The organism is Ruegeria sp. YTSB088, from assembly GCF_059609825.1.
Map to the genome: position 1 here is coordinate 1 of NZ_JBXWMM010000018.1, position 57170 is coordinate 57170.

The following is a 57170-nucleotide window of genomic DNA, read 5'->3' on the forward strand; positions in this document are numbered from 1 at the left end:
GTCTTGCCGTGGTCAACGTGGCCAATCGTGCCGATGTTGACGTGCGGCTTATTACGCTCAAACTTTTCCTTTGCCATGATGGCCTCCTTTTTCGGTAATGAAGAGAGCCCGTGAACCGAGCTCCCTCAAATCTTCGCTTATGCGTATTTCGCCTGGATCTCGTCCGAGATGTTCTGCGGAACCGGATCGTAATGGTCGAACTGCATGGTAAACTGGGCACGGCCCGACGACATCGAACGCAGGGTGTTGATGTAGCCGAACATGTTCGCCAGCGGAACGAATGCGTCGATCGCGATTGCGTTGCCGCGCGGCTCCTGACCAGACACTTGGCCACGACGCGAGGTCAGGTCGCCGATGATACCACCGGTGTATTCTTCCGGGGTGATCACTTCGACCTTCATGATTGGTTCCAGCAATTTCGCGCCGGCTTTGCGCATGCCTTCACGCATACACATGCGACCCGCGATTTCGAACGCCAGAACGCTCGAGTCAACGTCGTGGAACTTACCGTCCAGCAGGGCAACCTTGAAGTCGATCACGGGGAAGCCAGCCAGAGGGCCGCTGTCCATAACCGACTGGATGCCTTTTTCGACACCCGGAATGTATTCCTTCGGAACGGCACCGCCAACGATGCGGGACTCGAAGGAGTAGCCTTCGCCCGGCTCGGTCGGCGTGATCTCAAGCTTGACCTCGGCGAACTGACCCGAACCACCCGACTGTTTCTTGTGGGTGTAGGTGTGCTCGACCGGCATCGAGATGGTTTCACGATAGGCCACCTGCGGCGCACCGATGTTGGCCTCGACCTTGAACTCGCGCTTCAGACGGTCAACCAGGATGTCCAGGTGAAGTTCGCCCATGCCCTTCATGATGGTCTGACCTGATTCCAGGTCGGTTTCCACACGGAAGGACGGGTCTTCTGCGGCCAGACGGGCCAGACCCTGGGACATCTTTTCCTGGTCGCCCTTGGTCTTGGGCTCGACCGCGATCTCGATCACCGGATCGGGGAAGGTCATGGTTTCCAGAACCACCGGATCCTTGGCGTCACACAGGGTGTCACCGGTGGTGGTGTCTTTCAGACCCGCCAGCGCGATGATGTCGCCTGCAAACGCTTCTTCGATCTCTTCCCGGTTGTTCGAGTGCATCATCATCATACGACCGATGCGCTCTTTCTTACCTTTGGTCGAGTTCAGGATCGAGTCACCTTTGTTCATGGTGCCCGAGTAGATCCGAGTGAAGGTCAGCGAGCCAACGAAGGGGTCGTTCATGATTTTGAACGCCAGGCCCGAGAACGCCATGTCGTCATCCGCGCGGCGCGGAATGTCACGAACTTCTTCCTCGTCGCCGGGTTTGAAACCCATGTAGTCGACAACGTCCAGCGGGCTGGGCAAATAGTCGATCACAGCGTTGAGCAGCGGCTGAACGCCTTTGTTCTTGAACGCCGAACCACCCAGAACCGGAACGAACGCGATTTCCAGAGTACCTTTACGCAGCAGGGCGCGCAGGGTCGGAACGTCGGGCTCATTGCCTTCCAGGTATTCCATCATCGCGTCGTCGTCCATTTCGACGGCCGCTTCGATCATCTTTCCGCGCCATTCGTCAGCCATGTCTTTCAGGCTGTCACGGATCGGTGCTTTGACCCAGCTTGCGCCCAGGTCTTCGCCCTGCCACAGCCATTCTTCCATGGTGACCAAGTCGATCAGGCCTTCCAGCTCGGTCTCTGCGCCGATCGGAATACCAACCGGAACAGCACGTGCGCCGGTACGGTCTTCGATCATTGCAACGCAGTTGAAGAAGTCCGCGCCGATCTTGTCCATCTTGTTGACGAACACCATACGCGGAACCTTGTAGCGGTCAGCCTGACGCCACACTGTTTCGGTCTGGGGCTCAACACCGGCGTTTGCGTCCAGAACGCAAACGGCACCGTCGAGAACCGCCAGCGAGCGTTCAACTTCAATGGTGAAGTCAACGTGGCCGGGAGTGTCGATGATGTTCAGGCGGTGCTTAGGCGAGTCAGCAGTTTCACCGTCTTCGGTGCGTTCCCAAAACGTGGTGGTCGCAGCCGAGGTAATGGTGATGCCGCGTTCCTGCTCCTGCTCCATCCAGTCCATGGTGGCTGCACCATCGTGCACCTCACCGATGTTGTGGGATTTGCCGGTGTAATACAGGATGCGTTCCGAGCAGGTGGTTTTCCCTGCATCGATATGCGCCATGATACCGAAGTTACGGTAATGGTTGAGTGTATATTCGCGTGCCATTTTGATAAGCCTCTGGAATTACCAACGGTAGTGGCTGAAGGCTTTGTTCGCCTCGGCCATCTTGTGGGTGTCTTCGCGCTTCTTAACGGCGGTACCGCGGGACTGTACGGCGTCCAGCAGTTCACCGGCGAGGCGTTCTTCCATGGTGTTTTCGTTGCGGCCGCGCGCTGCGGTGATCAGCCAGCGGATGGCCAGTGCTTCGCGGCGCTCGGGGCGCACTTCGACCGGAACCTGGTAGGTTGCACCACCAACCCGGCGCGAGCGAACCTCGACCGACGGTTTGATGTTGTCGAGCGCTTCGTGGAACACTTCGACAGGAGCGCGCTTGATCTTGCCTTCAACGCGGTCAAATGCGTTGTAAACGATGCGCTCTGCGACCGACTTCTTGCCGTCGATCATCAGGTTGTTCATGAATTTTGTCAGAACCTTATCGCCAAATTTGGCGTCAGGCAGGACTTCGCGTTTTTCGGCGGCGTGACGACGTGACATATCAGCCTCTCCTTCTTACTTGGGACGCTTCGCGCCGTATTTCGAACGACGTTGTTTACGATCTTTGACGCCCTGAGTATCCAGAACACCGCGAAGGATGTGATAACGCACACCGGGAAGGTCTTTTACACGACCGCCACGGATCAGAACAACCGAGTGTTCCTGCAGGTTGTGGCTTTCACCCGGGATGTACGAGATGACCTCGAACCCGTTGGTCAGGCGCACTTTGGCAACCTTACGCATAGCCGAGTTCGGTTTCTTCGGTGTGGTGGTATACACGCGGGTGCAGACGCCGCGCTTCTGCGGGCACTGCTCCAGGTGCATGGACTTCGAGCGTTTTACTTTAGGCTGCCGCGGTTTGCGGATCAGCTGTTGAATAGTTGGCATTCCGGTTCTTTCCCCGTTTTGCAACACACATGACATGCACGCGCGTCGCGTGCGGCTAAATTCGCTGCACTCATGCGTCCACAAGCGCAAAACCCACGAGCGTTCCCATTCCGAGGTGAACGTCGCGGTTGTTTCTCAGAGGGCGCGAACTGCAAAATTGTCCGGGCCTTGACCAGTTCATTACTGGAATCGGCTACGGGGCGGCCCCCGGCACCGAGATGACGCGCGTATAGGGGGAGTCGTCCCGAGTGTCAACAGCTGTACACCAACGCCCCTGCGCTCGCGTTGTGTCGGGTGTATCGGATTGCCTTATAACGCGCCACCGTCGCTGTTGCGGCTGAACCGTAGCACGGGCATAGTCGTGTGGAGTACCTGCTGATGGATTACAGATGCAAGTGATTGGCCTTTGCCGATTTTCCTATCCCGCAACGGGCGGCTTTCGACTGAATCGGGATACAATCGAAGAGCAGCGGCAGTTTCTGTATGCCCCTGACCGGCTGGAAGAGCGCTTTCACCTGTTTGAGACCATCACTCTGCCCAGCTTTCGCACCCAGACAGATGAGGCGTTTGAGCTGTTGGTGTTAACGGGGACTTGCCTCCCTCAGATCTATGCGGACCGGCTGCGCGATCTGACCGCCGGGATCAAACAGATCTGTGTCATTGAAAAGGAACCTGGAGATCATAAGCAGATTATGCGTGAGGTACTGAACACCGCGCGAACGAATCAGCATCAGCCTTGCGTGCAATTTCGACATGACGACGATGACGCCGTTTCCGTTGATTTCATAGAATGCCTCCGCGCCGCTGTTCATGAGAATGAGGGACTGATGCAGCAGAGCGAGTCTGTCGGCATAGATTTCAATCACGGTTTCATCGCCCGGCGCGAGGCTCGAGGGTTTCAGGCCGCTCAGGTCTATCGGTCGTTGCTGGGTGTTGGCCTGGGTATGTATGTTCAGGCCAGCAGCAGGCGGACAATCTTTGACCGGTTGCACAACAGGCTGGCCCGGTTCATGCCTGTGGTCAGCTATCCGGACACGCCCATGTGGGTAAGGATGCTTCACGCGTACAACGACTCGGACCACGCGCGCAAAGATACCAGTGAGTTATCATCTTTCACGCCACAGCAGGCAGAAGACCTGCGGGCGCGGTTCTTGATCGACCTGGACGCGTCCGACGTCAAATATGCAGCGCGCTGAGAAAATGCAGGTTATCGGTCTTTGCAGGTTTTCCTATCCCGCAATTGGCGGTTTTCAGACAACGCACGAGAGTGTCGAAGACAGACGGCGATTTCTGTACCAGCACGACAGGTTGGAAGAGCGGTTTCGCCTGTTTGAGACGGTCGCCCTGCCCGGTTTCAAAAAACAGTCTGACGACGATTTCCAGTTGATAATCGTGGTCGGCGATTGCTTGCCCAAACTGGCATATGACCGCCTCAACGATCTGACAGGGGGTTTTAAGCAGGTGCGCATAGTCGCGAAACCTCCGGGGCGACACAGGAAAGTCATGCAGGATGTCCTGAATTCGGCGCGGAACAATCCCGATCAACCCTGCCTTCAGTTTCGTCACGACGACGATGATGCAGTGGCCGTGGATTTTGTCGAACGGCTCCGAGGTTGTGTCAGGGACTGCGTCGGTTTGTTTGGAAAGCGCGCTATGGTCGCTGTTGATTTCAATTGCGGTTATCTGGCCCGTGCCACTGCTGATGGTATACAAGCCGCTCGCGTACACCGCCCGTTGATATCAGCCGGTCTTGGAATGTACGTGCGGGGTGGGCAGCAGAAATCGATCATGAATTTTGCCCATAACAGGATCAACCGAGCGATGCCCGTTGTGACGCGACCGGATACTCCGATGTGGGTACGGGGATTGAACCGGTTCAATGACTCACCACGAACCAGAAAGATCGATGTCGGGCTTACACCTCTTACCCGGCAGCAGGAGCTCGAGTTTCAAACCCGTTTCGCCATTGATCAGGACATGGTCAGACGGAGTCACGCCAAGCCCTGACGCGCACGTGCCCGGAACAACGTAAACAACCCGGCACCCACGATCAGGGCGGCACCCAGCATCGTCAGATTGTCGGGCCATTCGTCAAACACGACCCAACCCAACCCGAGCGCCCAGATCAGGCCGGAATATCTGAACGGCGCAATAAATCCGACATCCCCCTGACGCATGACCATGACGCTGAACAAATAGCCAAGCAACACAAACACGGCCGCCGCCGCGACCAGGGAACCCGCTGTTGCCGAAACCGGAACCCATCCTTCGAAAACCGAGGCTATTGCTGCGGCCCCTGCAATGGAAACCGAAGTGGCCAACGTAACCAGCATCGATGGCACGTCGGCTGACATACGTCGCGTGACAAGGTCCCGAACTGTAATCGAAGCCACTGCAACCAGCGCATAGATGGAATACACACTGAATCCCTCTGGCCCGGGTCTTACGATCAGAAGCATTCCGAAGAAACCCACGGCGATAGCCAGTGAGCGTCGCCAACCAACCTGTTCGGAAAAAACCAAAGCCGCACCCAAGGTTACCGTAAGAGGCAATGCCTGAAGAATGGCCGTAACATTGGCAAGGGGCATGTTCTTCAGCGACGTCAGGAAAAAGAAAGTCGCGGCCAGCTCTGCAAGGCAGCGAAGTGCAACCAGCCACTTGTCATGGCGCGAAAAATTCAGATGCAACGTGCCCAAAGACCGGGCAAGTACATAGATCAGAAAAACCGCCAAGAACCCGCGCAGGGCCACCAACTGAAACAAAGGCAGATCCTGCAAGGTAACCTTCACCAGCGTGTCGTTCAGGGTAAATGCAGCCATGCTACCCATCATCAGCAAGGCGCCTTTTGTGTTTGGAGTCATGCTGTTTCAAGCTCCGGGGCTATTGATCGCCCCGCATTGGCCAAGGACTTGAGCCGGATGTCAATATCGCACCATGCGACAGCGTGATCATCAACCGAATGGGAGGATGGTCCCAAACAGGTTCAGGCTGGAAGGCTCTGTCGTGTCTTTGACAAACTCCACCCAGTCCTCTCCGTATGCACGTTCGAAAAACACCGGGTATTGCCACACAAGGTTGTGAAAAGTAAATGTCGTCACCAACGCGCCAACCGTCAGCGCCCCGGCAAACTCTCGTAGTTTACCTTTCAGAAAAAGCATCACCATAATACAGGCCCCTCCTGCGAGGCCGAGGCTGACGAAGTCCTGCGTACCAACCTGACCGGGCACCGGAATACCAACCGATTGATATTGAATGAAGCGAGACAGGAAGACCGCAAGAATACCCAGCAAAAAAGCCCCCAGAAACGCAGCGGGATAACTCAGGCGCTGCCAGACACTTTCGGTACCAGGCGAAGGTGACTTGCTTGTGTTTTCTTCCGAGCGCTGTTTGATCCGCGCCACCCGGTCCTCGAAGGAATTGTTTTTGATGTCCATGGGTCAGCTCAAAACTATCTGAAAACACATTACAGCGCTAATTCACTGATTGCAGAACCACAAGCATGGCGCAATTGGGTCAATAGACGTGTTCTGACACTTCGGTTCACATTTCCGTACTTTGGTGCGGCCAGAAAAAAAAAGGCCCCGCGATTTCGCGGGGCCTTTTTAGTTCTGAATGGCGCTGCTTACTCGCGGCTTTCCGGTGTTTCGACCAGAACGTCCAGTTCATCCCCGACCATATCATCATCCATGATCGGAGCGGCCAGGGCAGCGGCGGCCTCGGCCTCTTCCCGTCGTGCTTCGATGACTACGTTGTCACGCGACTGCGCGATGTGACGAACGGCCTGAGTTGCACCACCAGTACCGGCAGGGATCAGACGGCCGACGATGACGTTCTCTTTCAGGCCAACCAGCTTGTCTTTCTTGCCCTGCACCGACGCTTCGGTCAGCACGCGGGTGGTTTCCTGGAACGACGCCGCCGAGATGAACGAACGTGTCTGCAGCGAGGCTTTGGTGATCCCCAAGAGGATCGGTTCGCCCTGAGCCGGACGGCCACCACGCGAGAGTGTCTTCTCGTTGGCCGCATCAAACTCCTGCTTGTCGACATGCTCGCCTTTCAGCAGGGTGGTGTCGCCTGAATCCAGGATCTCCCACTTCTGCAGCATCTGACGCACGATGACTTCGATGTGCTTGTCGTTGATCTTCACGCCCTGCAGACGATACACGTCCTGCACCTCGTCGATCATGTAATCCGCCAGCGCTTCGACACCCATGATAGACAGGATGTCATGCGGAGCCGGGTTGCCGTCCATCAGGTATTCACCCTTCTGGATGAAATCGCCCTCCGCGACCGGGATATGTTTACCCTTGGGTACCATATACTCGATCGTTTCCATCGACTCGTCTGCCGGCTCGATACTGATGCGGCGCTTGTTCTTGTAGTCACGGCCAAAGCGCACGTAACCATCCGCCTCGGCGATGATCGCGTGATCTTTCGGGCGACGGGCTTCGAACAGTTCAGCCACACGCGGCAGACCACCGGTGATGTCCTTGGTCTTGGCACCTTCACGCGGGATACGCGCAACAACGTCACCTGCTTCGATCTGCTGACCATCTTCGATCGACAGGATCGCGTCCACCGACATCGGATAGTGAACCGGGTTGCCCGCATCGTTGCGGACCGGCTCGCCATCTTCGCCAACCAGAATGATCTCAGGCTTCAGCTCGCTGCCTTTCGGGGCCGCGCGCCAGTCGATCACGATCTTCTGGGTCATACCGGTTGCTTCATCGGTCTCGTCGCGGACAGCAAGGCCCGAAACCAGATCGACATATTTCGCGGTACCCGCTTTCTCGGCGATGATCGGCAGGGTGTAGGGATCCCATTCGAACAGCTTGTCACCACGGGCTACCTTGGTGCCATCCTTCACGAACAGCTTCGAGCCGTAGGTCAGCTTGTGGCTGGCACGCTCTTCGCCATGTTCGTCTTTGATCACCAGCTTCATGTTCCGGCCCATGACCAGGCTTTCGCCTGCGGCATTGGCCAGGATCTGCGGGTTCTCGAACGAAACGACACCGTCTTGGCTGGCTTCCTGGAACGACTGCTGGCCACCTTGCGCAACACCACCAATGTGGAAGGTCCGCATCGTCAGCTGCGTACCGGGTTCACCGATGGACTGGGCTGCGATGATGCCGACAGCCTCACCTGTGTTCACCATGGTACCGCGTGCAAGGTCGCGACCGTAGCATGTCGCACAGACGCCTTCCTCGGACTCACAGGTCAGAGGCGACCGGATACGCATCGAAGCAACACCGGCCTCGTCGATCATGTCGGCCATACGTTCGTCGATCAACTGACCTGCAGCGACCAGAACCTCATCCGTACCCGGACGCAGAACGTCGTCGGCAGAGACACGGCCCAGAACACGTTCGGCAAGCGAGGCGACAACCTCACCGTCATTCACCGCAGCTTCGGCAGTGATTGCACGCTCGGTGCCGCAGTCGATCTCACGAACGATGCAGTCCTGAGCGACATCCACCAGACGACGGGTCAGGTAACCCGAGTTCGCCGTCTTCAGAGCGGTATCCGACAGACCCTTACGGGCACCGTGAGTCGAGTTGAAGTACTCGAGAACGGTCAGACCTTCTTTAAAGTTCGAGATGATTGGCGTCTCGATGATGTCGCCGTTCGGCTTGGCCATCAGGCCGCGCATACCGCCCAGCTGTTTCATCTGAGTAACCGAGCCACGCGCACCGGAGTGAGCCATCATGTAGACCGAGTTCGGCTCCATGTCCGACCCGTCTTCGGCCTTTGCAACGTCCGAGATCGTGCTCATCATTGCCTCAGTCACGCGGTCGTTACACTTCGACCAGGCATCGACCACTTTGTTGTACTTTTCGCCCTGAGTGATCAGACCATCCATGTACTGCTGTTCAAAGTCTTTCACCTGACTGCGCGTTTCGTCGACGATGCTCCACTTGCCGTTCGGGATGACCATGTCGTCCTTACCAAACGAAATGCCCGCCTTGAACGCTTCTTTGAAGCCCATCGACATGATCTGGTCACAGAAGATAACCGACTCTTTCTGACCGCAATAGCGGTAGACGGTGTCGATCACCTGCTGCACTTCTTTTTTCCGCAGCAGGCGGTTGACCAGCTCGAAAGGTGCCTTGTTGTTCATTGGCAGCAGAGCACCCAGACGCAGACGACCCGGAGTGGTTTCATAACGCTTCTGAATTTCATTGCCTTCGTCGTCGATCTGCTTGATCCGAGCGGTGATTTTCGAGTGCAAGTGCACCTCGCCCGCGTCCAGCGCGTGCTGGACTTCGTCGATCGAGCCAAAGACCTTGCCTTCGCCCGGCATGCCTTCGCGTTCCAGGGTCACATAGTACAGACCCAGGATCATATCCTGTGACGGAACGATGATCGGCGCACCGTTTGCAGGCGACAGAACGTTGTTCGTCGACATCATAAGAACACGCGCTTCCAGCTGCGCCTCAAGGCTCAGCGGAACGTGAACGGCCATCTGGTCACCGTCGAAGTCAGCGTTAAAGGCCGAGCAGACCAGCGGGTGCAGCTGGATGGCTTTACCTTCGATCAGAACCGGCTCGAACGCCTGAATGCCAAGACGGTGCAGCGTCGGCGCACGGTTCAGCATGACAGGGTGTTCGCGGATCACCTCATCGAGGATATCCCATACTTCGGGACGCTCTTTCTCGACCAGTTTCTTCGCCTGTTTGACGGTCGAAGACAGACCTTTGGCTTCAAGACGCGAGTAGATGAACGGCTTGAACAGCTCGAGCGCCATCTTCTTGGGCAGACCACACTGGTGCAGCTTGAGTTCCGGGCCGGTCACAATGACCGAACGGCCCGAGAAGTCGACGCGTTTCCCCAGAAGGTTCTGACGGAAGCGGCCTTGCTTGCCTTTCAGCATGTCAGACAGCGATTTCAGCGGACGCTTGTTGGCGCCGGTGATCACGCGGCCACGACGGCCGTTGTCGAACAGAGCGTCAACGGATTCCTGCAACATCCGCTTTTCGTTGCGGACGATGATGTCAGGCGCACGCAGCTCGATCAGACGCTTCAGACGGTTGTTCCGGTTGATGACGCGGCGATACAGATCGTTCAGATCCGAGGTCGCGAAACGACCACCATCCAGCGGAACCAGCGGACGCAGTTCCGGCGGAATGACCGGGATCACCGTCATCACCATCCACTCAGGCCGGTTGCCCGACTCGAGGAAGGATTCAACAACCTTCAGACGCTTGATGATCTTCTTCGGCTTCAGCTCACCAGTTGCTTCGGCCAGATCAGCGCGCAGCTGCTCGGCTTCGGCTTCCAGATCGATCTGGGCCAGCATTTCGCGGATGGCTTCGGCACCGATATTGGCGGTGAACGCGTCCATGCCATAGGCATCCTGAGCGTCCATGAACTCTTCTTCGGTCAGCATCTGGCCGTAGGTCAGGTCGGTCAGACCGGGCTCGATGACGACGTAGTTTTCAAAGTACAGAACGCGTTCCAGATCACGCAGCGTCATGTCCAGCATCAGACCGATGCGGGACGGCAGCGACTTCAGGAACCAGATATGTGCTACGGGTGCTGCCAGTTCGATATGGCCCATACGCTCGCGGCGGACTTTCTGCAGGGTGACTTCCACACCGCATTTCTCGCAGACAACGCCGCGATACTTCATCCGCTTATATTTGCCGCACAAACATTCATAATCTTTGATTGGGCCAAAGATACGCGCGCAGAACAGACCGTCACGTTCAGGCTTGAACGTCCGGTAGTTGATGGTTTCGGGTTTCTTGATCTCGCCATAGGACCAAGACAGGATCCGCTCGGGCGACGCCAACGAGACCTTGATCTCGTCAAAGACCTTCGGGGGCGTCAGCGGGTTAAACGGGTTGTTGGTGATTTCCTGGTTCATTTTGCGTCCTTACAAATTGGGATGGGATGAGTGTGTGGCGTTGCCGCCCCTACTCTTCCTCCGCATCCAGGAGTTCCATATTCAGGCCGAGGCCACGGACTTCTTTCACCAGAACGTTGAACGATTCCGGTACGCCGGCTTCAAAGTTATCCTCGCCCTTGACGATCGACTCATAGACCTTGGTCCGGCCGGCGACGTCATCCGATTTCACGGTGAGCATCTCCTGCAGGGTGTAGGCGGCGCCGTAGGCTTCCAGAGCCCAGACTTCCATCTCACCAAAGCGCTGACCACCGAACTGCGCCTTACCACCCAGCGGCTGCTGGGTAACCAGGCTGTACGGCCCGGTCGAACGCGCGTGGATTTTGTCGTCCACAAGGTGGTGCAGTTTCAGCAGGTACTTGATACCCACGGTCACCGGACGTGCGAATTGCTCACCGGTACGACCGTCGAACAGGATCGACTGACCGCTCTGCGAGAAGCCGGCACGCACCAGCGCGTCATTGACGTCAGCCTCTTTGGCACCGTCAAAGACCGGGGTTGCGATCGGAACACCACGGGTTACATTGCCCGCTGCTTCGACAAGCGTTTCCTCGTCCATGCCGGTGATGCCTTCTTCGTAGACATCTTCGCCATAGGCCACCTTCATCGCTTCGCGCACCGGGGTCAGGTCGCCGGAACGGCGGTATTCACCCAGAGCTTCGTCGATGTTCAGACCCAGACCGCGCGCGGCCCAACCCATATGGGTTTCAAGGATCTGACCAACATTCATACGCGAAGGCACGCCCAGCGGGTTCAGACAGAAGTCAACCGGAGTACCATCGGCCAGGAACGGCATGTCTTCCATCGGGACAACCTTGGAAATCACACCTTTGTTCCCGTGACGACCGGCCATCTTGTCGCCCGGCTGCAGCTTACGCTTCACGGCGATGAAGACTTTGACCATCTTCATCACACCCGGCGGCAGATCGTCACCACGACGGACTTTCTCAACCTTGTCTTCGAAACGGGCATCCAGAGCGCGCTTGAGCACTTCGTATTGCTCATTCAGAGCCTCTACGATCTGGGCGTCCTTCTCGTCTTCCAGTGCCAGCTGCCACCACTGACCACGGGTCAGCATGTCCAGCAGTTCCTCGGTGATCACCGATCCTGCCTTGACGCCTTTCGGGCCTTTGACAGCGGTCTTACCCAGGATCAGACCTTGCAGACGCGCATAGATGTTGCGGTCAAGGATCGCCAGCTCGTCATCCCGGTCACGGGCCAGACGTTCGACTTCCTCACGCTCGATCTGCAGCGCACGCTCGTCTTTCTCGACGCCGTGACGGTTGAAGACGCGGACTTCCACGACAGTCCCGTAATCGCCCGGCTTCACGCGCAGCGAAGTATCGCGCACATCTGATGCTTTTTCACCAAAGATGGCGCGCAGCAGCTTTTCTTCCGGGGTCATCGGGCTTTCGCCCTTCGGAGTGATCTTGCCGACCAGAATATCGCCCGGCTCAACATCCGCACCGATGTAAACGATGCCGGCCTCGTCGAGGTTGCGCAGCGCTTCTTCACCGACGTTCGGGATGTCGCGGGTGATCTCTTCCGGACCCAGCTTGGTGTCACGGGCGGCGACTTCGAATTCCTCGATATGGACCGAGGTAAAGACGTCATCACGCGCGATACGTTCCGAAATCAGGATCGAGTCTTCGTAGTTGTACCCGTTCCACGGCATGAACGCGACAATCACGTTCTTACCCAGAGCCAGTTCACCCATGTCGGTTGACGGACCGTCGGCGATCACCTCGCCTTTCTGGACGGTGTCGCCCACTTTCACCAGCGGGCGCTGGTTGATGCAGGTGTTCTGGTTCGAACGCTGGAATTTCCGCAGGCGATAGATGTCCACACCAGCGTCGCCAAGTTCCAGATCCTCGGTAGCGCGGATAACGATACGCTGGGCATCGACCTGGTCGATGATACCGGCGCGTTTCGCCTGGATCGCAGCGCCCGAGTCGATCGCAACCTTTTCCTCGATACCGGTGCCGACCAGCGGCGCCTCGGCCCGCAGCAGCGGAACCGCCTGACGTTGCATGTTCGAGCCCATCAGAGCGCGGTTGGCGTCGTCATTCTCAAGGAACGGGATCAGCGATGCAGCGACCGAAACCAGCTGTTTCGGCGACACGTCGATCAGGTCCACATTCTCGCGCGGGGCGAGGGTGTAGTCACCGGCCTGACGGGTCGACACCAGATCATTGATGAACTTGCCGTTTTCATCCAGCGTCGCGTTCGCCTGCGCCACGGTGTGACGCATTTCCTCGGTCGCGGACATGTAGTGGACCTCATCAGTCACCTCTGCGTCTTTGACGACACGGTACGGTGTTTCGATGAAGCCATATTTGTTCACACGGGCGAAGGTGGCCAGCGAGTTGATCAGACCGATATTCGGGCCTTCCGGTGTTTCAATCGGGCACATCCGGCCATAGTGGGTCGGGTGAACGTCGCGCACCTCAAAGCCCGCGCGCTCACGTGTCAGACCACCGGGGCCAAGCGCCGAGAGACGGCGTTTGTGGGTGACTTCCGACAACGGGTTGGTCTGGTCCATGAACTGCGACAGCTGCGAGCTGCCGAAGAATTCGCGGACGGCGGCAGCGGCTGGTTTCGCGTTGATCAGGTCCTGCGGCATGACGGTGTCGATCTCGACCGACGACATACGCTCTTTGATCGCGCGCTCCATGCGCAGCAGACCAACACGGTACTGGTTTTCCATCAGTTCGCCGACTGAACGCACACGACGGTTGCCAAGGTGGTCGATATCGTCGATGTCACCTTTGCCGTCACGCAGCTCCACCAGCGCCTTGATACAGGCAACGATGTCTTCGCGGCGCAGGGTACGCAGGGTATCCGGCGCATCAAGTGCCAGACGCATGTTCATCTTCACGCGGCCAACAGCCGACAGATCATAGCGCTCGCTGTCGAAGAACAGCGTGTCGAACAGGGCCGACGCTGCCTCGACGGTGGGCGGCTCGCCTGGGCGCATGACGCGGTAGATGTCCATCAGCGCGCTTTCACGGTTCACGTTCTTGTCCTGAGCCATGGTGTTGCGCATGTAAGGGCCGACATTGACGTTGTCGATGTCCAGAACCGGGATGTCGGTGATGCCTGCGTCGATCAGCTCTTTCACAGTGCCGCCGATCAGGTCACCGTCTTTGTCATATTCCAGTGTCAGTTCATCACCGGCCTCGACATAGATCGCGCCGTTTTCTTCGTTGATGATGTCTTTGGCGACAAATTTGCCGACGATGTGATCAAACGGAACCAGAAGATCGGTAACGGTGCCTTCGTCGATCAGTTTCTTGACCGCGCGAGGCGTGACTTTCTTGCCCGCTTCAGCAATCACTTCACCGGACTTGGCGTCGATCAGATCATAGGTCGGACGGGTGCCGCGCACGCGCTCGGGGAAGAACGGTGTGACCCAGCCCTTCTTCTTGTCCAGCTTGTAGGACACGGTGTTGTAATACGCGTCCATGATCGCTTCCTGATCCAGGCCCAGCGCATAAAGCAGGGTTGTCACAGGCAGTTTGCGGCGGCGGTCGATCCGGGCGAACACGATGTCCTTGGCGTCGAACTCAAAGTCCAGCCAGCTGCCGCGATACGGGATGATGCGGCAGGCAAACAGCAGCTTGCCCGAGGAATGGGTCTTGCCCTTGTCGTGGTCAAAGAACACACCGGGCGAACGGTGCATCTGGGATACGATCACACGCTCGGTCCCGTTCACGACAAATGTGCCGTTCGGCGTCATCAAAGGCATATCGCCCATGAAGACATCCTGTTCCTTGATGTCTTTCACCGATTTAGCACCGGTGTCCTCATCGACATCGAACACGATCAGGCGCAGGGTAACCTTCAGCGGCGCGCTGTAGGTCATGTCGCGCTGCATGCATTCTTCGACATCGTATTTGGGTTTTTCCAGATCGTATTTCACGAACTCCAGAACGGAGGTTTCGTTAAAATCCTTGATCGGGAAAACCGATTGGAACACGCCTTTGATGCCTTCGCCGTCTGCGGGCTGCTCTGCATCGCCGGAGCGCAGGAAAAGATCATAAGAAGATTTCTGCACCTCAATGAGGTTCGGCATTTCCAGCACTTCGCGGATTTTGCCATAGTATTTCCGAAGACGTTTCTGGCCAAGGAACGATTGAGCCATGTCAGATGTCACCTTTCGATGTTCTCAGCGGGCAAAGACACCGTCGGGCCCCGGCGCCTTGCACATTAGAGAGGACACGTCCGGATCAATTCGTGGCCACCGTCCCGAATGGCAGCCTCCCGATCCGCGAACCGCGTCTTAGAAAACACCCCAAGTTCTGAGGCCCTTTCTGAGACAGGTTCGGCTGGACCCGGATTTCCCCGGATCCAGCCAAATCTTGCGGCGCATCAGTGATGCACCTGTCGAATGGCTTAGGCCAGCTCGACTTCGGCGCCAGCTGCTTCCAGCTTGCCTTTGACTTCTTCGGCTTCGTCTTTCGACACGCCTTCTTTGATCTTGCCGCCAGCTTCGACCAGCTCTTTGGCTTCTTTCAGGCCAAGACCGGTGATGCCGCGAACTTCTTTGATCACGTTGATTTTCGAAGCGCCGGCGTTCTTCAGAACGACGTCGAATTCGGTTTTTTCTTCCTCAGCTGCGCCACCGGCGTCGCCACCGGCTGCCATGACAACTGCGCCGCCTGCTGCGGGCTCGATGCCATATTCGTCTTTGAGGATGGTTTTCAGTTCTTGTGCTTCCAGCAGGGTCAGACCCACGATGCTTTCTGCGAGTGCTTTCAGATCAGCCATTTTATCAGCTCTTTCCGTTTACAGTGTGTGTTCCAACGTCAGGGCATCTGCCCCACGCAGATCATTCAGTGCCAACCGCTTACGCAGCTTCCGCCTTCTCTTCGATGGTGGAAAGGATGCTTGCGATGTTGCTTGCAGGTGCGCCAATCGCGCCGGCGATGTTCGAAGCAGGTGCGCCAATGCAGCCCACGATCGAAGCAATAAGCTCCTCACGAGACGGCATTTTCGAAACTGTTTCGACGCCTTTGCGGTCCAGAGCGTTCTCACCCATTGCACCACCAAGAATCTCAAAATTCTTGTTATCCTTGGCGAAGTCCTCGGCCACCTTGGCTGCCGCCACGGGGTCTTCGGAATAGGTCAGAACGGTCATCCCTGTCAGCAGGTCGGCCATGCTTTCACACGGCTTACCCTCAAGGGCGATTTTGGCGAGCCTGTTCTTGGCAACACGCACGGCACCACCCGCGTCACGAGCACGTGCGCGAAGGTCCTGCATCTCGGCAACTGTCAGACCGGCGTAGTGGGATACCACTACGACGCCAGAGCTTTCGAAGATTTGGCCGAGTTCCTCGACCACTTTCTCTTTCTGGGCTCTATCCACAGTTCTCTCCAAGTTTGGGGCGATATCTCACCCCGGCTCATATTTGCCGCAGCTTTCGCTCCGGCGTTCAGGTCCGTTGTTACGGGATTGGCCAAAATGCGCCCGAGGGTGGGACCCCCAGAATTCTTTGGTCTACCCGTCTCAGGCAGGGAATTAAGGGGCCGAATGGACCCACCCACCGTCTTGGACGAAACAAAACAAAGCGCACGACGAATCGCACGCTTTGTTCCGTAGGTCTTATTAGGGCAGATAAAGGGGGTTTCCAAGGGGTAAATTGCTCCCAAAGCGGATCAAAAAACCGCCCAAACTCCGACCACGTGGCGTCAGAACTTTCCGTTATCGTTTTTCCATTCTTCGCGCGGCGGGATCTCTTCGATCGTGCTCCAGTGCTCAACAATTCGATCATCGTCCCACCGAAACAAATCATAAAAGCTTGAATGAACCCCATTTCTCTGGCCTTCGCACACACACAGAACGAAATTGCCCTCGGCTAAAACCCTGTGCGACGTCTCGTAAGCAAACACCAGATTGCTTGCGCTTCGACCTTCCAACACGCTCTTGAGTGCCGAGATGCCGTCAGCCATTTCCGGATTGTGCTGTTTCAGGTCTTCGGCCACAAATTCTGCCAACCTATCGAACCGACGCTCGATAAGGACCTCCGTGACAAACACACGGCTGGTTGACCGGTTTTCTTCGGTCTTCTCCAAATCCGCTATTTCAGTGTGGCCATCCTGCATTCCACGCCCCGAGAGGTTTGGACCTCGCAAAGGCTGAATGTTGTCCCAATGCTCTACGGCTTTTCCATCTTCGAACCTAAACACCTCGAACGCTGCGCGCAGACTGCTGAAATCGTACTCGATATGCGCAAAGGCAAAATCGCCATCTTCGAAAACCCGTTTGAATGTGACCCTAGGCGAGGTTTTTGACAGTCGCGCGAACAATTCCGCAATACCTTCACTGCCTTCGTGGGTTTGAGGATTGTGCTGAATATACTTGTCTTCATTGACCACCGCTGCCGCCATAGCGTCACCGGTTTCCAGACCCTTGAGAAATTTTTGAATGAGAACGCGCTTGGTTTCCATGGCGAGGGTCCGTTTTTTTGACGAGCACCGAATTGGATGTCTGGCCACTTTTGCACCGAACCCCGCAAAAGAAAATCCCGGACAGTTCGCACCACCCGGGATCAATTCTTCAAATCGGAAATCTAGGGCTTATTCGCCCGCGGCTTCCGCCACATCAACGGTCACGCCAGGACCCATGGTCGAGCTCAGCGCGATTTTTTTCATGTAGGTGCCCTTGGCGCCCGACGGTTTCGCCTTGGCAACAGCCGTGACAAACGCTCGGACGTTTTCGACCAGCTTGGCTTCGTCAAACGACGCTTTGCCAACACCGGCATGAACAACGCCGCCTTTTTCCGCCTTGAACTGAACTTCACCACCTTTGGCTGCTTCCACGGCGGCTTTCACGTCCATGGTCACGGTGCCAACCTTGGGGTTCGGCATCAGGTTGCGGGGGCCCAGAACTTTACCCAGACGGCCGACGATCGGCATCATGTCCGGGGTTGCAATGCAGCGATCGAATTCGATGGTGCCGCCCTGAATGGATTCCATCAGGTCTTCTGCGCCGACGATATCTGCGCCTGCTTCTTTCGCTTCGTCCGCCTTGGGGCCACGTGCGAATACGGCGACGCGCATCGCTTTACCTGTGCCATTCGGCAGGCCAACGACGCCACGAACCATCTGGTCCGCGTGACGGGTGTCAACGCCCAGGTTCATCGCGATTTCGATGGTCTCGTCGAATTTCGAGGTTGCGTTGCCTTTGACCAGGGCAACCGCTTCTTCAACCGACAGGTTTTCCTTGCCAGCGACAGCTTCGCGCGCAGTGCGGGTACGTTTACCGAGTTTTGCCATCTTACTTCACCTCGATGCCCATGGAGCGGGCCGAGCCCAGGATGATCTGCATTGCGCCTTCGATGTCGGTGGCGTTCAGATCTTTCATTTTGGCTTCGGCGATTTCGCGAACCTGCTTCGAGGTCACGGTTGCCACAGTCTCACGACCTGGGTTTTCCGCACCGCGAGGGCGGTTCCGCTTGCCAACCGGCTTCAGGCCAGCCGCTTTTTTCAGGTAATAAGACGCGGGCGGCGTCTTGATGTCCATGGTGAAGGACTTGTCCTGATAATAGGTAATCACGGTCGGGCAAGGCGCGCCTTGCTCCATGTCTGCGGTCTTGGCGTTGAACGCCTTGCAGAATTCCATGATGTTGATGCCGCGCTGACCCAGCGCCGGACCAACTGGCGGCGACGGGTTCGCCTGTCCTGCAGGAACCTGCAGTTTCATTGTACCAGCAAGCTTCTTGGCCATTTGGTTTTCCTTTCAACTTAGGTGAAACGCGTCCCACCCAGATTATGTTGCGTGGTCCGATCCGGGATCGCGATCCCTGCAACCTCCCACGAGAGAATCTCGCCCGAAGACGATAGAGGCGGCGTTTACAGGGGATCAGTAGAGATGACAAGTGGTTGGCGCCGCAATCTGGATATACCGAATCAAAACCAGGAAGGTTATTCGCCACCTAAAAGATTGTAGGCCACTGGCAGTGCAATTGTGAATGCCACTAACGTTTTAAAAAAACGGCGAAAACCACAAATCAGTCGCTCATCAATCGGGATTTTGGTGCTTGCATCACCACAAAGCGCGTGGCCGTGTTATACTTCGAAAAATTAGTGAATTTTGGTGGAGGTTAATTATGATACTTCGTTTAGTTTTAACTCTTGGCATCGCCTTTTCTCTTGCTGCAGCTGCCCCTCAGACAGCGCGGGCGGACGCTGGTGAATTCCTCGGCGGCGCCGTCGTCGGCGGAATCGTTGGCTACGCGATTGGCAAGGACCAACAGAAGAAAAAGTCGCAGAGAACGACCACATCAAATCGAACTTACCGGTCGGGCATCCCATCGACTTCACAGGGCGCGCAAACCCAGACCGCGCTCAATTACTTCGGATACAATGCAGGAAGGGTCGATGGCCAGGTCGGTCGTGGCACCCGGTCCGCAATCGAACGCTATCAGGCCTCGATGGGCTATCCTGTGAACGGCTATGATTTTCAGCCCTATCAGTCCGACTTTTTGATGCAGGCCTACTATTGGGCCACAAGCGGTGGGCAGTCGGCCACTCAGCTTTCGGGCCAACCGCTGTTGATGGCGTATCGCCGTCAGGTGCACACGGGCTCTGCTCTGGCTGCTGCCCCTCAGGCCCCGGCAAAAGCCGTGCCGGTACAACCTGTCCCGGTTACGACACCGCAGGAACCCGAACCCGAGACCACTGAAACAGCGTCTGCAAGCCTGCCGAGCCTGTTTTCAGGCGGTACCGGAGGCCCGTCGCTGGCCAATCGCTGCAGCGGAGTCATGCTGCAAACATCGACCAATGGCGGCTATACAACCCTGTCGAACATGTCCGATCCCGACTTTGCGCTCAGCGAGCAGTTCTGCCTTGCCCGCAGTTACGCGATGGCACGCGGTGAAGATCTGATTCAGGATATCCAGGGACTGACGCCGGATCAGGTTAGCGCCCAATGCGACTCTTATGGTGAAATGGTGGCTCCACAAGTTGACGCTCTGTCGATCAACTCGAAAACTGAGGCTGAAACCCAGATGCGCAAGCTGGCGCTGGACTCCGGGCTCAGCCCCCAAGATCTTGCCGCAACAAGCAAGGTCTGCCTGGCGATTGGCTACCGTCAGGACAACATGGATGCCGCTCTTGGGTCTGCTCTGATGCTGGTCGCAATGGGTGAACCGGCGTACGGCGAACTGATTGGCCACCATCTGCGCGAAGGTTTCGGCGTGCAGGAGCGCCGCGACCTTGCGATGCAGTGGTATGACGCGAGCCTTTCGGCGCTGGATGCCGGATCGCAAGCCGTGTTCCTGCCGTCCCAGACCGACAGGCCGCAACTTTTGCGCGCGGCTATGGTTCAAGCACAATAGGTCGATACGTTTTCAGCGAATACCTAAACAAAAACGCCGCGTTACCCTTGGCATCGCGGCGTTTCAATTCTCGAGGAGAGTTTCCTCAGCCCTGCTTCGTAACCTGCGTAAAGTCCAGCTCGACCGGGGTTTCCCGACCAAAGATCGAGACCGAGACCTTCAGTTTCTGGTTTTCGTCGTCCACGCCTTCGACCATGCCGTCGAAATCCTCGAACGGGCCGTCGTTGACTTTGACCTTTTCACCAACCTCGAAGCTGATCATCAGCTTGGGCGCTTCTTCACCTTCCTGAACACGATTGAGGATCTGATTGACCTCAGCATCGCGCATCGGCATCGGACGCCCCTGAGGGCCCAGAAAACCGGTGACGCGGTTGATCGAGTTGATCAGGTGATAGCCCTGATCCGACATTTCCATATGTACCAGCACGTAACCGGGCATGAAACGGCGCTCGGTCGTGACTTTCTTGCCCCGGCGCACTTCGATCACCTCTTCGGTGGGCACCAGCACTTCGTCGATATCGTCCTCAAGGCCCTGTTCAGCCACCGACGTGCGGATCTGCTCTGCGATCTTCTTTTCGAAATTCGAAAGAACGCTGACCGAGTACCACCGTTTCGCCATGAACCTGTCGTCCTTGTTTGTCTTCGAGGTATCCCGCGTACCGGACACACCCGTCATTAAAATCTCGTCACGCCATCCGGAATAAAAAGCGGCGCGCAGCCCGAATCGCCACACGCCCATTCCGAATAGTACCGCGTCACCTACTCTGACATTGCGCGCGACGCAAGGGGGCAGAGACGTTTCAACGCGCTGATACTGCTTAGCTGAACGCGCCCAGGATCAGTTGCAGGCCGCCCCGGATACCCAGATCGACCAAAGCGAAAAATACAGCCGTCAGCGCGGCCATGATAAAGACCATTACCGTGGTCAACAGCACCTCGCGCCGGGTCGGCCAGACGACCTTGGAGACTTCGGCTCGGACCTGCTGAATGAACTGGATCGGATTGGTAGTGGCCATTTGGCGTATTCTCTCTGCTAGCGGATGGGCCGGACATATCCGGGCATTGCGACAATTTCAAGGGCAGTTGGTTCATCTCTGCCTCTATGGGGCATTCGTTCAGGGTTTGGGTTTGTCATCCCATTCGTCGCTTAGGATCCGGCGCGCGTCGCCTTCGGGGTCTTCGTACTGGTTCGAACGAACGGTATAGACAAAGGCGGCAAGACCAACGCCCCCCAGGAACAGGGAAATCGGGATCAGATAGGCAAGCACTTCCATTCAGGTTACCTCAGCCGCAGGGCGTTCAGGGACACGGTAATGGACGAGGTCGACATCGCCAAGGCCGCGATCAGCGGTGTCGCCAATCCAATCACGGCCAGAGGAACCGCGATCACGTTGTAAACGGTTGCGATCTGGAAGTTTTCGCGAATGCGTCTGGTGGCTTTGACAGCCGTGTCGCACGCATCCGCAATAGGCGAAAGATCATTGCCCAACAGTACTATATCCGACGCGACCCGTGCCGCATCCAGCGCGGAAGCCGGAGAGATCGACACATGCGCCGCCGTCAAAGCAGCGGTATCATTCAGCCCGTCGCCAACCATCAGAACTTTGTGACCTTCATCGCTGAGATCCTGAATGCGTCTTGCCTTGTCCTGCGGCAAAGCCTCGGCAATCCAATCCCTGACCCCCAGTTTTTCTGCCAATGCTCGCACGGCCCCCTGCGAGTCTCCTGAAATCAGAAGCACCTGCTTGCCCGAAGCGCGCAGCGCATCTACAGCCTCAGCGGCGCCCGGGCGCAAGGCGTCCGAGAATCGGAAGGCCACGGGTGCGTCTTCACCGATTGCCAGCCAGGCCGAAGTATTGGTGCCCTGATCCGCGCCGACCCAGGCCGCCCGCCCCAGACGAACACGTTGGCCACGGAACTCGCCCTCGGTGCCATAGCCGGGAACCTCGGCTATTCCTCGAACACTTGCTGGTTTGATCCCTGCCGCACGCGCCGCTTTTGCCAATGACACGGACAAGGGATGCGCAGAAGCCTCGGCCAGCGCCAGAGCGACCTCGACCTTGGCGCGGGCATGGTCTGCCAGATTGACCAGTTCCGGTACGCCGGATGTCAGGGTGCCCGTCTTGTCGAATACAACTGTGTCGGCTTCGGACAACCGCTCCAGTGCAGTGGCGTGCTTGATCAGCATTCCCTTGCGGAACAACCGACCCGACGCGGCCGTTGTTACCGCTGGCACGGCCAAACCCAACGCGCAGGGGCAGGTAATAATCAGAACAGCCGCCGCGATGTTCAGTGCCGTGCGCAAGTCACCGGAATAGATGTACCACCCAACAAAGCTGAGCGCCGACAGAATATGAACCCCGGGCGCATAGAGCTTGGCGGCCTTGTCGGCCAACGAGGTATAGCGGGACCGGCCAGACTCGGCGATGGCTACAAGATCAGCCATGCGATGGAGCGACGTGTCTTCCCCGACCGCCGTTGCCCGGATTGTCAACGGACCCGTCAGGTTGACTTCACCCGCGCTCACAACCTGCCCGGCTTCGGCAAAGACCGGCACCGTCTCGCCTGTCAGAAGGGATCGATCCAGTTCGGACTGGCCCGACACGATCTGGCCGTCCACCGGCATGCGCCCACCCGGTCGCACAAGGACCAGATCTCCGACGTGCAACTCGGCAACGGGAACCTCGTCTTCGGCCCCATCGACCACACGAATGGCGCGGGGAACTTCCAACGCTGTCAATTCCTCGGCCGCTGATCGCGCCGCAGCACGGGTACGGTAATCAAGATACCGTCCCGCCAGTAGAAAGAAGGTCAATGTCAGAGCAGCGTCGAAATAGGCATGCTCGCCGCTCAACGCGGTTTCCCACAGCGATGTGATCAGCGCCAACAGGATCGCCAGTACAATCGGTACATCCATATTCAGCCGTCGCACGCGCAGGGCGCTCCAGGCATTGACAAAGAACGGCTGGGCCGAGAACGCAATGGCCGGCAGCGCAATGGCCGCTGAAATCCAGTGGAACATGTCCCGCGTTGCATCCGTCGCACCGGACCAGACCGAAACCGACAGCAACATCACGTTCATGGATGCAAACCCGGCCACGGCCAGGCGCATCAGAAGATCACGACCGGCCTTGTCCGTCTGCGTTGCGGACAAAACCCCCGGATCAAGCTCATGTGCTTCGAATCCCGCCTGTTCAAGCACCGGGATCAGATCGCTTGCGCGCGTTTCCGGCGTGGCTTTTATCATCGCGCGTTTGAGCGTCAGATTCACCCGGGCATCTTCGACGCCGGGGTGCGCGTTCAGTTCACGCTCGACCGTCGCGATACAGGCCGAGCAATGAATGCCCGGCAGCGACAAAGCGATCTGTACATCCTCCGGTACGGGCCGGGCCGGTTCTGCCGGGGCCGCAAGGCAGCCCGGGCAGGCTGCTGTACCGGATGAAAGCTGAGCCGTCATGCTTACCCTTTCACGTACAGCGGAACGCGCTGCGAGAATTCGGCACCGTTTCCGTCACGCGCCACCAATCGGATATTCCAGTTGCCCTTACCCAAAGTGGCAGGCGTGGCATAGGCGGTACCGTCGAACGTAAAGTCGGGTACGAAGTCGTCGCGTACATGGGTTGCCCGGCCAACCACCGCCTGCAATTCACTCACCTGAACCGGTGCACCGCTTTCGTCGGTAATGTGAAGGATCAGAAGACCACCTTTGGTTTCCGCCCGAACGGTCCAGCCCAGCGCCCGCTGTTCTTGCAATCTCTCATTGAACTCCTGACTGGCGACATAGGAGTTCTTCACCTCGAGCCCGGGAAACGTCTTCACGGCATTGTAGGCCAGCACGAGGTTCACCGCGATGATCACGCCAAAAGCGCCGACAAACACGGCCAAAGCGTGCTTTCCGGTGAATTTACGTTCGGCCATGATCAGTTCCCTCGTCCATTAAACGTGGTGTCCTTGTATGCGCGTTCGCCGCTGCTGAGGTCTTCGACCCAGATCCGCACTGGTGTCGCCTCTGCTGCGGCCGGACCGCTGTCGCGAGGAGCTATGATATATACACGGGTCAATTGTGCCGTATCCGCCGTGACATTCACAGTATCGATCTTGGTTCCCTCAATTTCCAGTCGCATCGCCGGATCGCCCGCCAAAGACAGTTTGAACAGACGGTCTTCACCGTGCTTGTTGCGAAGACGAACGTCATACGTGTTGCGGATTGTTCCGTCCGAAAGGGTGACGAAAGTGGGGTTACGCACCGGCGCGACCGTCAGATCGATGTCAGAACGGATGAACAGTGCAAACAGAAGCCCGAATCCGACCAGCGCCCATAATGCGGTGTACATGATCGTACGTGGCCTCAGAATGTGCTTCCAGACATTCTTGGGGGGTTCGCCGGATCGCTCATGGGCTTCATCACTCAACGCCATGTAGTCGATCAGCCCTCGTGGTTTGCCGATCTTGGCCATCATGTCGTCACAAGCGTCGATGCACAGGGCACAGGTGATGCATTCCAACTGCTGACCATCCCGGATATCGATACCGACAGGGCAGACATTCACGCAAGCCATACAGTCGATACAATCCCCCAACTCTGAATCCGCCGTCCGCTTGCCTTTGCCGCGCGGCTCACCCCGCCACTCGCGATAGCCGACAACCAGCGTGTCCTCATCCATCATTGCCGCCTGAATGCGCGGCCATGGGCACGCGTAAATACAGATCTGCTCACGGGCGAACCCGCCGAAGAAGAAAGTTGTACCCGTCAAGATCAGCATCGTCGTGTAGGCGACGGGATGCGCGTTGCCCGTCACAAGATCACGGGCCAGCGTCGGTGCATCCGCGAAGTAGAACACCCAGGCACCGCCCGTCGCCAGACCGATCAGAAACCAGACCGTCCATTTGGTGACCCGCAAACGAGCTTTGCGGAAATCGAGCTTTTCCTGACGGTGCAGGCGCAGGCGGGCGTTTCTGTCACCTTCAATCCAGCGCTCGACCAGAATAAACAGATCCGTCCAGACGGTCTGCGGGCATGCATACCCGCACCACACGCGACCCAGAGCTGACGTGAACAGAAACAGGCCCAAACCCGCCATAATCAGCAGACCGGCGACAAAGTAAAATTCGTGCGGCCAGATTTCGATCCAGAAAAAATAGAAACGCCGATTTGCCAGATCCAACAGAACAGCCTGATCCGGCAGGCTGGGACCACGATCCCATCTGATCCAGGGCGTCACGTAGTAGATGCCCAGCGTAACAATGAGAATAATCCATTTCAGGTTTCGAAACGGCCCCGAAACACGTCTTGGAAAGATCGGTTCACGCGCGGCGTAAAGGCTGGGGGCGGGGTCGGAATCGCTCACTGGCTGGCTCCACAAATGGGTCTTCTGAAGACGTCTTGTTCCAGATCATGCATGGGCGAACTTTGACATGGGTCAAAAAGCGCATCGAGCAAACATCTTTTGAAGATCAGCCCATATTGCCCGCGCTGGAAATGGCGTATTTTACCCGATTTTCAGCTGGTTTTGGCGAAAAATCTGCTTGTGGCTTGAACCCAACCGCATCGAGCACGCGCGGCTCTCTGAGTCCCGACCAATTGTCGCAGCCCGAGATTGCGCCCCACCCCAACGCATATGAGCAGACCTCGTTGCGCAGAACTGAATGGCAATACAACAGGAAAGTAGTGTAAAAGAGCACCGGCTGTTCAGGAAACGCGCGAACAGATGGAACAGCCGGTGCTACAGCCTTCGGGCGGCGAACCGCCCGAAGGTTGCCCTCTAGGTCTTACTGACCACCACCCAACTGGTGGACATAGGCGGATACCGCACGGATCTGCGCCTCGGTCAGGCGGGTATCCCAGTTCGGCATGACGCCAAAGCGGCTGTAGGTCACAGTTTCAGTCAGAGTCTCTTCGCTGCCACCATATAGCCAGATAGCGTCGGTCAGGTTCGGTGCCCCCTGGAAGATGTCACCCGTACCATCTTCGCCGTGACAGGACGCGCAGTTGTCTTCGAAGACAACCTTGCCCGCCTCAGCCGCCGCATCGTCGGTCTGTGCGTTGCTCAGCGACATGACATACTGAACCACCTGCGTGATTTCATCATCCTCGAGGATTTCACCGAAGGCAGGCATCTCGGAATAGCGTGCATCGTCGCTTTCTTCGTTCCGGATACCATAGTTGACGGTGTAGACGATGTCTTCCATCGTCCCCCCCCAGAGCCAGGCGTCATCCAGCAGGTTCGGGAAACCAGGCGCGCCCTGTGCACCGGAACCGTGGCACTGTGCGCACCAGGTACGGAACACGGCACCACCGGAGTTCACGGCATATTGCTGAAGTTCAGCGTCCTTCGCGATGTCTTCCAGCGGAGTTTCCACCAGCTTGGCATTCCAGGGTGCGTTAGCCTCTTCGAATGCGACCATCTCCTGCTGGACCAAAGCCCGCGAAGACCATCCCATGACGCCAGCAGTTGCCGACTGCACCAAGGGCCATGCTGGATACATGATCGTGTAGATCACGCCCCAGATAATGGTCACATAGAATGTCCACAGCCACCAGCGCGGCATCGGGTTGTCGAACTCTTCGATCCCGTCCCAACTGTGCCCGGTTGTGTTCGGATCACCCGGCTGTTTTTCAGGTGTCTTGCTCATTTCCGCGCCTCCTTGGATGTGGCGGGTTTGTCTTGATGCCGGAAGGGGATGTTGGCGGTGTCGTTGTATTCCTTACTGGCACCGGGGCGGAAAACCCAGATGACGATGCCAACGAAGAAGGCGAACAACAACAACAGCATCCAGCTATCCGCGAACTGCCTGAGAATTGTGTATTCTTCCATCACGATTCTCCTTTAGCGGCTTGCGTCCGGGGTGAAGGTCGAAAAATCGACCAACGTGCCCAGCATCTGAAGATAGGCAACCAACGCATCAGCTTCGGTCAGCTCGGGCTGGCCGTCAAAGTTGCGTACATTGACCTTGTCACCATAGCGCTCCAACAGCCCGTCATAGTCGCTGTCTGGGTCAGCCTGAGCGAGGAAATCAGCTTGCGCGTTTTCCAGCATCTCTTCGGTGTAAGGAGTCCCGACCAGAGCATTGGTGGCCATTACATCGCCGATGTACTTGCCGTCAATTTTACGATGCTCAAGGAAGCCGTATTTCGGCATCACCGATTCCGGCACCACGGATTGCGGATTCCGCAGGTGATCGACCTGCCATTGGTCCGAATAGCGGCCACCGACACGGGCCAGGTCAGGGCCGGTCCGTTTGGACCCCCACTGGAACGGGTGATCGTACATCGATTCCGCCGCCAGCGAGTAGTGACCGTAGCGTTCGACCTCGTCCCGCATCGGGCGAATCATCTGGCTGTGGCAGGTGTAGCAGCCTTCGCGGATATAGATCTCACGCCCCGCCATCTCGAGAGGGGTGTAAGGGCGCATGCCCTCCACCTTCTCGATGGTGTTCTCAAGATAGAACAACGGGGTGATCTGCACCAGGCCACCGATGGTTACGACCAGAAAGCTGAAGATCAGCAGGAGGGTCGCGTTGGTCTCGAGGATCTTGTGTTTGTCGAGAATTGCCATTGCTCCGGCCCTCCTTATTCAGCCGGGACCGCGACGGTCAGGCTGGCCTCTTTGGCCGGCGCTTTCCGCACAGTCATCCACAGGTTGTAGCACATGATCACAGCACCAGCGACGAACATTACGCCACCCAGAGCACGCACCACGTACATCGGGAACTTGGCAGCCACGGTGTCGGCGAACGAGTTCACCAGGAAGCCGTTGGCATCCACTTCGCGCCACATCAGGCCTTCCATGATACCGGTCACCCACATCGACGCGGCGTAGAGCACGATGCCGATGGTGGCGAGCCAGAAGTGCCAGCTGACCATCTGCAGCGAGTACAGGCGTTCCCGTTTCCACAGGACGGGCACCAAGAAGTACAACGCACCAAAGGTGATCATACCGTTCCAGCCCAGCGCGCCCGAGTGCACGTGGCCAATGGTCCAGTCGGTGTAGTGCGACAGCGAGTTCACCGCGCGGATCGACATCATCGGGCCTTCGAAGGTGGACATGCCGTAAAAGCCAACCGAAATCACCATCATCCGGATCACCGGGTCGGTGCGCAGTTTGTCCCATGCACCCGACAAGGTCATCAGACCGTTGATCATACCACCCCAGGACGGCATCCACAGGATCACCGAGAACACCATGCCCAGCGTCGAAGCCCAGTCAGGCAGCGCAGTATAGTGCAGGTGGTGCGGACCGGCCCAGATATACAGGAAGATCAGTGCCCAGAAGTGGATGATCGACAGCTTGTACGAGAATACCGGGCGCTCGGCCTGTTTCGGGATGAAATAGTACATCATGCCCAGAAAACCCGCAGTCAGGAAGAAACCCACCGCGTTGTGGCCGTACCACCACTGGATCATGGCGTCTTGTACGCCCGACCAGACGATGACCGATTTCGAACCCCAAATGCTGACAGGAACGGTCATGTTGTTGACCAGGTGCAGCATCGCAACGGTGACGATGAAGGCCAGATAGAACCAGTTGGCTACATAGATATGGGGTTCTTTCCGCTTGATGATCGTGCCCAGGTAGACCGCCAGATAGGCGACCCAGACAATGGTCAGCCAAAGATCGACATACCATTCAGGCTCGGCATATTCCTTCGACTGAGTACCGCCCAGAACATAGCCGGTCGCGGCCAGCACGATGAACAGCTGATAACCCCAGAATACGAACCACGCCAGGTTGCCGCCCCACAAGCGCGCGGCGCTGGTACGTTGCACGACATAGAATGAGGTTGCGATCAACGCATTGCCACCAAAGGCAAAAATCACCGCCGACGTGTGCAGCGGACGCAAACGACCGAAATTCAGATAACCCTGTGCCCATTCAAAGTTCAGCACCGGAAAGGCAAGCTGAAACGCGATGAAGGTCCCGGCCAGGAACCCGACAACGCCCCAGAAGGCGGTTGCGATCACGCCATAACGGATCACGTCATCCATGTATTCGCCCGAGCGGTCGACTAGAATATCTGGCTCGTCAGTGTTTCGAAGCGTCCAGATAAACAAGCCACCGGCGATAAGCATCACCAGCAGCGCATGTACCTGATACGCCAAATCGCGTGCATAATTGGTTCCGATCGCTGCAAACAGCGCGATCAGACCAAGCACGATCAGCTTGATGTAATTCGACATATTGCGTCCCTTTGCCATGCTCCGCGCGCTTTTGGTTCTTATGACGCGCGAAACCCATTTGACTGGCTGCCGTTCTGAAGCACGGCGGCTATTGCTGCTTTGATCTGTATCAAGACAGTTCTGCGTTTTCTGTGACACGCATTGTAGAGGAAATAGGCCAACTGGTCACATGAGACCAAATGCCCGAATCATGAGGTCGCAATGACTTACAAATCTCTACTCACTGTCATGACCGAAACCAAGACAGCACCCGCCGCTCTGGCGCAGATGGTGGCTTTGGCACAATCTCAGGATGCCCATGCCGAAGCCCTGTGCCTTGGGGTCGATCGCAGTCAGACAGGTTATTACTATGCGGGTGCCAATGCGCTCATTGTTCAGGAAACACTGAGCCGAGCCAACGCCGAGGCCAAGGAGTTGTTGTCCTTTGCCAATGATTACCTTGGCAAGTCCGGCGTTCGCTGGTCCGCCGAGCATGGCGTCGCGCAAATTGCTGATATAGGACGCCACGTTGCACATAGGGCACGGTTTTCCGATCTGGTGATACTGCCGCACCCCTACGGCAAAGACCGTGGGGCCGAAGCCGAGCCCATCGTTGAGGCCGCCATGTTCGAGGGGCATTGCCCGGTTCTGGTCGTACCGGACGACGTCAAACCCCTGACGGTGCCGCGCAATATCATGATAGGTTGGAACGAAAGCGTAGAGGCCATGTGCGCCATTCGTCACGCCCTGCCCTTCCTGAAACAGGCCGAGCTGGTCCGAATCGTGGTCATCGACCCTCCCCGCCATGGGCCCGACAGGTCTGATCCGGGCGGAATGCTGTCACAGATGCTGGCCCGTCACGGGGTCAAATGTGAGATTGATGTGCTGAGCAAAAGCATGACGCGCGTGTCGGATATTCTCAACCGCCACGCATCCGATACAGAATCGGATCTGATCGTGATGGGTGCCTATGGCCATTCCCGTTTCCGCGAGGCCATTCTGGGTGGAGCAACCCGCAACATGCTGGAGCAGTCTACTGTTCCCGTATTCCTTGCCCATTGAACCGCCATTCAAAAGCCGCCTGACTTGGCGGCTTTTGTTATCCTTTGCGGATGAGGCCTATCAGGAACAATAGGATCACGGCGCCTACTGTTGCGAAGAAGATAGACGACAGCAGGCCGCCGCCAACGGCAAATCCAAGTGCCGGAAAAACCAACCCCGCAAGAAACGCGCCGACGATTCCGACAATGATGTTGCCGAAAAGACCGAACCCCCGGCCTTCCATGATCTTGCCAGACAGCCAACCGGCGATTGCGCCGATCAACAGCATTGCCAACAAACTGCTGAATTCCATGCCGTGCTCCTAAGTTGGACAATCCCGCAACAAACGCTGCGCCGGTTGTCACTTTTTATAGGTGGTTCACGTTAAACCAGAAAACCGCCATCCGAATCGTCGCCCGCCTCTTCCATCAGGCGACCCAGATCGGGGATGGTCACGTGCCGTTTGCCTTCAAGCGTTATCACCCCGTCTTTTCTCAAAGCCGATATCTGGCGACTGACCGTCTCGAGCGTCAGGCCCAGATAATCCGCCATGGCTTCTCGGGTCAGCGGCAGATCGAAAACGATAGTGCCTGACAGACCTTTTTGACCTACCGATGCGTCCCGGCGAGCAATAATTGACAGCAGGCTGGCAATCTTCTCACGCGCGGTCTTTCGCCCCAGAACCAGCATCCACTCGCGTGCGGCATCAAGCTCGTCCAAAGTCATCTGTAAAAGGCGATGGGCGATATGCGGGGTTTGGTCCATCATCTCTTCGAATGGTTTCTTGCGGAAACAACACATCACGACATCCGTCGTCGCCTGAACATCGTAAGGTGCTGTATCGCGACCCGGGCGGCCGACGAAGTCGCTGGGCAGCAGCAGACCAACCATCTGGGTGCGTCCATCTTCCATCGTCTGAGTCAACGATGCAATTCCGGCCACAACCGAGCCGACAAAACTCATCGGATCCCCAGACCAGATGATCGTCTGACCCGCCTCGAAACTGCGATAATACTTAATGCTTTCAAGCTCTTCCAGCTCGTCAGCATCACAGCGAGCGCAGACGGCACGATGACGTATCGGGCAATCTCCGCAATTTGAATGGTCAAATTGTGCTTTTACTGTCATGCGCGTTCCCACTTGATCTCCATCAAAGCACCTATGTCATCTGTCGCCTAAGGGTATCGCCATGATAGTGAAACCACAATTGGCAAAGCTTGGACTATTTGACGCGAAAGTACCGCGTTACACAAGCTACCCCACCGCCCCCCACTTCAGCAACGACGTGGGAGCAGATATGTTTGGCGACTGGATTTCCGGGATCACACCCGGCAGTGCTGTTTCGCTGTACGTCCATGTCCCATTCTGCCGCAGGCTTTGCTGGTTCTGTGCCTGCCGGACACAAGGGACACAAACCGACAATCCGGTGATCGCCTATGTCGACGTTCTGAAGGCCGAACTGGATCTTCTGGCAGCACGCTTGCCCGAAGGTGTGGTTCTGTCGCGCCTGCATTGGGGCGGCGGCACGCCAACGTTGCTGAACGCCCAACTGATGCGCGAATTAGCACAACACATCTTGGGTATCGTGCCCATGGGGCCTGATGCCGAATTCTCGGTCGAGATCGATCCGAACGAGATTGATGAGGCGCGTCTGGATGCGCTGGCAGACGCGGGCATGAACCGTGCCTCGATCGGGGTGCAGGATTTCGATGACGAAATTCAAAAAACCATCGGCCGCATCCAAAGCTACGACACAACACGCGATGCCATCGACATGATCCGCGAACGTGGCATCACCAGCCTGAATGCGGATATTCTTTACGGTCTGCCGCATCAGACCAAGGCGCGCATGACGGAAAGCGTACAGAAACTCCTGTCGCTCAGCCCGGATCGCGTGGCGCTTTACGGCTATGCCCATGTGCCTTGGATGGCCAAGCGGCAGCAGCTGATTCCTTCGGACGCCCTGCCCACACCGGAACAGCGCCTCGAGTTGTTCGACACGGCCCGGCGTTTGTTCCTTTGGGACAATTATGCCGAGATAGGCATCGACCATTTCGCCACTCAGGATGACGGGCTTACCCACGCTTTGCACGCGGGCCGCCTCAAGCGGAACTTCCAGGGCTATACCGACGATCAGGCCGATATACTGATTGGTGTCGGGGCCAGCTCGATCTCGCGATTTCCGCAAGGTTATGCGCAGAACGCTCCGGCCACCTCTGCCCATACCAAAGCCATTCGCAATGGGCAGTTTTCAACATCCCGAGGGCACCTCTTTAAAGGTCAGGACATTCTGCGTGCCCGCCTGATCGAGGCACTGATGTGCGATTTCAAAATCGACACGGCGGAAATCCTGCGGGATCACGATGTATCAGCCGCTGAACTGGACGAGATGTATCGCGCAGCCAATGCATCTTTCGACGGAATGCTGCAGATCACCGAAGACGGGCTTTTCGTGCCGCCCGAAGCGCGTGCGCTGACCCGGATGATCGCCCGTAGCTTTGATGCCTATGACCTCAGCAAAGCCGGGCACAGCTCGGCCATCTGACCCTTTTCTACGGGCAACATTCGGCCCGTGACGCGCAAAACACATCAGGGGCTTGACGCACGCCTGCGGTTTTTCCCACACTCATACTGTAGGGTGGCATCTTGCCCTGCGGCCTGAGGCGGGCAAAATACAGACAATCCTTGTCGGCGCCAACGCGTCGGTCGGTCCCTTTCGTGCAGCCAATCTGCAACCTGAAAGAGGGACAACACTCATGCGCGTTTTTACCGTCCTCGGGCCCAGCCAATCGGGCAAATCTACGCTTGTCGAGGCCATCAGCCGCCTCGACGGGCGCCCCACCACATTCGATGTTTCCGGAACCGTGCATTTGCACGGTTTTTCTTACTTGGACGAGCCCTGGTGCGCGATCGACGTTGACGGGGGCGGCGATGCTCTGGCCTATGTCGGACCCGCAATGGCAATATCGGACGCCGCCGTGGTTGTCGTGCCCCCCGACCCGAATGCCGCAGTATTGTGCGCGCCCTACCTGCGACTGGTAGAAGAGGCCGGCATCCCTTGTTTTCTGTTCATCAACCGGATGGACAATCCCAACGGCCGCATCCGCGATATCATCGCCTCACTGCAAACATATTGCACCCATCACATCGCCCTGCGTCAAGTGCCGATCCGCGAAGGAGATACGATCATCGGGGCGGTCGATCTGATCTCGGAACGGGCCTGGAAGTATCAGGAGGGCCAACCCTCGGCCCTGATCGAACTGCCTAAATCCGTCGAAGACCGTGAGCAGAAGGCCCGAACCGAGCTGCTTGAGACCTTGTCCGATTTCGATGACACCCTTCTGGAGCAATTGATCGAAGACAAACTGCCGCCAAGTGACGAAGTTTATGACCTGGCCGCGCAGGTCCTACAGAATCACCAGTTGATCCCCGCCTGCCTGGGGGCCGCGAGCCACGGCAACGGGCTGACGCGCCTGATGAAAGCGCTACGGCACGAAGCCCCCGAGTTTGATATCGCCGCCGGGCGCGACGAGGCCGCAGACAGTGCTCGCGCAATTGCCGGTTTTGCAGATGTCAAAAAACACATCGGAAAAATCGTCGTTCTGCGCGGCCTTGGGGACGGCGTGCAAGCCCATGAGGCCTTGGGCGGTGAGACCGTCGGCAACCTGACAACGCTGGATGCCAAAACCCAAATCGCGACACTGGAGGCCGGGCAGATTGGTCTGGCAGTGAAGTCCGATCATCTCAACCCTTGTTACATCTATGACAGCAATTCAGCGACGGAGCTGCCGGAATGGGCGTCCTCGCATCCAGTGGCGCATCGCCAGATCGTCTCACCAGTGCATGAGCGGGACGATGTGCGCCTCTCCAACGCCCTGAGCCGTCTGGCCGAAATCGACCCCGGCCTTCACCTGCAACAGGATGAGCTGAGCGGCCACGCCGTTCTTGGTTCTCAAGGTCCGCAGCACATGCGACGCGTGACCACCAAGCTGGCCGAGGATTTCGGGATCGAGATTCAAGCCGATCAGGTCGAAACCGCCTATCGTGAAACCATTCGAAAACCTGTCGAATATCGCCACCGGCATCGCAAACAATCCGGCGGGGCTGGGCAGTTCGCGGATGTGGTGATCTCGGTCGCGCCCCTGCCACGCGGATCGGGGTTCCAGTTCGAAGAGGTGGTCAAAGGCGGAGCGGTTCCCAAGAACTACATCCCGTCAGTGGAACACGGAGCCAAGGACGCGCTGGAGCAAGGCCCCGAAAGCTTTCCCGTAGTCGATGTCAAAGTGACACTGAAAGACGGGAAACACCACAACGTAGATAGTTCCGACTATGCCTTCCGCACCGCAGGCAAGAACGCCGTGCGTGAAGCGCTGCCTCAGGCCAAACCGGTTGTTTTACAGCCGATCCTGAATGCTGAAATCCACCTGCCATCCGATTTTGTGGGCGATCTCGTGCCAACAATCAGCTCTCTGCAAGGGCAAGTTCTGGGATTTGAAGGCAATCCCAACGCATCAGGCTGGGAGATCTTCAACGCGCTGATTCCCGCCGTTGCCGAGGATGAATTGCATCGCACACTCGCAAGCGCCACGCGCGGCACTGGGTGGGTTAAGCTGAGCTTTGACCACTATGAGGAACTGCGCGGGCCAACGCCCAAGGCGACGACCAAAGAAAAGGCAAGCGCTTGATACACTGAATTTGGCGGGCTGGTTTCAGCCCGCCGCCGCTATCAGTTCGCGGGTATAGTCGGTCTGGGCATTTTCGAACAAATCCTCTGCCGTGCCCATTTCAACCACATCCCCATTTCGCATGACGATCACCTTGTGCGACATCGCCCGTACAACTTTCAGGTCATGGCTGATGAACAGATAAGCCAGCCCGTATTTCTTTTGCAGATCGCGCAGCAGATCGACGATCTGAACCTGAACCGTCATGTCCAGCGCGCTGGTCGGTTCATCCAGTACCAGCAGCTTCGGTCGCAGAACCATCGCCCGCGCAATCGCGATGCGCTGACGCTGCCCGCCCGAAAACTCGTGCGGATACCGATCCATGGCCTCAGGATCCAGGCCCACCTCGGTCATCACCTCAGCGACCAGCTCGCGCGGCGCGCGATGAGGATCAACGTTGTGAATGGCCAGACCTTCCGCGATGATCTGCTGGCAGGTCATACGTGGGCTGAGGCTGCCGAACGGGTCCTGAAACACGATCTGCATATCCTTGCGCAGCCGGCGCAGCTCTCGCGTGGACCATTTTCGCACATCCTGATCGCGGAAGGTGATGACGCCTTCGGACGCGATCAACCTCATGAGAGCCAGTGCCAGCGTGGTCTTGCCAGACCCGCTTTCGCCCACAATCCCCAAAGTCTCACCCGCGCGTACACTCAGCGAGGCGTCATTCACCGCCTTCACATAGCCAACCGTCCGTTTCAGAAACCCGCGCTGGATCGGGAACCAGACTTTCAAATGATTGGTACGCGCGACTTCCTCCGCATCTGTTGCAACGGCGTCAGGCTGACCCGACGGTTCGGCCGCCAGAAGTTTGCGGGTATAGGGATGCTGCGGGTTGTCGAAAATCTCCCGCGTCACTCCGGTTTCGACAATCTCGCCATCCTTCATCACGCAGACCCGATCAGCGATCCGGCGCACAATGCCCAGATCATGGGTGATGAACAGCATCCCCATGTTTTCGGATTTCTGCAGATCGGCCAGCAACTCGAGGATCTGTGCCTGAATGGTTACATCCAACGCCGTCGTCGGCTCATCGGCGATCAGGATGTCCGGCTTGTTCGCCAGTGCCATGGCGATCATCACCCGCTGCCGCTGTCCACCCGACAACTGGTGCGGATAGCTGTCCAGCCTGTCTTCGGGGTCGCGGATACCGACCTTGTTCAACAGCTCGAGAATCCGTTCGCGCGCGACATCGCCCGTTACCCCCTGATGCAGGGCCAGCGATTCCGCCATCTGCTTCTGGATCGTGTGCAACGGGTTCAGCGATGTCATCGGCTCCTGGAAAATAAAGCTGATGTCATTGCCCCGCACATCCATCAGGCGTTGCTCCGAGGCGCCGATCATCTCCTGCCCGTCATAGGTGACGGATCCTTCAACGATCGCGCTGTCGCCCAGTAACGATACCGTACTGAGCGCAGTGACGGATTTACCCGACCCGGATTCGCCCACAAGCGCCACGGTTTCCCCGCGATCGACATGGAACGACACGCCCCGAACCGCAGCACTGATCTGACCGTCCTGCCGGAAAGAGACCTTCAGGTTGTTTACATCCAGCAGGCTCATGAGAAGGTCTTTCTGGGATCGAACGCATCCCGCACGCCTTCAAAAATGAAGACCAGCAGGGACAGCATGATGGCAAAGGTGAAAAAGGTCGTGAAGGCCAGCCATGGGGCCTGCAGGTTCTGTTTCGCCTGCAAGGTAAGCTCTCCCAGCGAAGGGGCCGAAGAGGGAAGGCCAAAACCCAGATAATCCAGCGAAGCCAGACCACCTATGGTGCCCGTGACGATGAAGGGCATAAAGGTCAGCGTGGCCACCATCGCGTTCGGCAGCATGTGGCGGAACATAATGGTCATGTTGCCCACGCCCAGCGCCCGCGCAGCGCGCACATATTCAAGGTTCCGCGCCCGCAGGAATTCGGCACGTACCACGCCAACCAGTCCGGTCCAACTGAACAGGATCATCAACGCGACCAGCAGCCAGAAACTTCGCCCCAACACCGCAAACATGATGATGATGACATAAAGCGACGGTGTCGCTGACCAGATCTCGATGATCCGCTGAAAGATCAGATCCAGCCAACCGCCGAAGAAGCCCTGTATGGCACCGGCGAAAATTCCGATCAGACTGGCGGCGCCCGTCACGATCAGCGTGAACAGGATCGACAGGCGGAAACCGTAGATCACGCGGGCAAGAACGTCGCGTTTGGTGTCATCTGTCCCCAGGAGGTTCTGGCTGTTGGGTGGCAATGGCGCAGCCCCGGGGCGATCGACCGACGTGTTATAGGAATAAGGGATCAACGGCCAAAGCGACCAGCCACGTTCGAATCCTTCCGCCTGGAACGTACCGGCGTCGATCTGTTCGATTATGCCTTCAGGATCGTCAAAACAGTCTTCAAGGCCGCCGCTGTCTATCAGGCACTGAACCTCGGGGTCGCGATAGATCGCCTCTGTCTGGAAGTCCCCGCCAAAATCGGTTTCCGCGTAGAAGTTGAAGACCGGCGTATAGAACTCACCCCGGTATTTCACCAGAATCGGTTTGTCGTTGGCGATAAACTCGGCAAACAGCGACAGGCCGAACAGTACTGAGAAAACGATCAATGACCAGAAAGCGCGCCTGTTGCGGCAGAAATTGCTCCAGCGGCGCTGGTTCAGGGGGGACAATGCCATTTACCCCTCCCGCTTTTCGAAATCGATGCGCGGGTCGACCAGCACATACATCAGGTCGCTGATGATGCCGACGACCAGGCCCATCAAGCCAAAGATGAACAGCGTGCCGAAGATCACCGGGTAATCCCGCGCCACGGCGGCTTCAAACCCGAGACGTCCCAGACCATCAAGTGAGAAGATCGTTTCGATGATGATCGAACCTCCAAAGAACACGCCGATGAACACGGCCGGAAATCCGGCTATGACGATCAGCATCGCGTTGCGGAACACATGGCCATACAGCACCTTGCGTTCGCTCAGGCCTTTGGCGCGGGCGGTCATGACATATTGCTTTTTGATCTCATCCAGGAACGAGTTTTTGGTCAGCAGCGTCAACGTCGCAAAGGCCGAGATCGTCAGAGCAATAGTCGGTAGCGCGATGTGCCAGAAGTAATCTGCGATCTTACCGAAGAAACTAAGGCTGTCCCAGTTGTCCGAGGTTAGGCCACGCAGTGGGAAGATCTGCCAATAGGATCCACCGGCGAAAAGCACCAGCAGCAGAATGGCAAACAGGAAGCCTGGAATTGCGTAGGCCACGATGATCGCACCGCTGGTCCAGGTATCGAACCGCGAACCATCCTTGATCGCTTTGCGAATGCCCAGCGGAATTGAAACCAGATAAGCAATCAGGGTCGACCACAGGCCCAGCGAGATTGAGACCGGCATTTTTTCAAGTACAAGTTCAATCACGCTGATCGAGCGGAAATAGCTCTCGCCGAAGTCCAGCGTCAGATAGTTGCCCATCATGATCAGGAACCGTTCAAGAGGCGGTTTGTCGAAGCCGAATTCCTTTTCAAGTTCAGCAATGAAATCGGGCGGCAGGCCCCTCGCACCGACATATTTGTCGTCGAAAACACCGCCCGCGGGTTCTGAACCCGCGCCGGCATCGCCCGCACCTGCAAATCCGGCGAAAACATCACCCTGTCCTTCGATCTGCGCAATGATCTGCTCGACCGGACCGCCAGGCACAAATTGTACCAGCGTGAAGTTGACGATCATGATGCCCAGAAGGGTCGGAATGATCAGCAACAAGCGTCTTAGAATATAGGCGCCCATGTTATCGCAGCGCGCCTTTCGCTTTCAGTGCAGCCTCTTTTTCCGGATTGATCCACCACAGATCCAGATAGCCCAGCGAATAAGGTGGCAGGTTTTCAGGGTATTCATACATATCGTAATAGGCCGCCCAGTGGTCAGCGATGTATCCTACAGGGATTACGAAGAACTCATACCTGAGGGCGCGATCCAACGCCTTCAATGCCGTATCCTGATCCGCCTGATTGTCGGTTTCGAAGGAAGCTTCGATGATAGCATCAACCAAAGGGCTGGCCAATCCGGCAGGGTTGAAAAGGCTGAATGCGGCCTCTTCTGACCCATACATCTGACTCAACCCGCCACCGGTCGAAAGAAACGACCCGTAACGTGTGGAATAGACCATGTCATAGTCCCGCTCGCGACTGCGCAGCGTGTATTGCGCCGGGTCAACCTTTTCTGCAGACGCATCCACGCCCATGGCTTGCAGGTTCTGGACATAGGTTTCAATCATCGTGGCCGTCGATGTCGGCAGGTTTGAAGGATACGGGAAATCCACCCTGAGCGTCTGCCCTTCCGCGTTGCGCCGCACGTTGCCATCGCCGACCGCCCACCCAGCCTCGTCCAGCAGTTTCGCGGCTTTGCGCAGATTTCTCCGGTCGTTCAGGCGCGCGGGGTTTGACTCATGGGCCATCACAACAGGTTCCGAAAGAAAATCCTCTGGCACAACTTCACCCAGCACCTGAAGAAACGCCAGTTCATCGCCCTCGGGCAGACCATGCGCTTCAAGCGGGGTGCCTTGTGTAAAGGAATTGCGCGGTGAATTCAGACCAAACAGCAAGGATTCATTCGCCCATTCGAAATTGAAGGCCAAAGCAAGGGCCTTTCGGACGTTCTTGTCGGCAAACTGCGGTTTTCCGAGGTTGAAGACGAAGCCTGACGGTGTCGGCGGGCTGCCATCCGGAATCTCATCCTTAACGATCACACCTTCGTTCAGCTTCGGAAAATCATACGCCGTCGCCCAAAGCTTGGGGTCACTTTCAATCCGCAGCGTGTATTCTCCAGCTTTGAAGCCTTCGAACGCCGCTGTCTGATCGCCGAAATACTCGACGCGGATCGTATCGAAATTGTTGCGACCAACATTGAATGGCAGATCTTTACCCCAATAGTCGTCACGTCGCTTGTAAACGATGCGGCGATTGATGTCATAGCTGTCGAGTTTATAGGGGCCTGAGCCGACCGCCACTTCCAGTCGCGGCTCATCCAGACGTCGGGACTCATCCGCCTCGAACCATGCTTTTGAAAATACAGGGGTTGACCCTACTGTCTCGATCAAACTGCGGCGGGTGACTTCGGGGTTGAACGAGAACTTGACCGTGTTGTCATCCAGCGCTTCGGCCCCTGTCACCATGCGGCCTACGGCTTGCGCGTATGAGGGCAGGCCCTGCTCAATGAACAGACGGTGGCTGTAGACAACGTCCTCTGCCGTCACCGGGGTGCCATCCCAAAAGGTTGCTTCGGGTCGCAAATGGAAAATGACGTAGTTGCGCCCTTCATCATATTCCAGACTTTCCGCCAATACGCCGTAATACTGCCCGACGCCGTCATCAGAGCTTTCGAACAGGCGATCATATTGCAGCGTCGTCAAGGCGCCTGCGCGCCCCTTGCGGGAATAGGGGTTCAGGGAATCGAACGTCCCTGAAGCCGCCAAGGACAACTCACCACCTTTGGGCGCATCTGGATTCACATATTTCAGATGCGGATAGTCAGCAGGGTAATCCAGATTGCCGAAATACGAATATCCATGACTGCGGGTAACCCCCTCATCCAAAGCCAATGCGGCTTGCGAAGAGAGCAGAACAGCACAAAGCCCGAATATGCCAGCCAATGGCCTGACCTTAAGATCACGTGCAGCAGGCATTAGGGATATCATGGGGCTCATCCTCTGGGTTATTGTAATCTTTTATGTCGCATACGCTAGCTAAAGTGCCAACGCTCACAGTTTCAAGTTTAGAATGCGTGAGCGCTTTGTGAAGTTCCCTTCAGACAAAAAAAGCCGCTGCGCGGGGCAGCGGCTCTGAACTTCAATGGTCTCTCAGGCAATCAGTTGCCAATTGTCTGCAGATAAGCAATCAAGTCCGCGCGGTCCTGAGGTTTTTTCAAGCCAGCAAAACTCATCGATGTTCCCGAGATATAGGCGCTTGGGCGTTCCAGGAAGGCATCCAGCGCTTCGGGCGTCCAGTTGCCGCCATGGGCCTGCATGCTGGCTGAGTAACCGGTGAAACCTTTTGCCGAGGCAACCGGGCGATCAACTACGCCATACAGGTAAGGGCCGGTTCCATTCGCCCCGTCTTCCAGCTTGTGGCACGCGGTGCACTTGCGGAATACTTTCGCGCCCTTCTCGACGTCAGCGGCGGCCAGCAGGTCTTCGAAGACCACTTCTTCGCCGTCGGCGCTTTCGCCCGAGCTTTCGGTTTCGATAATGTAGGCGGCCTCAGCCGAGCCATGGCCACCGGAAGCATAGAGGACATCCGCCCCCCATTTGGCCAGAAGCAGCACCAGGAAAGTGCCGAACAGGCCTGCGGCGGCCTTGGTAACTGTCATCGTGTCGAACATTGATCGCGTGTCCATTTCAGCTGTCTGGGCAGGTGTCTAAGGCTTCCACTTGCGAGAGGCAAGGTATAGACACCGCGACGAAACGACCAAATCGCGAACTTGTTGCATGGAATCGACCAAATGACCAATCGCATTGCTTTTCAGGGTGAACCCGGCGCCTACAGTCACGAGGCCTGCCGCAACGCACGACCCGAAATGGAGGCCCTACCATGCCGCACATTCGAGGATGTGATCGAATCAGTTCGCTCGGGCGCGGCCGATCTGGCGATGCTGCCGGTCGAAAACACAACCTATGGTCGGGTTGCCGACATTCACCGGCTGCTGCCGCATAGCGGCCTGCACATTATCGATGAGGCCTTTGTACGCGTTCACATCAACCTTCTTGGTGTACAGGGTGCAAAACTGGAAGATATCACCGAAGCGCATTCGCATCTGGTGCTGCTGCCGCAATGTTCCGGCTTCCTGAAAGAACACGGTATTCGCGGCCGAGTCAGTCCCGACAATGCCCGCGCCGCGCGCGAAGTGGCCGAAATCGGGGATTTGCATTCCGCCGCTCTGGCCAGTGAGCTTGCGGCTGAAATCTACGACCTGAACGTCCTAGCCCGCCACATCGAGGACAATGAAGACAACACGACCCGTTTCCTTGTCATGTCACAAGAGGCGGATTTGTCCCGTCGGGGCGAGTATGGAATGATCACCAGCTTCGTGTTTCAGGTCCGCAACATCCCGGCTGCGCTGTACAAGGCAATGGGCGGCTTTGCCACGAACGGGATCAACATGACCAAGCTGGAAAGTTATATGGTCGACGGGTCCTTCACAGCAACGCAGTTTTATGCCGACATCGTTGGTCATCCCGAAGACCGTAACGTGCAACTGGCCATGGACGAGCTGGAACACTTCACGACCAACGTCGAGGTTCTTGGCGTCTACCCTGCGGCCCATCCTCGCGGCTGACAGGTCACTCGAAAGGCAGGCTGAATTCCGATTGGCGCAGATCACTGCGCCATGCTTGAAGAATTGTCTGCACGTTTGCCCCGATGCCGTCCATCGAATCAATCTCGATATCGTAAACTCTGCCAGCGTGGATCATGGATTGGTCACGTTGGGCGCTTCCCACCGGACGGTCGCCGCGCAATCGTTCGCGCGCGTTCAACTCGGGAACCGGGCAATGGACAGCTACGAACAGAACATCAAACGGGCGGAAGAGGTCGTGCAAGTCTTTGACCCACCCCGGCGCATCCAGAATATGTTCCAAAATCAGATTGTTGCCCGAGGCCGCATAAGCAGCCAGCGATTGATGAAACCCATCAAAGACAGCTGATCTGTCGTCGGACCAATCGAACTCACCACGGCGATAGCGCTCTAGCGGCAGAACTCCAGAATCGCGCATGTGGTCGATCGAGATATGCCAGAACGGCTTCTCTATCTTCTGCTGCAAAGCCTGTGCGATCGTCGATTTTCCGCTGCTTGATGCGCCATGCAGAAAAATAATGTGCGACATCCTAGGTTGCCTCCCCAAGCCTTGCCCCGTTCAGCCCAGCGGACGCCGTTCACGCCCCGTGCAGGTGGCGCAGTTCCAACTCACGCGCAAACTCGCTGAACCGCACTTGGAATTGCTTGCGGAACTTTGACTGTCCAAGCTTCATGGATTGCAACAGCAACCGCGCGGGCAAGGATTTTGCGGCCAAGGACATCTCAACGCTCAGGCGTGTCCGGCGCGGGGACAGGGCCAGAAAATCTACTGTCGTCAGGCCGGTTATTCCCTTGCTGGCAGCTTCAAACCGCATTTGTGACGGTTTGTCATAGTCCGTCATCACCACCGACATCTGACGCGGCTTTCCACGCAACCTGAATTCCGTTTTCCATTCGGCGCCAGCAGTCACCATTGCATCCGCGCCCAGGCGCCGCACGTCGATGCCACGACGCATCGCCATACGCTCGAACCTCTCGAAATCCGACACCATGTCGAACACCGAATTGATAGGGGCTTCGATATCTTCCCGCGCTGAAAACTGCATAGTGACCTTTGCTGTCTATGGCTTCACCAGTTTTTCCTCAGTCCAGCGTATCCGCAAGCCAGTTCTGAAGCAGAAAATGAGCGATAGCCCCCTTGCGAGCTGGCAACAACCGGGGATGTTCGCCGGCAAACGCCTGCATCATTTCGGATTTGCTGACCCACATTGCCTCTTCGATCTCGACCGGATCGATCACGATGTCGCGCGACAGGGCCTCGCCTGCGCATCCGAACATCAGGGATGCCGGAAATGGCCAGGGCTGGCTGGACAGGTAAGACACCGCACCTACAGGTACGCCTGCCTCTTCCATCACTTCGCGGCGCACCGCTGCTTCCAGCGTTTCGCCGGGTTCGACAAATCCCGCCAGCAAGGAAAACATCCCCTCGGGCCACCCCGGAGATCGTCCCATAAGCACACTGTCCCCATGTGTAATCAGCATGATCACAACCGGATCCGTGCGCGGGAAATGCTGCCCACCGCAAGACGGACAACTGCGCTGCCACCCACCTTGCGACACATCACTGGCTGCGCCGCAGCGGGCACAGAAGCGATGTGTTTCGTGCCAACCGATAACCGCCTTGGCCGATGCGGCCAGTTCGGCATCACGGGGCGACAATCGTGTCATGATCCGGCGAAGTTCGGCAAAGACATGCCCTTCCGGCAAATCCGGGTGCTGCTGTTCGGATCTGTCCACGAACTCTCCCAAGCCGGTCAGGTCCAGCCCCTCTGCCGCCCAAACCGAGATATCCGCCGCAAACAAGGGTGCGCCCTCTGCGCTCAGGCCAAGAAAAAACGGTGCTTCGATTACTCCGCCAGGGCCATCTCTGACCAGCGGGTGGGTCATCTCCGTCAGGGCAAGCTGATCCAGCGCTTCACCCACTACCAGAAGTTTGCCTCGCCACAGCAATATGCATCGCGCGGCAGGGCTGCGCGCCATCTCGGACAGCTTCTCCGAATCCCCACGAATATGCGCTGCCCGATTCAGACCCGAGCCGCCAAAAGTCACCTGCTCTGCGTTTTTCATTGGATTTCCTTCTGGTCTTGCGCCAAGGGCTGCCATGTCTCAGGCCATGTTGCAATGGCAATTCAAAGCGCAAAACGCAGAGACGCGCCGCCGAAAAGCCGCATGGCGGCCTCGGAAAAATCATCTAAATTGCGTTTCGATGATTTTAGCCCATTACCACATTCAAAAGCAGAACAACAAAAGTGAAGCAAAACCCATCGACGCAGGTTCAACCCACGGAAAACCGTGGGCGTATTCGTATTCTTGCCACCTCCGACCTGCATATGCATCTGACCGGTTTTGACTATTACACGGACACACCAGACCCAACACTTGGGTTGACTCGCACCGCCAGCCTGATCCGCAAGGCCCGACACGAGGCCACAGACGCACTGGTGCTGATGTTCGACAACGGGGACTCGCTCCAGGGAACACCGATGGGCGAATGGGCCGTTCGGAACGACACTCCCCATCCGATGATGCTGGCATTCAAGGCACTGGACTATGATGCGATTGGTCTTGGCAACCATGATTTCGGGTTCGGGCTGCCATCATTGGACAAGACCCTTGCACAAGCCCCGTGCCCGGTTCTGTGCGGCAATCTTCATCGGTCAGGAAAAATACAATCATGGCAGCGTTTTGCGATCATTGACCGCATCATACCGGCAGGAAACAAGGGCGTACCCATTCGCGTTGGCGTGTTTTCGGTTCTTCCACCGCAAACAACACGTTGGGAAGAACATAATCTGAACGAAACCGTAGTGGCGGACGACATTGTTGTCGCGGCACGGTCCCTGACGAATTTCTTGCGCGAAAAAGGGTGCGATCTGATCGTGGCGCTCGCCCATTCCGGGCTTGGAAACCCGGACACAGCGGCCGACACCGAGAATGCCGTTATTCCCCTGGCCGCGATTGAGGGCATCGACGCTGTTGTCGCTGGGCACACTCACCTGACCCTTCCCGCACGCACCAGCGCCCAAACCCCGAATGTGGATTACGCGAAAGGGCTGGTGCATGGTACGCCGGTTGTCATGCCCGGCTCGGCAGGCGCATATCTTGGAGTGATTGATTTAGCCGTTACCCTACAGGCCCAGTCGGGGCTGCGTGTTGTTGACAGCCACGCTGAATTGCGCCCGGTTTCCGTGGGCGGCACCGCTATTGGCGAAGACTTGGAAATCGCGCAACTAGTTGAACCCGCACATCAGCAGACCCGTCAGGACATGGCCGCGCCCGTTGCGCGCGTCTCGGACACATTGCACAGCTATTTCAGTTTCTGTGCACCGGATCGTGGACTGACGCTTGTTGCCACCGCACAAGCAGCCGCGTTGCGCCCCTTTTTACACGGCACCGCGCTTGCAGAGCTGCCACTGTTGTCAGCCGTGTCGCCAGCCAAATGCGGCGGGCGCTCTGGCCCTCGGTATTACACGGACGTTCCGGCCGGTGAAATCTGTCTGCGGCACGTTGCGGATCTGCATGTCTTCCCCAATGAGTTGCGCGCGATCCAGATCACAGGCGCGCAGTTGCTGGAATGGTTGGAGATGTCAGCCAGTGCATTCAACCAACAATTCCCCGATGCCGAGGCAGAACTGTTCGACCGGGATCGGGCGGGGTACAATTTTGATATCATCTTTGGCTTGTCCTATCAGATCGACCCGTCGCAACCGCCGCGATACGATGTCGGGGGGCAAATGATCCATCCCGGTCACAGGCGGGTGCATCATCTGACTTGCGCGGGCCAAGCCGTGCGGTCGGATCAGGTGTTTGTCGTTGCTCTCGATAATTATCGCGCAAGCGGTGGTGGACATTTCCCGTATATGTCATCGGCCCTGGCCATCAATCTGCCCGCGCTGGATATCCGGGACATTTTGCGAGACTACATGACGCACCGCCTGCCACCCGACCCATTGGCCCGGCAACCTTATCCGTTCTCTCTGATGCCGAAATCCGGGATGACGACTATTCTTCGGACTGGTCCCGGTGCTTTGAAGTATATTGACGAATTGAACATGCTTGACCCCAAGATTCTAGAACCTGACGAAACCGGTTTTGCACGCATTCGCCTGACGCTCTGACGGGTTGTCATTTGCCGAAGCCTTCCCTATATCCAGAGTCGAGAGGTTGGCGCGGGCGAGCGCCTCGCCAACCTGGTCAGGTCCGGAAGGAAGCAGCCACAACGAGCCCCGCTTGGGTCGATGTCCAACCTCTCACTTTTCGAACCTTAGCCGCAGGAGGGCTTTATGATTGTAGAAAAGACCCTTCGGGCAGCACGGTTCTGACCTCACGGTATCAACTGACTGCCTGAACACATGACCCGGGGATGAGCGATCGCCATCCGTCGGGAGTACTGTTTCTGACGACAGGCAGACCAATGTTTCTTACACTTTCGGACCTGGGATGGTCCTCTCACTTTGCTGCGCAACACGCGGCTTATCCTTCCTGCACACCTTTTCGCATCACTTCCGTTCATCGGGACCGCCTGATCGGGCTGAACCCGGATGGTGAAGTCCCGTTGCTGACCCTCGATCAGTCAACCGGCAGCTATGCCGTTGGCGATTGGGTTCTCACCGACGACGACAAACGCGTGCGCCATTTGCTCGACCGGCGCAGCCTGCTGCACCGACGCGCTGCCGGTTCAGGTGCCGCGACGCAACTGATCGCAGCCAATGTCGATGTGCTGTTCATCGTCAGCTCGTGCAATGCCGATTTCAACCTGCCCCGGCTGGAACGATATCTGGCGCTTGCGCATCAGGCCGGGTGTTACTCGGTCGTTGTTCTGACAAAGGCCGACAAATCAGAGGACCCTGACAGTTTCTCAGGGCAGGTGCAATCACTGGACCCGTTCTTGACGGTTCTGGCGATCAACGCGCTGGACCCAGCAGAAGTTGAAAAGGTTCTGTCCTGGTGCTCCAAAAGCCAAACCGGAGCGCTGGTTGGCTCGTCGGGCGTTGGCAAGACGACACTTGCCAATTCCATGACCGGTCAGGATCTCACTACGTCGGGCATTCGCGAGGATGACGCGCGGGGCCGGCACACAACGACCGCACGCGCACTGCACCAGATGCGCAACGGCGGCTGGTTGATCGATACACCCGGAATGCGCGCGTTGCGCCTGCTGGACGCTCGGGACGGGATCGACGAAGTTTTCTCGGACCTTGCCGAGTTGAGCCGGGACTGCCGTTTTGCGGATTGCCAGCACAACTCCGAGCCCGGATGTGCCGTGCAAACGGCGATCAGTCACGGCACGCTTGATCCGGTGAGACTGGACCGGTGGCGCAAGCTTCGGCGCGAAGATCGGCGCAACTCTGAAACAGTCGCACAGTCCCGCGCGCGGGACAAAGCGTTCGGTAAGATGGTCCGTGGCGTCATGAAGGAAAAGAAACTTCGCAACCGGTGATGGTTGGACGGTGCCCGGCCCGTCCTGCGCCGCGTCTGGTCAAGCGATCAGTCGCGGCCAAACCGCTGCGTTGCGCCGGGCAAATGCTCCGATATGACCAACCTCAGGCAACCCGAAATCGGCGGGGCTGAGCAGGTGACGGTTGGCATCGGGGCCGTAAAGATCCGCAAGCCGCCAAACCGCTTCCGGCGGCACCATCTGGTCGTCCTCGAATGCAAACAAATCCACGGGCACTCCAGTTTCCTCCCAGTGCGCCGCAGGTAAGTCACGCCCGACTTCAGGTACATAGCTTAACGACGCTGTACACCATTTGCGCCACTGCCAATAGACCGATGCCGGCAGGTCCGAGCCAAACCCTATCGCCTTTCCGGGAAGGTAGCCAAGTGCTCGGGCCAAAAGCGGGGCATGGCCGTACCAGAACAACCCTGCCAAACCCCGATAGGGCCACGGATGGTCGCTTAGGGTCACAAGCCCCGAACACACACAGATCATCCGGTCAATCAGATCGATATCCGGTTGTACTGGCCCCAACATCGCGCCGACGGAATGGCCGATGGTCCAGTGTTTCGCATTCGGGTATCGCCGACGCATTTCCGCCCGTGCCGCGGGCATGTCGATCAAGGCCCAATCCGCCATGGTCGCACGCGAATCTTTCAGGCGGCCCGTTAAAGAATACCCATAATCCCTATAGTCATAGGTCAGGCAGGCCATGCCCTTCTCAGCGGCAAGCCATCGTGCGAAATGACGGTAATAATCACGCGGCACACCCGTTGCACTGTTCAGCACGAAGACGATTTCGGGCGAAGTTACCGGGCTATACAATCGGGCGGACAGCGTTTTCTGCCCGGACGGAAAGCGAAACTCCTCGGTCAATACCGTTTGCTCTGTATCCAACATGATCTCTGGCTTTTCGCTTGGTAAATCCGGTTTCCGAACGTCAACACCCTCGACACTATGCATGAACCAACATCGTATCCAGCATGACCAAGCGTCCGGTCAAAAGATCGGCTTGACTCGGTGCGTGCTCAAACGCTAGCGGTTGTGTGATGGTTTCCGGCCTCCACAAGGGGTCGGGATGAAAAGGGAACACGGTGCGGTAATGTCTGTTCATACAGGCAACAACCAAATCCGCGACTGCCCCCGCAACTGTAAGCGGTAAGCGATGCCAAAACACCACTGGCCCAATGGCCGGGAAGGTCGGCAAAGCAATGACCCGCAAGTCAGGAGACCTGCCATCGGAAACAAAACCGAAACTCGGGCGGGGTGTCCGGGCAGGTCTTGACGGCATCACGCTGTCCCACCTGTCCCAAATATCCTGTCCGCCACGCGCGGAGGGCGCAGGATGATCTGGAAGACAAAAACGCATGAATACAGTGCAACAGTATGTCAGCGGACGGGCAAAACCTGCCCCGCTTTGGCGCGGCTGGCGCGCTCGATATCCGAAGCCGTGACACAGGCGACCTTGGCCACAAGTGACGATTTGGAGGTTGAGGGCAGCAGTGAGCTGTCGCATTGCGCCGAAGGATGCCATGCAATTTTCCGCGCGCGATCAGACAGCATTCGTATCTTTTGCGGGACGCAGCCCGAAGCCGCAATTGAGCCCCTGAACGGCTATGCCGACTTGATCTTCGGAAACACGTTCAGTGCGATGCCATCCGGCGTCGTGAAAAACCCACCCTGCGCGATGATCCAGGTTTCCACGATCCGGCCTCGAAAACCCGTTTGCGCGCCCGCGCAGATGTCAATCTGATTCCAGACTGACCCGTGCCTGGGCACGCCGAGAGGCCCAGGCCAGTTGCGCATCCGTTTCGACAGCGCAAGGACGTACCGCCCGCAATCGTTCCAGCGCTGTGTCCGCGCGTTCGCCGCATTCGACCATCAGCCGCAGAACAACCATACCTGACCTGCCACAGCCCCCACGGCAGTGCACCAAAACGCGACCTCCACCTGACAGCGCGTGCCGGGCTGCGGCGCTGACAGACGGCCACGCGTCCTGAATCGCCTGTGTCGGCGCTCCGAAATCTTCGATCGGAAGGTGAACCCATCGGCTGGCGCGGCTTTGAATGTCGCTGCCGAAATCCTTCGCGCCATCCTGAAGCATCTCGACATCCGTTGTCATCGATACAACAAGCCCCGGCTGCCAGGCTGCGATCGTATCCAGATCGCTGAAATAATCCCCGCCACGTCCGGGCATCGAGGTCAGTGCAAGCGTTCCGCCTCCGACTTGCAGGGCGTAGATCACCAGCTGCGACATGAAACGTGTCCTCCCCAAAGAACTCTTTACAAAAATGAGTCATTAAATCTGCTAACGCAGTTTAGTGCGAAAGCGACTCGTTTCTAAATCAAAAATCATCACACCACGCTGTGGACGCGGGCAGCGGTGGCCACTACGCTGTGCCGAAGCACCGAATCCCAACGAGAAGACATGACAGACAGCTCCAGCCCCGCCTATCAGGTTCTCGCCCGCAAATATCGCCCGGAAACCTTTGCCGATCTGGTGGGTCAGGATGCCATGGTGCGCACCCTGAAAAACGCGTTCGCGGCCGATCGGATCGCGCAAGCCTTCATCATGACCGGCATTCGCGGCACCGGCAAAACCACGACCGCGAGGATCATCGCCAAGGGCATGAATTGCATCGGTACGGACGGAACCGGTGGCCCCACAACCGAGCCCTGCGGTCAGTGCGAACACTGTGTCGCCATCATGGAAGGTCGCCATGTCGACGTGATGGAGATGGACGCCGCCAGCCGCACAGGCGTCAACGATATCCGCGAGATCATCGACAGCGTGCGCTATCGCGCCGCCAGCGCGCGTTACAAGATTTATATCATCGACGAGGTTCACATGCTCTCGACCAGTGCTTTCAACGCGCTGCTCAAGACGCTGGAAGAACCGCCCGCGCACGTAAAGTTCATCTTCGCGACCACTGAAATCCGCAAAGTGCCTGTCACAGTACTGTCCCGATGCCAGCGCTTCGACCTGCGCCGGATTGAACCCGAAGACATGATTGGCCTTCTGAGCAAGATCGCCGAAGCGGAAAGCGCCCAGATTGCCGAAGACGCGCTGGCACTGATCACCCGAGCAGCGGAAGGATCGGCCCGGGACGCGACCTCGTTGCTGGATCAGGCGATATCGCACGGGGCTGGCGAGACGACCGCCGATCAGGTCCGTGCAATGCTTGGACTGGCGGACCGTGGCCGCGTTCTGGACCTTATGGATATGATCCTGCGCGGCGACGCCGCGGGCGCACTTACCGAGTTGAGCGGGCAATACGCCGAAGGCGCGGACCCGCTGGCGGTGCTGCGCGACCTGGCCGAGATCACGCACTGGGTGTCTGTCGTAAAGATCACACCTGACGCGGCCCAGGACCCGACGGTTTCTCCGGACGAACGGACCCGGGGCCAACTCATGGCCGAGGCTCTGCCGATGCGGGTCCTGACCCGGATGTGGCAAATGCTGCTGACGGCGCTCGAGGAAGTCTCCGCTGCCCCCAACGCGATGATGGCCGCTGAAATGGCCGTTATCCGCCTGACTCATGTGGCTGATTTGCCCAGCCCCGAAGAGCTGATTAAGCGATTGCAGGATACCCCGCCACCGCCGCAGGGCGGGCCCAACGGCGGCGTGCCCATAGCCAGGCAGGGTGCGGTTCCAACGCAAGCTGGCGCGGCCCATCCGCCTGCCTACGCGTCGCCCCCTCGCAGTGCCGGTGGTGCGCCGGTTGCAGCTCTGGCGCAGGATGCTCAAACAGCCCTTGCGCGGTACCCGACCTTCGACCACGTGGTCGAACTGATCCGGACCAATCGCGACGTGAAGTTGCTGGTTGAGGTGGAAAACGGCGTGCGCCTCGTGTCCTATCAGCCCGGACGAATCGAATTCACACCCGCCGCTCAAGCACCGGCGGATCTGGCTCCACGGCTGGGCTCTGCCTTGCAACGCTGGACAGGAAACCGGTGGGCGGTCTCGATTGTCTCGGATGGGGATGCACCCACAATTGGGGAAGTACGGGACGAGGCCGAGCTGGCACTGAAATCCGAGGCTGAACAACACCCTTTGGTTCAGGCTGTGCTGGCGCAATTCCCCAAGGCGAGAATCACCAATATCGAGACGCCGGAACAACGCGCCGCCAAGGTCGAGACCGAAGCTCTTCCCGAAGTTGAAGACGAGTGGGACCCGTTCGAGGAAGACTGACCTTGCCACCCGTCATCTCGTGTCACAAGTGATACTCATCGACTCTTCCCGTGATTACACCGTTCCACAACGTGAGCGAGGGATTTCATGCGAGCGTCACCACTGCATCCACTTTTCGAATTGATTGTTCACGACATCGACCTGCGCGAAGTTGCAGGTGATACCTTGTATCCTGATATTCGGCAGGCGTTCGAAACCCACTCAGCGTTGCTGTTTCCCAAACAATCAATCCCGGATACATACCATGTTCGCATCGCCGAACTGTTTGGCCGTTGGAGAATAGAAGAGCCGTGGCGGCGGCACACGACTTTGAATTTCAGATTTCCGAACTGACCTAGAAAACAAAAGACAGCCTTTGCTCAAAGGACGATCTGCGCTTGCTGGATTTGCAGGCAAATTTGTTGTGATATGTTGCGGCACACGGACAGTATGTTCCTGCCGACGCCTGCACTGATCAACATTCTGACGGCCAAGGCCGTGCTCCCGTCGGGTAACCCGACCGAGCTCGCATCGACCCTAGCGGCGCGGGCAGATATGCCGGATCAACTGAAAATACACTGAAGGATGCCATTATCTGGCACCGGTTGTCTCATTCCCGATCAAAGATTTCAGCCGATCTGGCCGAACTGTCAAAAATGACCAGATGGCAGGATTGCCAATGGCGCGCGATCTGGCCAAATCCTGTATTCATCGCTTCGCATGCCTTTGCTATCGAAGGGATAGGGCATCATGAAGGTCAGACCCTGCTGGACAACGCAATCACGTTCTGCACGCAGCCCGAACAAGTCTATTCCCACAAGCGGTCAGTCGGCGACGTTCTCATCTGGGACGAACGCGCCACGATGCATCGCGGCCGTCTCTGGAACTAATACCACCCAGGAACCCTGAAATCCATTTGCTGCTCTGTCAGCGACGCCGAAGGTTCAAACCGCGTTCGAAAAAACTAAGAACCAACCCTCCCGCGCCCGCCACGGTCTATCGGCTGCGCCGATACCCCTGAGCGGCCTTGGGCCCGGCAGCGCATGGACCGGGCCCATGCGCTGCCGGGCCCAACGGGAGGAAAGGTCTTGCCAAAGACCTTGACGACGGGCGGGACAACCCTTGTGCGATGTGGCCGCTGCCCGTATCTAGAGCGCAAACGGAGACACAGGAGAATACTATGCTGAAAGGACTCGGCGGGCTTGGCGGTCTGGGCGACATGGCCAAGATGATGAAATCCGCGCAGGACCTGCAAACCAAGATGACCGAGATGCAGGAAGAGTTGAACAACATGATGGTTGTCGGCGAATCCGGTGCTGGCCTGGTCAAAGCAACTGCGACCGCCAAAGGTGAACTCAAAGGTCTGGATATCGATCCGTCCATCTTCAACGGTGACGACAAGGAAGTGGTCGAAGACCTGATCCTGGCCGCCATCAAGGACGCGCAGACCAAGGCCACCGAACGCTCGCAGGCCGAGATGGCAAAACTGACCGAAAGCATGGGCCTGCCCGCAGACATCAAGCTGCCGTTCTGATACACCCTCCTGACGGATCATCGGCCGGGCACCTGGGCCTGGCCCTTTTGCAGGAGCGCCCGGGTTGAGTTCCAACAGCGATATAGACAATCTGATCGACCTGATGGCCAAGCTGCCGGGCCTCGGCCCACGCTCGGCCCGCCGCGCCGTTCTGCATCTGATCCGCAAACGTGCCCTGCTGCTGACACCCCTGTCTGATGCCATGCAGCAGGTCGCGATCACCGCTCGGGAGTGCCTGAACTGCGGAAACGTGGGCACCACCGACATCTGCGATATCTGCGACAACGAGGCCCGCGCAACCGGAGAGTTATGCGTGGTCGAGGACGTCGCCGACCTCTGGGCGATGGAGCGCGCCGGTGTTTTCAAAGGCCGCTATCATGTACTGGGTGGCACGCTGTCGGCGCTGGACGGGGTCGGCCCGGACGAACTGCGCATTCCCCGACTCAGGGACCGGGTCATGGCCGAAGGGATTACCGAGGTCATTTTGGCGCTCAACGCGACCGTCGATGGCCAGACAACCGCCCACTACATTGCAGACCAACTGGAGGGTCAGGTGCGCCTGACCTCTTTGGCCCAAGGTGTGCCGATCGGCGGAGAGTTGGATTATCTGGATGACGGGACGATTACGGCGGCGCTGCGGGCGCGGAAAGAGATCTAAATCAGCTTTGTCAAACCGCACCCCTATTTTTACGCTAATAAGAACAACACCCCTCGGGCATTAAATTGAGGTACGCATCTTGAGCAAGTATCCAGAACTTTTTGTACTGAGACATGGCGAAACCGAGTGGAACACTCAGGGTAAGTTCCAAGGGCGCAAGGATTCTCCGTTGACGGAAAATGGCAAGTCTCAGGCTCGAAAACAAAACGAGATACTCAAACAAGTCCCGGATGCACCATCGCGTGTTTATGCCAGCCCACAGGAACGGGCTAAACGCACCGCGCGTTTGGCAACCTCACCTCATCATGAGGTGATACATGACGATCGGCTTATGGAAATCGCGTTTGGACAATGGGAAGGTGCAACGAGGGGTTTCATCCGAGAGCAAATCGACTGTTCCTATGAAAGCTATCATTGGTATTTTCGCAGCCCGGGCGGAGAGAACTTTGATGACATCTGCGGTCGCGTAGACTCTTTTCTGAAGGAACAGGTTGAGCCAGCGATCATCGTAACCCATGGCGTTACATCATTGGTGCTGAGAGGGCTTTGGTTGGGCCTGGATTTGGACACTCTGCTACGGCTACCGAGAACACAAGGGTGCGTGTTTCACCTTGCTAACGGCGTTGAAACCATATTGAGCTGAGCTCATGGATTGGGCTCGAATTCAGGTTTGTCTCGCTTTCAATACCGGGACAGCCATAGTTCAAAAAAGCAACTTTGGATGATCACTAAACTGCTCTAAGGATAGATAAACTCAGCGAATACTTTGGAGCACTCCTCATGACCCGTCTTCTTGCGCTTGCTTTTGCTACATTTTCTGCCACCGCCGCCCTTTCACAAGAGCTGATCGACAAAGGCTACGTCGAAGGCTGGAACATCATGATGGACCCCGCACTTGGCAACGGGTGCCTGATTCAGACGGTGTATCAGGATCTCTCGGTGGTGCGCCTTGGCTATGACGCACTGGACAATCGCGGGTACTTCGCCGTCTACAACAAGGCTTGGGGCGACATTAAGCAGGGTGAGAGTTACCCGATCCGGTTCGATCTTGACGGCAAAAGCCATGATGCCACGGCCATCGGGTTCAACGAACGCGACGTGCCGGGCGCGACCGTGTTTTTCACCGATCGGAGCTTCGTGAACGCCATCGCTCAGAACAAGACAATGACGGTCTACAATCCGGCAGGTGAGGTGGTGATGGCCATTGACCTCAAAGGGACCGCCAAGGCTTTGGACTATGCGCGGGACTGTCAGAACAAAAAGCTCTAACGAATCGGATCAAAGAGCGCGTCCTTGGCGGTGCAATCACGGATCACGTCCCGACCGCAGGGCACGGAATCCAGATCGCGCGACAGGCACACGCGGACCTCTTCGATATAGCCCTGTTTGCAGGTGATCGTGATCATGTCGCGCTCCAACTCCGGGTTGGCTTTCAGGAATGCCTCCTCGACCACCGAAGCGGGCAGTTTGACGGATGAATCCAGCTTGCGGAACACCTGAGGGCGCTCGACCGCTTCATAAGCCCGCCGGGACAGGGCAAAGTAGTCGGACGCCGACAATCCCGAACATGTGCCGTGTTTCTTCCATTGATGCCAGGCAAGGCCGGAACTGCCCTGAATATCCTCCATTTCCCGCGTCATGCGGCGCGAAGGTGGGCTTGCGGGGGTACGGCAGTAGGACGGCCAGCCCTGATGGAATTGAGGCCACAGCCCGTGCAGAACCCAACCGTGATCATGGCGTGAATCGCATTGATCCGATCCGCGCGCATCTCCTTCGCGGGCGCACCAGTTGGGCGACCAGCTCAGCGACAGAACGTAGTAGTCAAACTCGCCTGCCTTTTCGCCCTCGGCCAGCGCAGCCACCGCGCTGAAGACCCACAAAACTACCCAGCGCATTCGCCTCTTCCCTTCTTGCCTTTGCGCGACTATATACGGGCCAAGTTCCCCGACAACGGAAACCTGCCCCAAGAACCAAGGGGCCGCCGAATTCCGGCGACGGGACAGATGTATGTATAGGAGACGGGCTGATGGCAAAACCGCTTATGGCCAAGGCAACCGCCGTATGGCTGGTGGACAACACCACGATCAGCTTCAAGCAGATCGCGGATTTCGTAGGAATGCACGAGTTGGAAGTGCAGGGTATCGCTGATGGTGACGTCGCCGCCGGCGTAAAAGGCTTTGACCCGATCGCCAACAACCAGCTGACCCAGGACGAGATCGAAGCGGCACAGAACAACCCGCTTCACAAGTTGAAGCTCAAGTTCAACCCGTCAGCCGCTGGCGAAGAAAAGCGTCGCGGTCCGCGATACACGCCGCTGTCGAAACGTCAGGACCGTCCGAACTCGATCCTGTGGCTGGTCAAGTTCCACCCGGAACTCAGCGATGGCCAGATTGCCAAGCTGGTAGGCACCACGAAACCGACCATCCAGTCGATCCGCGAACGCACGCACTGGAACATCTCCAACATGCAGCCGATTGATCCGGTTGCTCTGGGTCTGTGCAAGCAGTCCGAGCTGGACACCGCCGTACAGAAAGCGGCAGCCAAGAAAGCGGCTGAAGGCGGCGTGATGAGCGACGACGAACGTCGCAAGCTGGTGTCGACCGAGCAGTCGCTGGAAATGGACGCAGCGCCGAAGATCCCGACCGCAATTGAAGGTCTGGAAACTTTCTCGCTGTCCGACGAACCGTCCAAAGAGAAAGACGACGGGCCGATCATCGACGCAGACAGCTTCTTCAACCTGCCCAAAGGTGG

At 57.5% G+C, this 57170-nt stretch carries 54 protein-coding genes, 1 other RNA gene and 1 riboswitch (1 of these 56 running past the window's edge); of the genes, 20 read left to right on the forward strand and 35 right to left on the reverse strand.

Going from position 1 to position 57170, the window contains the following annotated elements; all coding sequences use genetic code 11:
- Window positions 1–137: 137 nt before the first annotated feature.
- From fusA to rpsL, 3 genes are read right to left on the reverse strand one after another with little or no spacing between them, the layout of a single operon-like run.
- Complete coding sequence (gene fusA / locus AC2FFA_RS20845) at window positions 138–2255, reverse strand: elongation factor G (protein WP_496853103.1); 2118 nt, start codon at window positions 2253–2255, stop codon at window positions 138–140.
- Window positions 2256–2273: 18 nt separating this feature from the next.
- Window positions 2274–2744, reverse strand: a complete 471-nt coding sequence (gene rpsG, locus AC2FFA_RS20850) for a 30S ribosomal protein S7 (RefSeq protein WP_008756926.1) — start codon at window positions 2742–2744, stop codon at window positions 2274–2276.
- Between the two features lie 15 nt (window positions 2745–2759).
- A complete protein-coding gene (gene rpsL / locus AC2FFA_RS20855) occupies window positions 2760–3131 on the reverse strand; it encodes a 30S ribosomal protein S12 (protein WP_005621086.1) in 372 nt (123 codons plus the stop codon).
- 389 nt (window positions 3132–3520) lie between these two features.
- On the opposite strand from rpsL, the gene AC2FFA_RS20860 reads away from it, so the two are divergent.
- Window positions 3521–4327, forward strand: coding sequence for a putative rhamnosyl transferase (locus AC2FFA_RS20860; RefSeq protein ID WP_496853104.1), 807 nt, complete (start codon window positions 3521–3523; stop codon window positions 4325–4327).
- Window positions 4328–4331: 4 nt separating this feature from the next.
- Complete coding sequence (locus AC2FFA_RS20865; RefSeq protein ID WP_496853127.1) at window positions 4332–5138, forward strand: glycosyltransferase; 807 nt, start codon at window positions 4332–4334, stop codon at window positions 5136–5138.
- Here AC2FFA_RS20865 and AC2FFA_RS20870 read toward each other — a convergent pair.
- The 9 genes from AC2FFA_RS20870 to rplK all read right to left on the reverse strand — a co-directional run bounded on the left by AC2FFA_RS20870 (window position 5123) and on the right by rplK (window position 18763).
- Complete coding sequence (locus AC2FFA_RS20870) at window positions 5123–5992, reverse strand: DMT family transporter (RefSeq protein ID WP_496853105.1); 870 nt, start codon at window positions 5990–5992, stop codon at window positions 5123–5125. The genes AC2FFA_RS20865 and AC2FFA_RS20870 overlap by 16 nt on opposite strands.
- 90 nt (window positions 5993–6082) lie before the next feature.
- Window positions 6083–6565 (reverse strand): hypothetical protein, encoded by a 483-nt coding sequence (locus AC2FFA_RS20875; protein WP_496853106.1) that lies wholly within the window; start codon window positions 6563–6565, stop codon window positions 6083–6085.
- Window positions 6566–6753: 188 nt separating this feature from the next.
- Window positions 6754–10995 carry a DNA-directed RNA polymerase subunit beta' gene (gene rpoC, locus AC2FFA_RS20880; RefSeq protein WP_496853107.1) on the reverse strand — a complete coding sequence of 1414 codons (4242 nt, stop codon included), beginning with the start codon at window positions 10993–10995 and terminating at the stop codon, window positions 6754–6756.
- Between the two features lie 49 nt (window positions 10996–11044).
- Entirely contained in the window at window positions 11045–15178 is a 4134-nt protein-coding gene (gene rpoB, locus AC2FFA_RS20885; RefSeq protein WP_299901787.1) for a DNA-directed RNA polymerase subunit beta, read from the reverse strand.
- A 251-nt stretch (window positions 15179–15429) separates the two neighbouring features.
- A complete protein-coding gene (rplL, locus tag AC2FFA_RS20890) occupies window positions 15430–15804 on the reverse strand; it encodes a 50S ribosomal protein L7/L12 (RefSeq protein WP_037314964.1) in 375 nt (124 codons plus the stop codon).
- A gap of 79 nt (window positions 15805–15883) precedes the next feature.
- Entirely contained in the window at window positions 15884–16402 is a 519-nt protein-coding gene (rplJ, locus tag AC2FFA_RS20895; protein WP_010441181.1) for a 50S ribosomal protein L10, read from the reverse strand.
- A 323-nt stretch (window positions 16403–16725) separates the two neighbouring features.
- Window positions 16726–17484 carry a nuclear transport factor 2 family protein gene (locus AC2FFA_RS20900; protein ID WP_496720341.1) on the reverse strand — a complete coding sequence of 253 codons (759 nt, stop codon included), beginning with the start codon at window positions 17482–17484 and terminating at the stop codon, window positions 16726–16728.
- 129 nt (window positions 17485–17613) lie between these two features.
- On the reverse strand, window positions 17614–18312 hold the full coding sequence (gene rplA / locus AC2FFA_RS20905; protein ID WP_496853108.1) for a 50S ribosomal protein L1: 699 nt from the start codon (window positions 18310–18312) through the stop codon (window positions 17614–17616).
- Between the two features lies 1 nt (window position 18313).
- Window positions 18314–18763, reverse strand: a complete 450-nt coding sequence (rplK, locus tag AC2FFA_RS20910) for a 50S ribosomal protein L11 (protein WP_117872199.1) — start codon at window positions 18761–18763, stop codon at window positions 18314–18316.
- A gap of 382 nt (window positions 18764–19145) precedes the next feature.
- On the opposite strand from rplK, the gene AC2FFA_RS20915 reads away from it, so the two are divergent.
- Entirely contained in the window at window positions 19146–20375 is a 1230-nt protein-coding gene (locus AC2FFA_RS20915) for a peptidoglycan-binding domain-containing protein (protein WP_496853109.1), read from the forward strand.
- An 85-nt stretch (window positions 20376–20460) separates the two neighbouring features.
- Here AC2FFA_RS20915 and nusG read toward each other — a convergent pair whose 3' ends face one another.
- The 6 genes from nusG to ccoG form a co-directional block, all read right to left on the reverse strand.
- On the reverse strand, window positions 20461–20994 hold the full coding sequence (nusG, locus tag AC2FFA_RS20920; RefSeq protein WP_117872965.1) for a transcription termination/antitermination protein NusG: 534 nt from the start codon (window positions 20992–20994) through the stop codon (window positions 20461–20463).
- A gap of 199 nt (window positions 20995–21193) precedes the next feature.
- The gene (gene secE, locus AC2FFA_RS20925; RefSeq protein WP_050605011.1) at window positions 21194–21391 is read right to left on the reverse strand and encodes a preprotein translocase subunit SecE; all 198 of its coding nucleotides are present in this window, start codon (window positions 21389–21391) and stop codon (window positions 21194–21196) included.
- 99 nt (window positions 21392–21490) lie between these two features.
- Window positions 21491–21649: a cbb3-type cytochrome oxidase assembly protein CcoS gene (gene ccoS / locus AC2FFA_RS20930; protein WP_117872195.1), complete on the reverse strand. Its 159-nt coding sequence runs from the start codon at window positions 21647–21649 to the stop codon at window positions 21491–21493.
- Window positions 21650–21654: 5 nt separating this feature from the next.
- Entirely contained in the window at window positions 21655–23832 is a 2178-nt protein-coding gene (locus AC2FFA_RS20935) for a heavy metal translocating P-type ATPase (RefSeq protein ID WP_496853110.1), read from the reverse strand.
- 2 nt (window positions 23833–23834) lie between these two features.
- On the reverse strand, window positions 23835–24293 hold the full coding sequence (locus tag AC2FFA_RS20940) for a FixH family protein (RefSeq protein WP_299642202.1): 459 nt from the start codon (window positions 24291–24293) through the stop codon (window positions 23835–23837).
- 2 nt (window positions 24294–24295) lie between these two features.
- The gene (gene ccoG, locus AC2FFA_RS20945) at window positions 24296–25723 is read right to left on the reverse strand and encodes a cytochrome c oxidase accessory protein CcoG (RefSeq protein ID WP_117872189.1); all 1428 of its coding nucleotides are present in this window, start codon (window positions 25721–25723) and stop codon (window positions 24296–24298) included.
- A 35-nt stretch (window positions 25724–25758) separates the two neighbouring features.
- Between ccoG and AC2FFA_RS20950 the strand changes: the two genes are divergently transcribed.
- Window positions 25759–26049 (forward strand): hypothetical protein, encoded by a 291-nt coding sequence (locus AC2FFA_RS20950; protein WP_496853111.1) that lies wholly within the window; start codon window positions 25759–25761, stop codon window positions 26047–26049.
- A gap of 95 nt (window positions 26050–26144) precedes the next feature.
- Here AC2FFA_RS20950 and ccoP read toward each other — a convergent pair whose 3' ends face one another.
- The 4 genes from ccoP to ccoN are packed head-to-tail and all read right to left on the reverse strand — an operon-like array spanning window position 26145 to window position 29553.
- A complete protein-coding gene (gene ccoP / locus AC2FFA_RS20955) occupies window positions 26145–27008 on the reverse strand; it encodes a cytochrome-c oxidase, cbb3-type subunit III (protein WP_299901761.1) in 864 nt (287 codons plus the stop codon).
- Window positions 27005–27190, reverse strand: a complete 186-nt coding sequence (locus tag AC2FFA_RS20960) for a cbb3-type cytochrome c oxidase subunit 3 (protein WP_117872183.1) — start codon at window positions 27188–27190, stop codon at window positions 27005–27007. Before AC2FFA_RS20960 ends, ccoP begins: the two co-directional genes overlap by 4 nt.
- A gap of 12 nt (window positions 27191–27202) precedes the next feature.
- The gene (ccoO, locus tag AC2FFA_RS20965; RefSeq protein WP_299643353.1) at window positions 27203–27931 is read right to left on the reverse strand and encodes a cytochrome-c oxidase, cbb3-type subunit II; all 729 of its coding nucleotides are present in this window, start codon (window positions 27929–27931) and stop codon (window positions 27203–27205) included.
- Between the two features lie 14 nt (window positions 27932–27945).
- Window positions 27946–29553: a cytochrome-c oxidase, cbb3-type subunit I gene (gene ccoN, locus AC2FFA_RS20970; RefSeq protein ID WP_117872179.1), complete on the reverse strand. Its 1608-nt coding sequence runs from the start codon at window positions 29551–29553 to the stop codon at window positions 27946–27948.
- 201 nt (window positions 29554–29754) lie between these two features.
- Here ccoN and AC2FFA_RS20975 point away from each other — a divergent pair, with 201 nt between their 5' ends.
- Window positions 29755–30594 carry a universal stress protein gene (locus AC2FFA_RS20975; protein WP_299901754.1) on the forward strand — a complete coding sequence of 280 codons (840 nt, stop codon included), beginning with the start codon at window positions 29755–29757 and terminating at the stop codon, window positions 30592–30594.
- Between the two features lie 37 nt (window positions 30595–30631).
- On the opposite strand, the gene AC2FFA_RS20980 is transcribed toward AC2FFA_RS20975, so the two are convergent.
- Window positions 30632–30886 (reverse strand): GlsB/YeaQ/YmgE family stress response membrane protein, encoded by a 255-nt coding sequence (locus AC2FFA_RS20980; RefSeq protein ID WP_496853112.1) that lies wholly within the window; start codon window positions 30884–30886, stop codon window positions 30632–30634.
- A 71-nt stretch (window positions 30887–30957) separates the two neighbouring features.
- On the reverse strand, window positions 30958–31701 hold the full coding sequence (fnrL, locus tag AC2FFA_RS20985; protein WP_117872172.1) for a transcriptional regulator FnrL: 744 nt from the start codon (window positions 31699–31701) through the stop codon (window positions 30958–30960).
- Window positions 31702–31762: 61 nt separating this feature from the next.
- On the opposite strand from fnrL, the gene hemN reads away from it, so the two are divergent.
- Entirely contained in the window at window positions 31763–33118 is a 1356-nt protein-coding gene (gene hemN / locus AC2FFA_RS20990; RefSeq protein ID WP_496853113.1) for an oxygen-independent coproporphyrinogen III oxidase, read from the forward strand.
- Window positions 33119–33329: 211 nt separating this feature from the next.
- On the forward strand, window positions 33330–35258 hold the full coding sequence (locus tag AC2FFA_RS20995) for an elongation factor G (RefSeq protein WP_496853114.1): 1929 nt from the start codon (window positions 33330–33332) through the stop codon (window positions 35256–35258).
- A gap of 24 nt (window positions 35259–35282) precedes the next feature.
- Here AC2FFA_RS20995 and AC2FFA_RS21000 read toward each other — a convergent pair whose 3' ends face one another.
- The 5 genes from AC2FFA_RS21000 to AC2FFA_RS21020 form a co-directional block, all read right to left on the reverse strand.
- Window positions 35283–36860, reverse strand: a complete 1578-nt coding sequence (locus tag AC2FFA_RS21000; protein ID WP_496853115.1) for an ABC transporter ATP-binding protein — start codon at window positions 36858–36860, stop codon at window positions 35283–35285.
- Complete coding sequence (locus tag AC2FFA_RS21005) at window positions 36857–37963, reverse strand: ABC transporter permease (RefSeq protein WP_496853116.1); 1107 nt, start codon at window positions 37961–37963, stop codon at window positions 36857–36859. The genes AC2FFA_RS21000 and AC2FFA_RS21005 overlap by 4 nt, the downstream gene beginning before the upstream one ends.
- Complete coding sequence (locus AC2FFA_RS21010; protein ID WP_496853117.1) at window positions 37964–39058, reverse strand: microcin C ABC transporter permease YejB; 1095 nt, start codon at window positions 39056–39058, stop codon at window positions 37964–37966.
- Between the two features lies 1 nt (window position 39059).
- On the reverse strand, window positions 39060–40964 hold the full coding sequence (locus tag AC2FFA_RS21015) for an extracellular solute-binding protein (protein WP_496853118.1): 1905 nt from the start codon (window positions 40962–40964) through the stop codon (window positions 39060–39062).
- 170 nt (window positions 40965–41134) lie between these two features.
- Window positions 41135–41647, reverse strand: coding sequence for a c-type cytochrome (locus AC2FFA_RS21020; RefSeq protein WP_117872964.1), 513 nt, complete (start codon window positions 41645–41647; stop codon window positions 41135–41137).
- A 120-nt stretch (window positions 41648–41767) separates the two neighbouring features.
- Here AC2FFA_RS21020 and AC2FFA_RS21025 point away from each other — a divergent pair, with 120 nt between their 5' ends.
- The gene (locus AC2FFA_RS21025; protein WP_496853119.1) at window positions 41768–42601 is read left to right on the forward strand and encodes a prephenate dehydratase; all 834 of its coding nucleotides are present in this window, start codon (window positions 41768–41770) and stop codon (window positions 42599–42601) included.
- Between the two features lie 4 nt (window positions 42602–42605).
- Here the strand turns inward: AC2FFA_RS21025 and AC2FFA_RS21030 are convergent, their stop codons facing one another.
- Genes AC2FFA_RS21030 through nudC form a run of 3 tightly spaced genes read right to left on the reverse strand, consistent with a single transcriptional unit; the run spans window position 42606 to window position 44686 of the window.
- Complete coding sequence (locus tag AC2FFA_RS21030) at window positions 42606–43148, reverse strand: chloramphenicol phosphotransferase CPT family protein (protein ID WP_496853120.1); 543 nt, start codon at window positions 43146–43148, stop codon at window positions 42606–42608.
- Window positions 43149–43197: 49 nt separating this feature from the next.
- A complete protein-coding gene (locus AC2FFA_RS21035) occupies window positions 43198–43665 on the reverse strand; it encodes an SRPBCC family protein (RefSeq protein WP_117872154.1) in 468 nt (155 codons plus the stop codon).
- A 37-nt stretch (window positions 43666–43702) separates the two neighbouring features.
- The gene (nudC, locus tag AC2FFA_RS21040) at window positions 43703–44686 is read right to left on the reverse strand and encodes an NAD(+) diphosphatase (protein ID WP_496853121.1); all 984 of its coding nucleotides are present in this window, start codon (window positions 44684–44686) and stop codon (window positions 43703–43705) included.
- A gap of 182 nt (window positions 44687–44868) precedes the next feature.
- Between nudC and AC2FFA_RS21045 the strand changes: the two genes are divergently transcribed.
- The 3 genes from AC2FFA_RS21045 to rsgA all read left to right on the forward strand — a co-directional run bounded on the left by AC2FFA_RS21045 (window position 44869) and on the right by rsgA (window position 48059).
- Window positions 44869–46737: a bifunctional 2',3'-cyclic-nucleotide 2'-phosphodiesterase/3'-nucleotidase gene (locus tag AC2FFA_RS21045; protein WP_496853122.1), complete on the forward strand. Its 1869-nt coding sequence runs from the start codon at window positions 44869–44871 to the stop codon at window positions 46735–46737.
- A 39-nt stretch (window positions 46738–46776) separates the two neighbouring features.
- Window positions 46777–46875, forward strand: an RNA gene (gene ffs / locus AC2FFA_RS21050) — signal recognition particle sRNA small type.
- A 158-nt stretch (window positions 46876–47033) separates the two neighbouring features.
- On the forward strand, window positions 47034–48059 hold the full coding sequence (rsgA, locus tag AC2FFA_RS21055) for a ribosome small subunit-dependent GTPase A (protein WP_117872962.1): 1026 nt from the start codon (window positions 47034–47036) through the stop codon (window positions 48057–48059).
- 39 nt (window positions 48060–48098) lie between these two features.
- On the opposite strand, the gene AC2FFA_RS21060 is transcribed toward rsgA, so the two are convergent.
- Window positions 48099–49019 carry an alpha/beta hydrolase family protein gene (locus AC2FFA_RS21060; protein ID WP_496853123.1) on the reverse strand — a complete coding sequence of 307 codons (921 nt, stop codon included), beginning with the start codon at window positions 49017–49019 and terminating at the stop codon, window positions 48099–48101.
- A gap of 70 nt (window positions 49020–49089) precedes the next feature.
- Window positions 49090–49310: riboswitch (cobalamin riboswitch) on the forward strand.
- A 91-nt stretch (window positions 49311–49401) separates the two neighbouring features.
- On the opposite strand from AC2FFA_RS21060, the gene AC2FFA_RS21065 reads away from it, so the two are divergent.
- Window positions 49402–49809, forward strand: coding sequence for a hypothetical protein (locus tag AC2FFA_RS21065; RefSeq protein ID WP_117872148.1), 408 nt, complete (start codon window positions 49402–49404; stop codon window positions 49807–49809).
- Here AC2FFA_RS21065 and AC2FFA_RS21070 read toward each other — a convergent pair.
- Window positions 49801–50313 (reverse strand): protein-tyrosine phosphatase family protein, encoded by a 513-nt coding sequence (locus AC2FFA_RS21070; RefSeq protein ID WP_117872146.1) that lies wholly within the window; start codon window positions 50311–50313, stop codon window positions 49801–49803. The genes AC2FFA_RS21065 and AC2FFA_RS21070 overlap by 9 nt on opposite strands.
- Before the next feature lie 171 nt (window positions 50314–50484).
- On the opposite strand from AC2FFA_RS21070, the gene AC2FFA_RS21075 reads away from it, so the two are divergent.
- From AC2FFA_RS21075 to AC2FFA_RS21105, 7 genes are all read left to right on the forward strand, one after another.
- Window positions 50485–52248 (forward strand): DNA polymerase III subunit gamma/tau, encoded by a 1764-nt coding sequence (locus tag AC2FFA_RS21075; RefSeq protein ID WP_496853124.1) that lies wholly within the window; start codon window positions 50485–50487, stop codon window positions 52246–52248.
- A gap of 408 nt (window positions 52249–52656) precedes the next feature.
- A complete protein-coding gene (locus AC2FFA_RS21080; RefSeq protein WP_496720303.1) occupies window positions 52657–52809 on the forward strand; it encodes a TauD/TfdA family dioxygenase in 153 nt (50 codons plus the stop codon).
- Between the two features lie 74 nt (window positions 52810–52883).
- Window positions 52884–53117, forward strand: a complete 234-nt coding sequence (locus tag AC2FFA_RS21085; RefSeq protein WP_496676615.1) for a TauD/TfdA family dioxygenase — start codon at window positions 52884–52886, stop codon at window positions 53115–53117.
- Between the two features lie 290 nt (window positions 53118–53407).
- Window positions 53408–53761, forward strand: a complete 354-nt coding sequence (locus AC2FFA_RS21090) for a YbaB/EbfC family nucleoid-associated protein (protein ID WP_171236037.1) — start codon at window positions 53408–53410, stop codon at window positions 53759–53761.
- 64 nt (window positions 53762–53825) lie between these two features.
- The gene (recR, locus tag AC2FFA_RS21095) at window positions 53826–54419 is read left to right on the forward strand and encodes a recombination mediator RecR (protein WP_496676613.1); all 594 of its coding nucleotides are present in this window, start codon (window positions 53826–53828) and stop codon (window positions 54417–54419) included.
- A 79-nt stretch (window positions 54420–54498) separates the two neighbouring features.
- Window positions 54499–55062: a histidine phosphatase family protein gene (locus tag AC2FFA_RS21100; RefSeq protein ID WP_496676611.1), complete on the forward strand. Its 564-nt coding sequence runs from the start codon at window positions 54499–54501 to the stop codon at window positions 55060–55062.
- Between the two features lie 137 nt (window positions 55063–55199).
- A complete protein-coding gene (locus AC2FFA_RS21105) occupies window positions 55200–55688 on the forward strand; it encodes a hypothetical protein (RefSeq protein WP_117872136.1) in 489 nt (162 codons plus the stop codon).
- Here the strand turns inward: AC2FFA_RS21105 and AC2FFA_RS21110 are convergent.
- Window positions 55685–56314, reverse strand: coding sequence for a ribonuclease T2 family protein (locus tag AC2FFA_RS21110; protein ID WP_299901691.1), 630 nt, complete (start codon window positions 56312–56314; stop codon window positions 55685–55687). The genes AC2FFA_RS21105 and AC2FFA_RS21110 overlap by 4 nt on opposite strands.
- Window positions 56315–56445: 131 nt before the next feature.
- Here AC2FFA_RS21110 and AC2FFA_RS21115 point away from each other — a divergent pair, with 131 nt between their 5' ends.
- Window positions 56446–57170, forward strand: the 5' portion of a protein-coding gene (locus AC2FFA_RS21115) for a DUF1013 domain-containing protein (RefSeq protein WP_496853125.1). The gene runs 37 nt beyond the window's last position; the window shows 725 of its 762 coding nt (coding positions 1–725); the start codon lies at window positions 56446–56448; its stop codon lies beyond the right edge, outside the window.

Bases quoted from the DNA above. Each gene is read 5' to 3' on its own strand.
- fusA (WP_496853103.1), bottom strand. From the start codon at position 2,255: ATGGCACGCGAATATACACTCAACCATTACCGTAACTTCGGTATCATG.
- rpsG (WP_008756926.1), bottom strand. From the start codon at position 2,744: ATGTCACGTCGTCACGCCGCCGAAAAACGCGAAGTCCTGCCTGACGCC.
- rpsL (WP_005621086.1), bottom strand. From the start codon at position 3,131: ATGCCAACTATTCAACAGCTGATCCGCAAACCGCGGCAGCCTAAAGTA.
- AC2FFA_RS20860 (WP_496853104.1), top strand. From the start codon at position 3,521: ATGCAAGTGATTGGCCTTTGCCGATTTTCCTATCCCGCAACGGGCGGC.
- AC2FFA_RS20865 (WP_496853127.1), top strand. From the start codon at position 4,332: ATGCAGGTTATCGGTCTTTGCAGGTTTTCCTATCCCGCAATTGGCGGT.
- AC2FFA_RS20870 (WP_496853105.1), bottom strand. From the start codon at position 5,992: ATGACTCCAAACACAAAAGGCGCCTTGCTGATGATGGGTAGCATGGCT.
- AC2FFA_RS20875 (WP_496853106.1), bottom strand. From the start codon at position 6,565: ATGGACATCAAAAACAATTCCTTCGAGGACCGGGTGGCGCGGATCAAA.
- rpoC (WP_496853107.1), bottom strand. From the start codon at position 10,995: ATGAACCAGGAAATCACCAACAACCCGTTTAACCCGCTGACGCCCCCG.
- rpoB (WP_299901787.1), bottom strand. From the start codon at position 15,178: ATGGCTCAATCGTTCCTTGGCCAGAAACGTCTTCGGAAATACTATGGC.
- rplL (WP_037314964.1), bottom strand. From the start codon at position 15,804: ATGGCTGATCTGAAAGCACTCGCAGAAAGCATCGTGGGTCTGACCCTG.
- AC2FFA_RS20900 (WP_496720341.1), bottom strand. From the start codon at position 17,484: ATGGAAACCAAGCGCGTTCTCATTCAAAAATTTCTCAAGGGTCTGGAA.
- rplA (WP_496853108.1), bottom strand. From the start codon at position 18,312: ATGGCAAAACTCGGTAAACGTACCCGCACTGCGCGCGAAGCTGTCGCT.
- rplK (WP_117872199.1), bottom strand. From the start codon at position 18,763: ATGGCCAAGAAGCTTGCTGGTACAATGAAACTGCAGGTTCCTGCAGGA.
- AC2FFA_RS20915 (WP_496853109.1), top strand. From the start codon at position 19,146: ATGATACTTCGTTTAGTTTTAACTCTTGGCATCGCCTTTTCTCTTGCT.
- nusG (WP_117872965.1), bottom strand. From the start codon at position 20,994: ATGGCGAAACGGTGGTACTCGGTCAGCGTTCTTTCGAATTTCGAAAAG.
- secE (WP_050605011.1), bottom strand. From the start codon at position 21,391: ATGGCCACTACCAATCCGATCCAGTTCATTCAGCAGGTCCGAGCCGAA.
- ccoS (WP_117872195.1), bottom strand. From the start codon at position 21,649: ATGGAAGTGCTTGCCTATCTGATCCCGATTTCCCTGTTCCTGGGGGGC.
- AC2FFA_RS20935 (WP_496853110.1), bottom strand. From the start codon at position 23,832: ATGACGGCTCAGCTTTCATCCGGTACAGCAGCCTGCCCGGGCTGCCTT.
- AC2FFA_RS20940 (WP_299642202.1), bottom strand. From the start codon at position 24,293: ATGGCCGAACGTAAATTCACCGGAAAGCACGCTTTGGCCGTGTTTGTC.
- ccoP (WP_299901761.1), bottom strand. From the start codon at position 27,008: ATGAGCAAGACACCTGAAAAACAGCCGGGTGATCCGAACACAACCGGG.
- AC2FFA_RS20960 (WP_117872183.1), bottom strand. From the start codon at position 27,190: ATGGAAGAATACACAATTCTCAGGCAGTTCGCGGATAGCTGGATGCTG.
- ccoO (WP_299643353.1), bottom strand. From the start codon at position 27,931: ATGGCAATTCTCGACAAACACAAGATCCTCGAGACCAACGCGACCCTC.
- ccoN (WP_117872179.1), bottom strand. From the start codon at position 29,553: ATGTCGAATTACATCAAGCTGATCGTGCTTGGTCTGATCGCGCTGTTT.
- AC2FFA_RS20975 (WP_299901754.1), top strand. From the start codon at position 29,755: ATGACTTACAAATCTCTACTCACTGTCATGACCGAAACCAAGACAGCA.
- AC2FFA_RS20980 (WP_496853112.1), bottom strand. From the start codon at position 30,886: ATGGAATTCAGCAGTTTGTTGGCAATGCTGTTGATCGGCGCAATCGCC.
- fnrL (WP_117872172.1), bottom strand. From the start codon at position 31,701: ATGACAGTAAAAGCACAATTTGACCATTCAAATTGCGGAGATTGCCCG.
- hemN (WP_496853113.1), top strand. From the start codon at position 31,763: ATGATAGTGAAACCACAATTGGCAAAGCTTGGACTATTTGACGCGAAA.
- AC2FFA_RS20995 (WP_496853114.1), top strand. From the start codon at position 33,330: ATGCGCGTTTTTACCGTCCTCGGGCCCAGCCAATCGGGCAAATCTACG.
- AC2FFA_RS21000 (WP_496853115.1), bottom strand. From the start codon at position 36,860: ATGAGCCTGCTGGATGTAAACAACCTGAAGGTCTCTTTCCGGCAGGAC.
- AC2FFA_RS21005 (WP_496853116.1), bottom strand. From the start codon at position 37,963: ATGGCATTGTCCCCCCTGAACCAGCGCCGCTGGAGCAATTTCTGCCGC.
- AC2FFA_RS21010 (WP_496853117.1), bottom strand. From the start codon at position 39,058: ATGGGCGCCTATATTCTAAGACGCTTGTTGCTGATCATTCCGACCCTT.
- AC2FFA_RS21015 (WP_496853118.1), bottom strand. From the start codon at position 40,964: ATGATATCCCTAATGCCTGCTGCACGTGATCTTAAGGTCAGGCCATTG.
- AC2FFA_RS21020 (WP_117872964.1), bottom strand. From the start codon at position 41,647: ATGTTCGACACGATGACAGTTACCAAGGCCGCCGCAGGCCTGTTCGGC.
- AC2FFA_RS21025 (WP_496853119.1), top strand. From the start codon at position 41,768: ATGACCAATCGCATTGCTTTTCAGGGTGAACCCGGCGCCTACAGTCAC.
- AC2FFA_RS21030 (WP_496853120.1), bottom strand. From the start codon at position 43,148: ATGTCGCACATTATTTTTCTGCATGGCGCATCAAGCAGCGGAAAATCG.
- AC2FFA_RS21035 (WP_117872154.1), bottom strand. From the start codon at position 43,665: ATGCAGTTTTCAGCGCGGGAAGATATCGAAGCCCCTATCAATTCGGTG.
- nudC (WP_496853121.1), bottom strand. From the start codon at position 44,686: ATGAAAAACGCAGAGCAGGTGACTTTTGGCGGCTCGGGTCTGAATCGG.
- rsgA (WP_117872962.1), top strand. From the start codon at position 47,034: ATGTTTCTTACACTTTCGGACCTGGGATGGTCCTCTCACTTTGCTGCG.
- AC2FFA_RS21060 (WP_496853123.1), bottom strand. From the start codon at position 49,019: ATGCATAGTGTCGAGGGTGTTGACGTTCGGAAACCGGATTTACCAAGC.
- AC2FFA_RS21065 (WP_117872148.1), top strand. From the start codon at position 49,402: ATGATCTGGAAGACAAAAACGCATGAATACAGTGCAACAGTATGTCAG.
- AC2FFA_RS21070 (WP_117872146.1), bottom strand. From the start codon at position 50,313: ATGTCGCAGCTGGTGATCTACGCCCTGCAAGTCGGAGGCGGAACGCTT.
- AC2FFA_RS21075 (WP_496853124.1), top strand. From the start codon at position 50,485: ATGACAGACAGCTCCAGCCCCGCCTATCAGGTTCTCGCCCGCAAATAT.
- AC2FFA_RS21080 (WP_496720303.1), top strand. From the start codon at position 52,657: ATGTTGCGGCACACGGACAGTATGTTCCTGCCGACGCCTGCACTGATC.
- AC2FFA_RS21085 (WP_496676615.1), top strand. From the start codon at position 52,884: ATGACCAGATGGCAGGATTGCCAATGGCGCGCGATCTGGCCAAATCCT.
- AC2FFA_RS21090 (WP_171236037.1), top strand. From the start codon at position 53,408: ATGCTGAAAGGACTCGGCGGGCTTGGCGGTCTGGGCGACATGGCCAAG.
- AC2FFA_RS21105 (WP_117872136.1), top strand. From the start codon at position 55,200: ATGACCCGTCTTCTTGCGCTTGCTTTTGCTACATTTTCTGCCACCGCC.
- AC2FFA_RS21110 (WP_299901691.1), bottom strand. From the start codon at position 56,314: ATGCGCTGGGTAGTTTTGTGGGTCTTCAGCGCGGTGGCTGCGCTGGCC.